Annotated in this window: 42 protein-coding genes and 1 tRNA gene; 5 read left to right on the forward strand and 38 right to left on the reverse strand. The window is 42.9% G+C overall.

Annotated elements, in window-relative coordinates:
• Positions 1-66: 66 nt before the first annotated feature.
• The 8 genes from AC3E8G_RS08480 to ccpA all read right to left on the reverse strand — a co-directional run bounded on the left by AC3E8G_RS08480 (position 67) and on the right by ccpA (position 9,655).
• Positions 67-429 (reverse strand): YbaN family protein, encoded by a 363-nt coding sequence (locus AC3E8G_RS08480; protein WP_006596984.1) that lies wholly within the window; start codon positions 427-429, stop codon positions 67-69.
• Positions 430-513: 84 nt separating this feature from the next.
• The gene (locus AC3E8G_RS08485; RefSeq protein ID WP_048689535.1) at positions 514-1,323 is read right to left on the reverse strand and encodes an MBL fold metallo-hydrolase; all 810 of its coding nucleotides are present in this window, start codon (positions 1,321-1,323) and stop codon (positions 514-516) included.
• Between the two features lie 8 nt (positions 1,324-1,331).
• A complete protein-coding gene (vicK, locus tag AC3E8G_RS08490) occupies positions 1,332-2,678 on the reverse strand; it encodes a cell wall metabolism sensor histidine kinase VicK (protein ID WP_272081104.1) in 1,347 nt (448 codons plus the stop codon).
• Entirely contained in the window at positions 2,671-3,372 is a 702-nt protein-coding gene (yycF, locus tag AC3E8G_RS08495; RefSeq protein ID WP_048789362.1) for a response regulator YycF, read from the reverse strand. Before yycF ends, vicK begins: the two co-directional genes overlap by 8 nt.
• 381 nt (positions 3,373-3,753) lie before the next feature.
• Positions 3,754-5,697, reverse strand: coding sequence for a threonine--tRNA ligase (thrS, locus tag AC3E8G_RS08500; RefSeq protein WP_490677497.1), 1,944 nt, complete (start codon positions 5,695-5,697; stop codon positions 3,754-3,756).
• A gap of 378 nt (positions 5,698-6,075) precedes the next feature.
• Positions 6,076-7,398 carry a glycosyltransferase family 4 protein gene (locus AC3E8G_RS08505; protein ID WP_490677498.1) on the reverse strand — a complete coding sequence of 441 codons (1,323 nt, stop codon included), beginning with the start codon at positions 7,396-7,398 and terminating at the stop codon, positions 6,076-6,078.
• A gap of 1 nt (position 7,399) precedes the next feature.
• The gene (locus AC3E8G_RS08510) at positions 7,400-8,398 is read right to left on the reverse strand and encodes an LTA glycolipid anchor biosynthesis glycosyltransferase, IagA/BgsA family (RefSeq protein ID WP_006597024.1); all 999 of its coding nucleotides are present in this window, start codon (positions 8,396-8,398) and stop codon (positions 7,400-7,402) included.
• Positions 8,399-8,650: 252 nt separating this feature from the next.
• Complete coding sequence (gene ccpA / locus AC3E8G_RS08515) at positions 8,651-9,655, reverse strand: catabolite control protein A (RefSeq protein ID WP_414285756.1); 1,005 nt, start codon at positions 9,653-9,655, stop codon at positions 8,651-8,653.
• A 160-nt stretch (positions 9,656-9,815) separates the two neighbouring features.
• On the opposite strand from ccpA, the gene AC3E8G_RS08520 reads away from it, so the two are divergent.
• On the forward strand, positions 9,816-10,898 hold the full coding sequence (locus AC3E8G_RS08520; RefSeq protein ID WP_272081114.1) for a M24 family metallopeptidase: 1,083 nt from the start codon (positions 9,816-9,818) through the stop codon (positions 10,896-10,898).
• 23 nt (positions 10,899-10,921) lie between these two features.
• Complete coding sequence (locus AC3E8G_RS08525; protein WP_490677499.1) at positions 10,922-11,260, forward strand: hypothetical protein; 339 nt, start codon at positions 10,922-10,924, stop codon at positions 11,258-11,260.
• A gap of 98 nt (positions 11,261-11,358) precedes the next feature.
• Here AC3E8G_RS08525 and AC3E8G_RS08530 read toward each other — a convergent pair whose 3' ends face one another.
• The 4 genes from AC3E8G_RS08530 to AC3E8G_RS08545 form a co-directional block, all read right to left on the reverse strand.
• A complete protein-coding gene (locus AC3E8G_RS08530) occupies positions 11,359-11,808 on the reverse strand; it encodes an Rrf2 family transcriptional regulator (RefSeq protein ID WP_490677500.1) in 450 nt (149 codons plus the stop codon).
• Positions 11,809-11,951: 143 nt separating this feature from the next.
• The gene (locus AC3E8G_RS08535) at positions 11,952-12,794 is read right to left on the reverse strand and encodes a metallophosphoesterase family protein (protein WP_490677501.1); all 843 of its coding nucleotides are present in this window, start codon (positions 12,792-12,794) and stop codon (positions 11,952-11,954) included.
• Between the two features lie 69 nt (positions 12,795-12,863).
• A complete protein-coding gene (locus tag AC3E8G_RS08540) occupies positions 12,864-15,581 on the reverse strand; it encodes an FtsX-like permease family protein (protein WP_490677502.1) in 2,718 nt (905 codons plus the stop codon).
• A gap of 11 nt (positions 15,582-15,592) precedes the next feature.
• A complete protein-coding gene (locus AC3E8G_RS08545; protein ID WP_490677503.1) occupies positions 15,593-16,294 on the reverse strand; it encodes an ABC transporter ATP-binding protein in 702 nt (233 codons plus the stop codon).
• 545 nt (positions 16,295-16,839) lie between these two features.
• On the opposite strand from AC3E8G_RS08545, the gene AC3E8G_RS08550 reads away from it, so the two are divergent.
• Positions 16,840-17,400: a TetR/AcrR family transcriptional regulator gene (locus AC3E8G_RS08550; protein WP_048789594.1), complete on the forward strand. Its 561-nt coding sequence runs from the start codon at positions 16,840-16,842 to the stop codon at positions 17,398-17,400.
• Between the two features lie 167 nt (positions 17,401-17,567).
• A complete protein-coding gene (gene nt5e, locus AC3E8G_RS08555) occupies positions 17,568-19,655 on the forward strand; it encodes a cell surface ecto-5'-nucleotidase Nt5e (RefSeq protein WP_490677504.1) in 2,088 nt (695 codons plus the stop codon).
• A 348-nt stretch (positions 19,656-20,003) separates the two neighbouring features.
• Here nt5e and AC3E8G_RS08560 read toward each other — a convergent pair whose 3' ends face one another.
• The 20 genes from AC3E8G_RS08560 to AC3E8G_RS08655 all read right to left on the reverse strand — a co-directional run bounded on the left by AC3E8G_RS08560 (position 20,004) and on the right by AC3E8G_RS08655 (position 39,322).
• On the reverse strand, positions 20,004-20,834 hold the full coding sequence (locus AC3E8G_RS08560) for a PrsW family glutamic-type intramembrane protease (protein ID WP_414285750.1): 831 nt from the start codon (positions 20,832-20,834) through the stop codon (positions 20,004-20,006).
• On the reverse strand, positions 20,827-22,488 hold the full coding sequence (locus tag AC3E8G_RS08565) for a C69 family dipeptidase (protein WP_414285749.1): 1,662 nt from the start codon (positions 22,486-22,488) through the stop codon (positions 20,827-20,829). The genes AC3E8G_RS08560 and AC3E8G_RS08565 overlap by 8 nt, the downstream gene beginning before the upstream one ends.
• Positions 22,489-22,699: 211 nt before the next feature.
• Positions 22,700-23,395: an LrgB family protein gene (locus AC3E8G_RS08570; RefSeq protein WP_272081131.1), complete on the reverse strand. Its 696-nt coding sequence runs from the start codon at positions 23,393-23,395 to the stop codon at positions 22,700-22,702.
• A complete protein-coding gene (locus AC3E8G_RS08575) occupies positions 23,395-23,766 on the reverse strand; it encodes a CidA/LrgA family protein (protein WP_061564218.1) in 372 nt (123 codons plus the stop codon). The genes AC3E8G_RS08570 and AC3E8G_RS08575 overlap by 1 nt, the downstream gene beginning before the upstream one ends.
• A gap of 136 nt (positions 23,767-23,902) precedes the next feature.
• A complete protein-coding gene (gene tehB / locus AC3E8G_RS08580) occupies positions 23,903-24,763 on the reverse strand; it encodes an SAM-dependent methyltransferase TehB (protein ID WP_490677505.1) in 861 nt (286 codons plus the stop codon).
• Positions 24,764-24,922: 159 nt separating this feature from the next.
• Complete coding sequence (locus AC3E8G_RS08585) at positions 24,923-26,668, reverse strand: C69 family dipeptidase (protein ID WP_414285746.1); 1,746 nt, start codon at positions 26,666-26,668, stop codon at positions 24,923-24,925.
• Positions 26,669-26,852: 184 nt separating this feature from the next.
• Positions 26,853-27,320 (reverse strand): SsrA-binding protein SmpB, encoded by a 468-nt coding sequence (smpB, locus tag AC3E8G_RS08590; RefSeq protein WP_414285745.1) that lies wholly within the window; start codon positions 27,318-27,320, stop codon positions 26,853-26,855.
• Entirely contained in the window at positions 27,283-29,640 is a 2,358-nt protein-coding gene (rnr, locus tag AC3E8G_RS08595) for a ribonuclease R (protein ID WP_490677506.1), read from the reverse strand. Before rnr ends, smpB begins: the two co-directional genes overlap by 38 nt.
• A 126-nt stretch (positions 29,641-29,766) precedes the next feature.
• Positions 29,767-30,000 carry a preprotein translocase subunit SecG gene (secG, locus tag AC3E8G_RS08600; RefSeq protein WP_006595869.1) on the reverse strand — a complete coding sequence of 78 codons (234 nt, stop codon included), beginning with the start codon at positions 29,998-30,000 and terminating at the stop codon, positions 29,767-29,769.
• 43 nt (positions 30,001-30,043) lie between these two features.
• Positions 30,044-30,193, reverse strand: a complete 150-nt coding sequence (gene rpmG / locus AC3E8G_RS08605; protein ID WP_081453577.1) for a 50S ribosomal protein L33 — start codon at positions 30,191-30,193, stop codon at positions 30,044-30,046.
• Positions 30,183-31,382, reverse strand: a complete 1,200-nt coding sequence (locus AC3E8G_RS08610) for a multidrug efflux MFS transporter (RefSeq protein ID WP_490677515.1) — start codon at positions 31,380-31,382, stop codon at positions 30,183-30,185. The genes rpmG and AC3E8G_RS08610 overlap by 11 nt, the downstream gene beginning before the upstream one ends.
• Before the next feature lie 16 nt (positions 31,383-31,398).
• Positions 31,399-31,995, reverse strand: coding sequence for a dephospho-CoA kinase (gene coaE, locus AC3E8G_RS08615; RefSeq protein WP_490677507.1), 597 nt, complete (start codon positions 31,993-31,995; stop codon positions 31,399-31,401).
• On the reverse strand, positions 31,996-32,820 hold the full coding sequence (mutM, locus tag AC3E8G_RS08620) for a DNA-formamidopyrimidine glycosylase (RefSeq protein WP_414256758.1): 825 nt from the start codon (positions 32,818-32,820) through the stop codon (positions 31,996-31,998).
• A gap of 45 nt (positions 32,821-32,865) precedes the next feature.
• Entirely contained in the window at positions 32,866-33,765 is a 900-nt protein-coding gene (gene era / locus AC3E8G_RS08625) for a GTPase Era (protein ID WP_048689615.1), read from the reverse strand.
• 29 nt (positions 33,766-33,794) lie between these two features.
• Positions 33,795-34,193 (reverse strand): diacylglycerol kinase family protein, encoded by a 399-nt coding sequence (locus tag AC3E8G_RS08630; protein WP_414284235.1) that lies wholly within the window; start codon positions 34,191-34,193, stop codon positions 33,795-33,797.
• Positions 34,174-34,671, reverse strand: coding sequence for an rRNA maturation RNase YbeY (gene ybeY, locus AC3E8G_RS08635; protein WP_490677508.1), 498 nt, complete (start codon positions 34,669-34,671; stop codon positions 34,174-34,176). Before ybeY ends, AC3E8G_RS08630 begins: the two co-directional genes overlap by 20 nt.
• A gap of 91 nt (positions 34,672-34,762) precedes the next feature.
• Positions 34,763-36,499: an ABC transporter ATP-binding protein gene (locus AC3E8G_RS08640; RefSeq protein ID WP_490677509.1), complete on the reverse strand. Its 1,737-nt coding sequence runs from the start codon at positions 36,497-36,499 to the stop codon at positions 34,763-34,765.
• Between the two features lies 1 nt (position 36,500).
• Positions 36,501-38,225, reverse strand: a complete 1,725-nt coding sequence (locus AC3E8G_RS08645) for an ABC transporter ATP-binding protein (RefSeq protein ID WP_490677510.1) — start codon at positions 38,223-38,225, stop codon at positions 36,501-36,503.
• A 404-nt stretch (positions 38,226-38,629) separates the two neighbouring features.
• Positions 38,630-38,702: transfer RNA gene (locus AC3E8G_RS08650), tRNA-Thr, on the reverse strand.
• 50 nt (positions 38,703-38,752) lie between these two features.
• The gene (locus AC3E8G_RS08655) at positions 38,753-39,322 is read right to left on the reverse strand and encodes a GNAT family N-acetyltransferase (protein WP_490677511.1); all 570 of its coding nucleotides are present in this window, start codon (positions 39,320-39,322) and stop codon (positions 38,753-38,755) included.
• Between the two features lie 200 nt (positions 39,323-39,522).
• Between AC3E8G_RS08655 and ald the strand changes: the two genes are divergently transcribed.
• The gene (gene ald / locus AC3E8G_RS08660) at positions 39,523-40,635 is read left to right on the forward strand and encodes an alanine dehydrogenase (protein ID WP_490677512.1); all 1,113 of its coding nucleotides are present in this window, start codon (positions 39,523-39,525) and stop codon (positions 40,633-40,635) included.
• 332 nt (positions 40,636-40,967) lie between these two features.
• Here ald and AC3E8G_RS08665 read toward each other — a convergent pair whose 3' ends face one another.
• From AC3E8G_RS08665 to AC3E8G_RS08690, 6 genes are all read right to left on the reverse strand, one after another.
• Positions 40,968-41,963, reverse strand: coding sequence for a PhoH family protein (locus AC3E8G_RS08665; RefSeq protein WP_490677513.1), 996 nt, complete (start codon positions 41,961-41,963; stop codon positions 40,968-40,970).
• A gap of 90 nt (positions 41,964-42,053) precedes the next feature.
• On the reverse strand, positions 42,054-42,269 hold the full coding sequence (locus AC3E8G_RS08670) for a YozE family protein (RefSeq protein WP_048717450.1): 216 nt from the start codon (positions 42,267-42,269) through the stop codon (positions 42,054-42,056).
• 10 nt (positions 42,270-42,279) lie between these two features.
• Positions 42,280-43,134 (reverse strand): RNA-binding virulence regulatory protein CvfB, encoded by an 855-nt coding sequence (gene cvfB / locus AC3E8G_RS08675; RefSeq protein WP_414285738.1) that lies wholly within the window; start codon positions 43,132-43,134, stop codon positions 42,280-42,282.
• Positions 43,135-43,240: 106 nt separating this feature from the next.
• On the reverse strand, positions 43,241-43,798 hold the full coding sequence (gene frr, locus AC3E8G_RS08680) for a ribosome recycling factor (protein WP_154857638.1): 558 nt from the start codon (positions 43,796-43,798) through the stop codon (positions 43,241-43,243).
• Between the two features lie 18 nt (positions 43,799-43,816).
• A complete protein-coding gene (gene pyrH, locus AC3E8G_RS08685) occupies positions 43,817-44,548 on the reverse strand; it encodes a UMP kinase (protein ID WP_154857636.1) in 732 nt (243 codons plus the stop codon).
• A gap of 451 nt (positions 44,549-44,999) precedes the next feature.
• A partial coding sequence (locus AC3E8G_RS08690) for an LPXTG cell wall anchor domain-containing protein (RefSeq protein WP_490677514.1) occupies positions 45,000-45,537 on the reverse strand: 538 nt, incomplete at its 5' end.

The raw sequence follows: 45,537 nt of genomic DNA on the forward strand, positions 1-45,537 counted from the left end.
AGAGTGCGTCTCGCACTCCTTTCCCTTGTTTTCACGATAGGTTTTAGGACCTATTCTGTCCTTATATCATTCTTCTTTATCCGGAATCACTTTGAACAAATAATAACTGATAAAAATAGTTAGTCCCAATAGACCTAATTTCACAAACCAGAGTGGTGCCAGGTAAATGGAAATCCCCATCAAAAGATAAATTTGTAGAATAATTCTTTTTTTCCGCTTTTTTGAGATCGACTTGGTTTCCCGATAATCCGCTACATAAGTTTGGTACAACTTGGTCCCATGCAACCATTTTTCAAAGCGTTGAGAACTCTTGGCAAAACAAGCCATAGCTAATAAAAGAAACGGGGTCGTTGGTAAAATAGGTAATGGAATCCCAATAATCCCTAATCCTAAGGAAATAAACCCTACTGTTATATACACATATTTCAAACTAACTGCTCCTATCCTTCAACTCATTTCAAGCCTACACTACTGACCTAAAAAGGAGATGAGGTCATCTCCTTTTTTAATCATCTAGATATCTACTAATGGAGTCGCTGTATCTGGAGATGTATCCAAGACGTCAAAATCATGCCCCACTGCTAGATCTGCTCGAGCCAGTTGATTAACCATGGTCATATGGGCCAATTCTTTAATATTGTTTTCCTTAGATAAGTGGCCCAGATAAATCTTTTTGGTCTTATTGCCTAGGGTCCGAATCATGGCATCTGCACCATCTTCATTAGAGAGGTGGCCCAAATCGGATAAGATCCGTTGCTTTAATCGCCAAGCATAAGAGCCAGCTCGTAGGATTTCCACATCGTGGTTGGACTCGATCAAATAGCCATCTGCATTTTCAACAATCCCCGCCATCCGATCACTGACATAACCTGTATCCGTCAGCATGACAAAGCTCTTCCCATCCTTCATGAACCGATAGAACTGGGGAGCCGCAGCATCATGGCTGACACCAAAACTTTCCACATCCAAATCCCCGAAGGTTAAGGTCTTACCCATTTCAAATAAATGTTTCTGGGAGTCATCGACCTTCCCAAGGTACTTGCTTCCCTCCATGGCCTTCCAGGTAGCTTCATTGGCGTATAGGTCCATCCCGTATTTACGAGCTAGCACACCAACGCCATGAATGTGATCCGAATGTTCATGTGTGATTAAAATAGCATCAAGATCTTCGGGTTTGCGATCAATCTCTGCAAGCAAACCTGTAATTTTCTTCCCGGACAAGCCTGCATCTACTAGAATTTTCTTCTTAGGAGTCTCTAAGTAAAACGAATTACCACTCGATCCTGAAGCTAAAATACTATATTTAAACCCTTTTTCATCCATTAGTTTTCTTATTCATCCTCATTATCCCATCCATCATCCAGGATAGCATCTTTATCATATGGTAGGACAATCGTGAAAGTAGAACCTTTTCCATATTCACTCTTGGCCCAGATAAATCCTTTGTGTTGCTTGATAATTTCCTTGGCAATGGCCAGTCCTAAACCAGTCCCACCTTGGGCGCGACTACGTGCCTTATCCACGCGATAAAAGCGGTCAAAAATTCGTGGGAGGTCCTTTTTAGGAATGCCTAAGCCCTCATCCGAAATCGAGATAATCAACTGGGCATCTGTCGTTTTCATTCCCACACGAATTTCCCCACCATCTGGGGAATATTTGATAGCGTTATTTAAGATATTGTCTAAGACCTGTGTCATCTTGTCTGTATCAATTTCAACCCAGACAGGAGAAATAGGATAATCACGAACAATATCATATTTCTTCTCGCCAGCCTGGTTCTTCATCTTATCAAAGCGGTTCAAAATGAAGGTGATAAAGGCTGTAAAGTTGGTCAATTCAACATCCAATTGACTGGTTTCATTATCGATCCGTGAAAGACTCAATAAATCCGTCACCATCCGCATCATCCGGTTGGTCTCTGTCAAAGATACTTTGACAAAATCCGGTGCAACTGGCTCTGAAATGGCCCCATCATCCAAGGCTTCCAGGTAGGATTTAACACTGGTCAGTGGTGTCCGGAGTTCATGACTCACATTCGAGACAAAGAGACGGCGTTCCCGCTCTTCCTTGTCCTGTTCGGTTGTGTCATGCAAGACGGCAACCAGACCAGAAATAAAACCAGACTCTCTCCGAATCAAAGCGAAGCGAACCCGTAAAGAGATGTACTCCCCATTTTCATCCTGCGAATCGATCGTCAATTCTGGAACATTGGTAATCAAGTCACGCAGTTCATACTCTTCACTAATGCCAAGCAGATCTAGAATACTGATATTCATGACCTCTTCGACCACGACATTAAGCTGTTTAGCCGCCATTTCATTGACCAAGATAATCTGTCCCCGACGATTGGTCGCTAAGACCCCATCTGTCATATAGGAAAGAATACTGGTCAAGCGCTTGGTTTCTTGTTCCAGGTTTTCATGCGTCAAACGAATCACTTCAGATAAATCATTGATATTGTTGGAAATCTCTGTTAATTCAGGACCCCCTTGTAAATCAATGATATCGGAATATTCTCCAGCAATCAAACTCTTAATCTTATCATTCAACAAGCGTAGCTTCATGTTATCCCGACGATTTTCTAGGATCAGTAAGGCTACCACGATAATGAATCCAAGAGTGATTAAAATAAAAACAAAATTATAAGAGGTCATGACTTCTTTGATATGATTAATCATTGTTTCTCATATAGTAACCGACACCACGGCGCGTTAAAATATACTCTGGACGGCCAGGAATATCTTCGATTTTTTCACGCAAACGTCGAATCGTTACGTCCACTGTCCGAACATCACCAAAATAATCGTAGCCCCAGACAGTTTCCAGCAAATGCTCACGAGTCATGACTTGGCCTACATGGGTCGCCAAGTGATAGAGCAACTCAAATTCACGATGGGTCAACTCAAGCTCCTTGCCTTTTTTCTGAGCAAGAAAAGCATCCGGAATGATTTTCAAGTCCCCAATCACAATCTCTGAATCTGATGTAGACTCTGTCTGCGATTCTACCGTTAGTTCTGTCCGACGCAACAAAGCTTTTACGCGAGCTTGAAGCTCACGATTTGAGAATGGCTTGGTCACATAGTCATCCGCCCCAATTTCAAGACCGATGACCTTATCAAATTCTGTATCCTTAGCAGATAAAACAATAATCGGCACATTACTAGTCTTCCGAATGGTACGCGCCACTTCCAAGCCGTCAATTTCAGGCAACATGAGGTCCAAGATCAAAATATCTGGGCTCTCAGCTTCGAAAACAGCCAGTGCTTCTTTACCATCGAAGGCAGTTAAGACTTCATAGCCTTCTTTGGCCATATTGAATTTTATAATATCCGAAATCGGCTTTTCATCATCTACAACAAGAATTTTCTTCATACATGTACCTACTTCTATTTTTTCTTTGCTTCTTCAAATCTCTGTCCTTTCATTATAGCAAATTTCTTTGAAAAATGGGAGTTATACTTTGATTTGTAAAGAAAGAGAAAGAAAAAGGTTATGCAATGGAAAAAATATTAATCACAACATAGAGGTCACTAAAACAGCGCTTGAATAATTATTTTCAATCCACAAAAGAGGCTGGGACAAAAGTCCTAGCCTCTTAATTGTTTTTGGATTGTCGAGAAAGACGCAGTGGTTGAGTGGGCTCTACTACGCTGATTTCATCAGCTTTTACAGCCCTACTCAACTGTGCGGAGGTGGGACGACGAAATCGAATTCTAACGAATTACCGATTTCTGTCCCACTCTTTTCTATCTGTTAGTTTGCTACACGAGATTTATTGGCAATGTCTGCAAGAATCAATTCTACAAATGCATCTACCGGCATAGTTTCTGTTTCTTTTTGTCCATAACGGCGAACGTTTACGGCTTTCTCTTCCATTTCCTTGTCACCAACGATCAATTGGTAAGGAATCTTTTGAGTTTGTGAAGCACGAATCTTGAACTGCATTTTTTCATTGCGCTCATCCACGTCTGCACGAACCCCACGGTCACGGAGTTTCTTAGCTACTTCCCAAGCGTAGTCCACGTGTTTTTCGTTAGAAACTGGGATAAGAGTCACTTGGTGTGGGGCAAGCCATGTTGGGAAGGCACCCTTGTAGTTTTCAATCAAGATAGCTGTGAAGCGTTCCATAGTTGAGATAACACCACGGTGAATCATAACTGGACGGTGCTCTTCACCATCCGCTCCGATGTATTTAAGGTCGAAGCGTTCTGGAAGCAAGAAGTCAAGCTGGATGGTAGAAAGAGTTTCTTCTTTACCAAGGGCAGTCTTAACCTGGATATCCAATTTTGGACCGTAGAAAGCAGCTTCTCCTTCAGCTTCAAAGTAGTCCACGCCCATTTCATCAAGTGCTGCACGAAGCATGGTTTGAGCATTTTCCCACATTTCATCGTTATCAAAGTACTTGTGGGTATCTTGAGGGTCACGAAGAGAAAGGCGGAAGCGGTATTCGTTTAAGTTGAAGTCTCCGTATACATCGATAATCAACTGAAGGGCACGTTGGAATTCTTCTTGGATTTGTTCTGGAGTGACGAAGAGGTGACCGTCGTTCAGAGACATTTCACGTACCCGTTGAAGACCTGTAAGGGCACCTGATTTTTCATAGCGGTGCATCATCCCGATTTCAGCGATACGGATTGGCAATTCACGGTATGAGTGAACATGATGTTTGAAGACTTGGATGTGGTGTGGGCAGTTCATTGGGCGAAGGACAAATTCTTCACCGTCACCCATGTCCATAGTTGGGAACATATCTTCTTGGTAATGATCCCAGTGACCAGAAGTCTTGTAAAGTTCTACAGAAGCAAGTGGTGGAGTATAAACGTGTTGGTAGCCAGAAGCCAACTCCTTGTCGACAATGTAGCGTTCCAATTCACGACGGATAGTGGCACCATTTGGCAACCAGAATGGAAGACCTTGACCAACCTCTTGAGAAATCATGAAGAGGTCAAGCTCTTTACCAAGTTTACGGTGGTCACGTTCCTTAGCTTCTTCACGCATTTGAAGGTAGTTCTTCAAGTCTTTCTTGTCAAACCAAGCTGTACCGTAGATGCGTTGCATCATGGCATTGTCGCTATTCCCACGCCAGTAAGCACCAGCTACATTGAGAAGGTGGAAGATTTGAATACGACCTGTTGATGGGACGTGTGGGCCACGGCAAAGGTCAACGTACTCACCTTGACGGTAGATGGTCAAGCCACCTTCGTCTTCTGAGTGCTCTTCAATCAATTCCAATTTGTATGGATCGTTTTTGAAGATTTCACGCGCCTCGTCTTTAGTCACTTCTTCACGAATTGATGGGAAGTTTTCTTTAACGATTTTCTTCATTTCTTCTTCGATACGAGGAAGGTCTTCGTTAGAGATTTGACCCGCTTGGTTGTCTGTATCATAGTAGAAACCATCTTCGATAGCTGGACCGACACCCAAATGAATGTCTGGGAAGAGGCGACGAGCTGCTTGAGCAAACAAGTGAGCCGCTGAGTGACGCAAGATTGGAAGAGCGTCTTCGTGATCAGGTGTCACAATTTCGATGCTCCCGTCTTCGGTGATAGCACGAGTGGTATCAATCAATTTGCCGTTGAATTTACCAGCAAGAGCTTTTTTAGCTAGGGAATTGCTGATAGATTGGGCAATGTCAAAAGTTGTAACGCCAGATTCGAATTCACGAACAGCGCCATCTGGGAAAGTAATCTTAATCATAATCTTCTCCTTATAAATTTTTAAATATCTTAGTTATAGTGAAACTCTTTTTGATTTCTTCATCAAAAAAGCAAAAAAGCGACCTCCTCGAAAGGACGTCGCAACGTGGTTCCACCTTCATTTATGTTCCTCAAAAAAGAGGAACACCTCTGATTGGCTCTAACGTAGCCACCGTTTTATGTTTGCATAAAAAGTTCATCGAGTAGTCCCAAATCTATCCTCTACGCGATTTCCAGCCCCACGCGTTCTCTATCAGATTTCCTAGATTTGATATGTCTCTGACTAGTATTATAGCACGATTGAAATATTTTGCAAGAGGAAAAAGCCTCACATCCGTAAGAGGTCCTTCTTTTGAACCTCTTACGGATGTGATTTACTCTAATCCAATAACTTGGTAATGTTGCGAATCTTTTTCACCTGTTTAAAGGAACCTTTCATGATTCTCACAGACCCATTCACAGGCATAGCGATGACCTTTTGTGGAATTTTCACAATAGACTTGGTTACTCGTTTGGTACGGCTTTCCTCAGGATGACGTTCATTATAAAAATCTTTCGAAATAATGGCATCCAGATAGAACTCATAGACCCTGCGACCAAAGTTTGTAGAAGAAATTTCATAAAGCTTCTCCTCCCACTTAGCCTCATCCTTTTCTGGTGTGGCTATGGTCGCTTCTAAAATAGCTGCTGCCAAATCTTCTTCCCGGTCATACAAGATTCCGAACATCCGATCATTGATCACATTATCTAAGTAAGGATTACTCTGAGCAATTAGGGGTGTCCCACTAGCGATACTCTCCAAATAGGTCAAGCCTTGCGTCTCACTAGTCGAAGCTGAAATGAAGAAATCTGCCGCCTTATAGTAAAGAGCTGTTTCATTTGGTGGAATCATCCCTGTAAAGACGACCGCATCTGATACACCAAGCTTGGCCGCTTGTTTTTTTAAATCATCCAGATAAGGTCCATCTCCAGCCACAATCAATTTAATATGCGCATTTTCTTCTAACACTTTAGGCAAGGCCGCAATAACGGCTTGGATATTTTTCTCGTAAGAAACCCGTGACAAGCTCAAGAGCATGATTTCACCCTCTTGAATGCCTAATTTTTCACGAAGGGCTTGCGTTTCCACTTGTGTGATTTCAGGGCGTTCAAATTTTGCCAGCTCAATTCCTGTTGGAATAATCCGTTTTTCAGCCTTGACCTTATATTTCAGCAAGAGGTCATAGACAATCTCACTCGGGCAGATGACCCCATCCAAGTCATTCATATAACCACGGACAATGTACTTGACCATACTTGGACGGATAACCATCCCCTTGGCAATATAACGCACATAATCTTCATACTGGGTATGATAGGTATGAATCACTGGAATCCGAAGCTCCTTAGCAATCCAAACTCCGAGTAATCCTAAAGAAAACTCTGTCTGCGTATGGATCATATCCAACTTGTATTGTTTGGCAATGGCTAAAGCCTTGGTAAAGCCGCGATAAGCAATCCGCCGATCCTTAAAAGCAAAGAAAGGGATACTTGGAATGCGGATAATTTGCCAGTCCTCATAGCGGTTGACATCCTTATCCGTCGTCGTAAAGATAAAAACAGTATGTCCCAACTTCTCCAATTCTGTTTTAAGGGTTCGAATACTGGTCGCAACCCCCGATACCTGTGGAAAATAAGTATCTGTAAATAATCCAATACGCATATTACATCTCCAATACTTGCTGATAGGCTTTCACTAGCTGATCCGCTACCAAATCAATTGAGCGACTTTGAGCGACTCGATCTCCTGCATCGCGCTTGTCCACTTGACCAGACAAAACTTTTTCAAGAGAGTCCACAAACTCATCCACTGAATGACACAATTCTGCTGACTCTTGGTCCACCCAACCATGATAGACTGGAATATCCCGGAGGACAACATGCTGGTGACCCGCTAAGGCCTCTAGGACAACAATCCCTTCCGTTTCCTCATAAGACGGGAAGAAAAAGGCATCCGCACCTGTCATAGCCCCTTGGAATACAGCTCCCTTGAAATAGCCAGGAAATTCAACATTGCTCGGATGATCTTTCTCGACCAGACGACGAATAGCCCGGGGGATCAACCATTTATTAATCGACCCCAACCAAATAAAGCGGACATCTGGCATCCGACGAGCCACCTCTACAAAGTCTTCAATCCCTTTTCGCCTAAAGTAGAGCCCCGCACATAAAACGACCTTCTCTCCTTCTTGGATATTAAAGTGCTTCCGAAAAACCTCTTCTTTTTTGGGATCTTTTTTATATTTAGACAAATCAATCCCATTAGAAACAGCGACAATTGGAGTCTTGACCCCGTAGGACTGAATCAGTTGTTTCGAATACTCTGAAGGGGTAATAATAAAATCGGCTTTTTTATACATATGAGCCAAGTATTTGCCAAATAAGGGAGCAAACAAATTGGACCCGATAAATGAATTTTGGAAATCTTCCCGTGTGGAATGTCCATGCATGATGACCTTTTTCCCCCGACGTTTGGCAGCATGTAATAGCAACAAACTCCGAGGACCATAGGTATTAATATGAACCACATCGTAGTCTCCTAAAATATCTGTGGTGTAGGGGATTCCAGCCAAATCCAAGGCATGCATCTGGTGTTGGAGGGCACGACCGATCCCCGACTTTTGTAAAACGGATTTTCCTTCTAGATACAGTAAAACTTTCATACCCTCTATTATACCTGATTTAGCAGACCCCTTCAAGTTTTACCGGAGATTCATACAGAGACAAGAAAAAGAGAGTGGGACAGAAATCGGTAATTCGTTAGAATTCGATTTCGTCGTCCCACCTCCGCACAGTTGAGTAGGACTGTAAAAGCTGATGAAATCAGCGTAGTAGAGTCCACTCAACCACTGCGTCTTGATCGACAATCCAAAAACAATTAATAGGCTAGGACTTTTGTCCCAGCCTATTGTTTTTTACTTCTTCGTAGTTCCACGATGATTGATGGTATGCGCAAGAAGAACTTCTCTTTCTTCCAATTCTTCCTTATGCATAATTTTTGTCAGCATCCGCATACTGATAGCTCCCAAGTCATAAAGTGGTTGGCCAACAGTTGAAAGGTTTGGACGAGTATAGCGTGTAATTTGTGAATCATCACTAGTAATCAACTCGAAATCTTCCGGTACATTCACACCATGGTCCGCTAGACCATTAAGCAAACCTGCTGCCAATTCATCCCCAGTTACAAAGGCTGCTGTTGCTTTAGATGCAATGATGCGTTCAGCCAAGTTATAGCCTTCTTCATAGCGGTATTTAGACTCAAAGACCAAACCTTCACTATAAGACAATTTTTTTGCTTTCAAAGCATCTTTGTAGCCAGTCAAGCGAATCTTACCGTTGATATCATCTACTAATGGTCCACTTACAAAAGCAATCTTTTTATTTCGTTTAGCCAATAGTGTAACCGCGTCTACTGTCGCTTGCTTGTAATCGATATTGACACTTGGCAATTGATGTTCGATATCAACTGTCCCAGCAAGGACCACCGGAGTCCGAGAACGAGAGAATTCAGAACGAATCTTTTCTGTCAAGTGGTAGCCCATGAATATAATCCCATCGACCTGTTTTGAGAAAAGTGTATTGACAACTGAAACTTCTTTATCATCGTCTTCATCACTGTTGGCAAGGACGATGTTGTACTTGTACATTTCAGCAATGTCATCGATCCCCTTTGCCAGAGTAGAGAAATAGCTATTAGTAATACTTGGAATCACAACACCTACGGTTGTTGTTTTCTTACTCGCAAGTCCACGAGCTACTGCATTCGGACGATAGTCCAAACGTTCAATGACTTCCAATACTTTTTTACGAGTATTTTCCTTAACGTTCTTATTTCCGTTCACGACACGGCTAACAGTCGCCATTGAGACACCCGCCTCTCGGGCAACGTCGTAAATGGTTACAGTATCGTCTGTATTCATAATACTTCCTTTCTTTATTGAAAATTTCGTTTTCAGTCTTCTATAACAACCATTTTATCACTTTTTGTAAACACTTTCAAGCATTTTAACATCTTTTTGCAAACTCTTGATTTTTTAGGAAAAATCTGACAAAATATTATCAATAGAAAGAAGGTAGCTTATGTCTAAATTAGATCAAATTGTAGCATTTCTTGAAACTGAAAAAACAGATGTTGCTGTTGTATCCGATCCTGTCACCATCAATTACCTAACTGGATTTTACAGTGATCCCCACGAACGCCAGCTCTTCTTGTTCGTCTATCCAGACCATGAACCGCTTCTTTTTGTCCCTGCTCTTGAGGTAGAACGGGCGACTGCTGTTGTGGATTTCCAAGTGGTAGGCTATGTGGATTCTGAAAACCCTTGGGAAAAAATCAAAGGGGCTAGCGCTAATCCAGAAGCCAAAAAGGTTGCTTTGGAATTTGATAATTTGATTTTGACCAAGTACCATGGACTTCGTTCAGTCTTTGAACAAGCAACATTTACCAATCTCAGCCCTCGAATTAACCGCATGCGCTTGATCAAATCTGCTGATGAGATCCAAAAAATGTTAGTTGCTGGTCAATATGCAGATAAGGCTGTCAATATGGGATTTGACGCCATCTCTCTGGATAAAACCGAGACTGATATCGTCGCAGAAATCGACTTTGGCATCAAACGCTTGGGCTATGAAATGAGCTTTGAAACTATGGTCTTGACTGGTAACAATGCAGCCAATCCTCATGGCATCCCAGGAAGCAACAAAATTGAAAAAGATGCTCTTCTTCTCTTCGACTTGGGCTGTATGGTGAATGGCTATGCTTCAGATATGACGCGAACAGTAGCTGTTGGAAAACCAGATGATTTCAAAAAAGAAATCTACCACTTGACTTTAGAAGCTCAACAGGCTGCCCTAGATATGATCAAACCGGGTGTAACGGCGCATGAAGTAGACCGTGCTGCCCGAAGCGTCATTGAAAAAGCAGGATACGGCGAATACTTCAACCACCGCCTCGGACATGGTATCGGAATGGACGTGCATGAATTCCCTTCTATCATGGAAGGAAATGATATGGTCATCGAAGAAGGCATGTGCTTCTCTGTAGAACCAGGCATCTACATCCCTGGAAAAGTCGGAGTGCGGATTGAAGACTGTGGCTATGTCACAAAAGATGGCTTTGGCCTCTTTACCGAAACCAGCAAAGACTTGCTGTATTTTGATTAAGATAGAACTTAGGAGATTATTGTATGATTTTTTGGCGTGGTAAAGGCTTGCTCGTTCCCCTTGCTTTTATTATTGGAGCATTTTTAATGAACTTTGTATATTCGTTACTGCATCTTGATATTAATAAGAGAACGGATAGCATCATTTTCGGATGTGTTTGGGGGCTATTTTCAGCAGTAGTGAATTATCTGTTAACCAAAAAATATGTTTCCGATCAAGTGCGGTATATGATTGATGAGGAAACAGGGCAACGCATTGCTTTGCGCGATCGTTCCTCCTTTATGTTCATTCCTAATCGTTACTGGACATGGATTTTTGTAATTGGATTTACTCTAGTTAGTTTCTTATCTGGCAATAAATAAAAAATGGATAAACTTTAAATCATTTCATTCAACAAAAAAAGCCTTTCAGTTCAAAAAACTGAAAGGCTTTTTTACATCAAGTTTCTTACAGACTCAACTCAAGAAACGGTTGCTAGCTCCATTTGTTTCTTGGTTTGCTCCACTACTTCTTTGAGGTTGGTTAGAGACATTTCCTTTTCCATGGCTAGCTGAATCTCTTCCAGCTTCCCATCTAGAACGCCATGGATGCTATTTCCAATCGGACAAGCTGGATTTGGGTGCTCGTGAAAACCAAATAATTGACCAGTTTTCCCAAGGCACTCAACGGCCTGGTAGATATCTAATAAACTAATGGCTTCCAATTCTTTGGCCATCTCGGCCCCACCCGTTCCACGCGCTACATGGATCAAGCCTGCCTTTTTTAATTGAGACAAGGTTTTCCGAATAATGACAGGGTTCACCCCAACACTGCCAGCAATCATATCACTGGTCACCTTGGTGCAATCTCCTTTTAAAGCAATCATGACTAATACATGGGTTCCAATGGTAAAACGACTTGAAATTTGCATGGATACTCCTCTCTTCCATCTAGATAGGGATGTCTTAAACTGGATCTAAAACCATCAATAACTAGATACATTTACTCTTCCGATGTTAAAGTTCTTTCTTTTAGTCTATTATACCCTTATTTGTTGTAATGTCAACTGTTACACTAATTAAAAAAGTCTCTCAACCATGCGTCTACTTCTACATTGTGTCCCTCTCGCTGGGCTATTTCATGTAGAAGCTCATGATTATGGGTATGGTGGATCCCATTGACTAAACTTTCATAGTAAACTTGGAAGTAAGGGAGTTTCAGATCCTTAGCGAGTTTGAGTTCTTTCTCAATGTCATAGGACACCCGCCGAAAGTCAACATCTTTCAAACCCGATTCATCAAACTCTAGAATAGCATACATGGCCCGGAGATCCTTTCGAAGATTGGCTTGCAAAAAGAAGGGTTGACCGATAGAACCCGGATTCAAGATAAGCTCTCCACCACTTCCATAGCGGAAAAATTGTTGGTGGATATGACCATAGACTGCTATATCACAAGGGGGATTGGTTACGAGGCGATCAAAATCTTTCTGGTCTCCTATATGGATCAAATCTCGTCCCCAGTTTTTGTCTGGCAGATGATGGGTGATGCCCACTATTAAGCCAGAAACTTCCCGATGCACTTGCATGGGCAGACTCTGCATGGCCTCTATCTCTTCTGGACTGATTTCTTCTAAGATATATTGACAATGGCGCATCAAATAACGGTGACTAGCCCTTGATGGATCCAGCATCCCCTTCATCGCTCGCCACAAGCTATCTTCCCAATTTCCTAAAATCTGTACGGTGATGGGCAATTCTTCAAGTAGGTTCAAAAGATGTCGTCTACCAGTTCCCGGCATAAGGACATCCCCTAATAACCAGTATTCTTCTACACCTGCCCGCTTGGCATCTTCAAGCACAGCCTCTAAAGCAGTTGTATTCCCATGTATATCCGAAAGCAAAGCAATTTTTATCATGTCTCTTCTCCTTCTTTCATTATACCAAAGCTCTAAAAAACTTCCACCCTAGGGTAGAAGTTTCTTTTTTTATTCAACAGATTTCAAAGCCTCCAGCATGTCCACCTTGCGAAGATGATGATTGACCAAGATTCCTAAGCTAGCTAGGATCAGAATGACCCCAGCGATAGGATAAAGATAGACACCAAGGGCTACCCGCGGATAAAAGAGAATGGCATCTGGGGCGATCATGGCAATCAAGAAGCGATGGAGATAAAAGCCTCCTAGCAAACCCAATCCTATTCCTACAAGAGACAAGAGGATGGTTTCTCGATAAATATAAAGGGTAACTTCTTGATGATGAAAACCTAATACCTTAATGGTGGATAACTCACGGATTCGTTCTGCCACATTAATATTGGTCAAATTATACAAAATAACCATCGCTAGCAAAATAGATACCAGAACTAAAATCATCATGGTCTTATTCAATGATTGGGCTACAGAACTGAAGAGAGAAATCAAGGAAGTATTTTGCGTAACCGCAAGCACCGCCCCTTCTTCCATCATGTCCCGACTGACCTTCTGGACGAACTGCTGAGAAGAAGACTGTAATCGGACCAAATAGGCATTCATATTGGCCCTTTTTCCATAGGTTTTCTGATAGGTCGCTTGATTCATATAGACAAAATGGCCTACATAATTTTCGGTAATCGCAGCCACCCTAATCGTATGCCCATCTATCCGCAAGTCATCCCCAACGCCCACCTTGGCCAGCTGCGCTAATTTACTGGTAATCACCGCCCCATTGGATAGGTTGAGTCTTCCCTCTTCTGAGCGGAGATTGATAAAGGGTTCCAAGCTGTCTTTAGAGGACACCATTAAGGTCATGCTTTGTTTTCCACGTCCGGAAGGATAAGAAGCCTCCACTTGTTTTGTAAAGATAGCTTCTGTCTCTTTAATATCTGCTTGCTTCAAGCGCTTCTTCAAGGAATGTTCCTCTTCGTCTGTCAGACTGGATTTGGTCGAGAGAATCATATCGTACTTGAGGATTTCCCCAAACTGGCGTTGGGGTACTCTACCGACTGAGGATTGAATTCCCAGACCTGCAAAGAGAAGAGCAACCGAACCAGCAACACCAAATATGGTCATCACCATCCGCTGTTTATAGCGAAAAATATTTCTGGCGGTCACCTTTTGGGTGAAACTCAGACGTTTCCACAAAAACGGAAGGCGTTCAAGCAAAATACTGGATCCAGAAACTGGCGGTTTTGGAAGAAGGAGGTGACTGGCTTCTTCCTTCAACTCTCTCTTAGCGACTAGATAAGCTGGAAAGACGCTAGAAAGAAGGGAGAGCCCCAAGGCTAATAAGCTATAAGATCCATAAAAATACTGTTGACTAGTGCCTACGACCATCCCCTGCGTAATAATTTGCGAAATGGTTCCTGATAAAAGATAATGACCGAGAAGAGTTCCAATGCCTGTCCCAACAGTTCCAGCAACCAAGCCATACAAGAGGAATTTTGCTAAGATATCTTTCGTTCGATAGCCCAAGGCTTTGAACAAGCCCGCATGGCTCCGTTCTTCATCAACAAAACGAGTCATGGTCGTGAACGTGACCATGGCAGCGACTGCGTAGAGTACCACAGGAAATAGATTGCCTACGGCGGAGATACTGGCACTGGCATTACTATACATGAGGTAACCCTGGCCACCTGGAATGGTTTTTCGATCATAGACATGATAGTTTGGTTGCTCTAAATTTTTCAGATCTTCCTTGGCCTTTTCCAGGTCCTTCTGTTTAGTTGCTAGTTCCGATTCGCCTGTCTGGATGTTGACCAATTGCTGATCTAGTTGCTTTTGAGCTTCTGCCAACTCGAGTCGCCTTGTTTCTAGTTCTTCCTTGGGCAAGAGTGTAGACAGTTGATTCAGTTTATTGGATTGCTCCGTTAATTGTGTCTGTGCTTGACCTGACTTTTCGCGTGCATCTGCTAACTGTTTGTTGGCAGCATCAAGTTCTTCTTGCCCTTTTTGGATCTTTTGTTTCCCATCAGCCTGTAGCTTTCGATAGCGCTCCTGACCATTTCCAGCTAGGAGTTCTTCCAGGTCCTTTTGATGGGAGGCCAGACGATCTTGATAGCTAGTTGAGAATGGATTGAACCCCCTCAAATCATCAAACCGAATCCGAGCAAGGCTATAAACAGGACTAGTAAAGGCGTCTTTTGAGAGGACACCATAGGCATCCAAGGAACCACTCCCACTCCTAGCTTGACCCAAGTCTTTTTCGGACCACATTTCAGCAGACTTTACAAAGCCAACAATTCGATAGTTTTTTGTCTTTAAAACAGATGGACTTCCAGCTTTTTCATGTATCCTTAGCTGATCCCTAATCTGGTAACGGTCTTTCCAAAATGCCGCTAGAGCGACCTCATCTTCCTTCTGCGGAAGCCGTCCTGAAGTCAGCTGAAAGCGTGAGATGGTTTCTGGAGTGGAAAACAGTCGAACAGCTTCGTCCTTTCCGTCAAGCGTCACATCTGTCAGGTAGGAAAACTCCAGGCTGGCCCCCGTCAATCCTTGTAGCTCTTCTTGGTCAGTCTTATCCAAACCAAGATCTCCCATGACAGCAAGATCCAGCATCTCTTGTTGGTCTATAAAGCGCTGGGCAGTCCGATGCATATTTGGAGTCGTTACTTTTAAACCGACCAGGGCTAAGGTACCCAACATCATCAGCGTTAAAATGGACAAAAAGCGCCCTTTGGAACTGGTAAAGGAATGACATAGATCTTTCCAATATACTTTTCGCTTCATGAACAACCTCCCTAATACTCTAGGCTATCGATATCTAGTGGAGTGTTATGGATGGTCACCGATTTTACTTGGGCATCATGCATCTGAATGACACGATCGGCTATTGGTGCTAAAGAAGCATTATGGGTGACGATAATCACTGTTGCCCCTTTTTTACGAGACATGTCCTGAAGAATATTTAAGACCTGTTTACCGGTTTGGTAGTCTAAAGCCCCTGTTGGTTCATCACAAAGGAGAATCTTAGGGTTCTTAGCCACTGCGCGCGCAATGGCTACCCGTTGTTGTTCCCCACCAGATAGCTGGGCTGGGAAGTTGTTCAAACGCTCACCCAATCCAACTTCTCTCAAGACTTGTTCAGGGTCTAAGGCATCAGAAACAATTTCAGAAGCCAGCTCAACATTTTCCTTGGCTGTCAAATTAGGGATGAGATTATAAAACTGGAAGACAAAACCAACATCATTTCTACGATAATCCGTTCGTTGGTGCGAGGAGAAGCTTGAGATGGCTTTCCCATCCACTAGTACCTCCCCTTCATCATTGGTATCCATACCTCCCAAAATATTGAGGACTGTTGATTTTCCTGCGCCTGATGCCCCCAAAATGATGACCAATTCGCCTTTCTCAATTTCAAAAGTAACATCTTTATTGGCAATGATGTCAGTTTCTCCTGACGGATAGCGCTTGTAACTATGTTTCATCTCAATATAAGCCATATCTTTTCTCCCACTTAAACACAAGTTCCTATCTTTATTATAGTCCTTTTTTTACTGAAAGACCAAGGATAATCAATCTCTTAAAACGACTAAAACAGCTGGAGTAAACCAGTTCAGGACAGTCATAGACTTATGGAGAAATCTGGAGTAAAAACTAATACTTTTCTATGCAAAAATAGACAAGGAAAACGCCTGATTCTATCTAGTTCAAGAGCTAAAAATCTCCAAGCATCATCTGCCCTCCTCTCCTTGGTTTGTGATATAATAAAAAATAAGTATGAATTGTTATGATCGTTTAAATAACTGATATTTCAAGTTTTTCTTTCATTTTTATATAATAGCCCCTTTGAAAGTAGATCTGGGAAAAAAATTTATAATCCTTCCAAAATGGCTTTCACAGTATAAGAATAAGACCTGATTTTAAGCCATTTAGACTTATAGAATGATACTAAAATTTTATTCTGTTGATGAATAAATTTGATTTCTGTATAATATGATGATTAGTGAACAATATTTATACCAAACTACATGATAAAGGAGGAACTATGACCCGAAAAAAGAGAAAAACGAATTCTAAAAATGCTATCCGAAGCGCCCTATCACGCCTGCTTCTTGAACAATCACTTGAAAGCCTTACAATTAGCCAACTAACAAAGGAAGCCGGCATTAATCGAGGTACCTTTTACCTCCATTATGTAGACAAACAAGATATGTTCAACCAGCTAAAATCTGAACTCTTAGGCGAGTTGGGAGAACTTTTCGCTACAAGTACCGTCAATCGAGCAAATTTTCTTGCCTCCCTTCAATATATTCAAGATAATTATGACTTTATCTATGCCTTGATGCAGATGGATTACCAAGAGTTTCATTTTCTAATGAAAAATTTCACCCTGCAACTTCTTGACGATACTCCACACGCCAAAGACCATTTGGTTAATAAATTCCAAGTTCCTTATAAGTATGCTGTTGAGATCTTTGCAGCTACGATTGAAGCCGTAATCACAAAATGGTTGTCAACTGGTGCAAAAGAAGAGCCAATTGAAATCGCAACGGTCGTATTAAGTGTGACAGACTTTACCACTTGGAACCAACCTATAACTGAATAAGAAAATGAGAAAACGAAAGTTTTCTTTTTTTTTATGGATAAGGCCAACTAGCTGAAACATCAACGCTCTCACAAGAATATTTTCCTAAGTATCAGAAAACGTTTTCCTTTTCTTTCCTTTTTAGCTATAATATTTAGTATGGAATAAAATAGAAAAGAGGACCGTTTATGAAAAAGAAGAAACTTCTTTTGCCGATCTTATTGCTTGCTCCTGCCTTCCTGGCTTCTCAGGTAGCTGCAGATGAGCAAACAGCTCCAGAAACTAACCTTGAAGTAACTGCTGCTTCCACAAATGCTACGGACGCTGCTACTCCTGCTTCAACAGAAGCTAGTGCAGCTACTCCAGAGGGTGCTACAGAGAGCTCAACTGACTTGCCTGAAGCAAATATCCTTCATACCAACGATGTCCATGGTCGGATCGTCGAAGAAAAGGGTGTGATTGGAGATGCTAAATTAGCAGCAGTCATCGATGAAGAACGAGCTAAAAATCCATCTACTTTGGTCGTAGATGCTGGAGATGCCTTCCAAGGACTACCGATTTCAAATAGTTCAAAAGGGGAAGAACGAGCTAAAATTTTGAACGAAATTGGCTACGATGCTATGGCAGTCGGAAACCATGAGTTCGATTTTGGTTTGGATGAGGCTAAGAAATACAAAGAAATCTTGAACTTCCCACTTCTCAGCTCTAACACCTACATCAACGGTGCTCGCTTATTTGAGGCTTCTACCATTGTCGATAAAGATAAGAATGTCGTTGGGGATGAGTTTGTCGTCATCGGGGTGACAACGCCTGAAACAGCTACAAAAACCCACCCTAAGAATGTCCAAGGTGTTACCTTTACAGATCCTATTTCAGAAGTAAACAAGGTCATCGATGAAATCGAAGCACGCGCTACTGCAGAAGGTAAGACTTACAAAAACTATGTAGTCCTTGCTCACTTAGGAGTAGATACTACTACACCAATCGAATGGCGAGGATCTACCTTAGCTGAAGAACTTTCTAAAAACTCAAAACTGAAAGGAAAACGTGTCACCGTTATTGATGGGCATTCCCATACAGTTCAATCAACCACATACGGAGAAAACGTGACCTATAACCAAACCGGTAGCTACCTGAACAATATCGGTAAAATCACCTACCAAGCCAACCAATTGCTTGGTAATCCTCAACAAATTTCAGCAGCTTCAACCAAAAATGTCGTGCCAAATGCCAAAGTAGCTGCCATGGTTCAAAAGATCAAGGAACAGTACGATGCTGAGAATGCAAAAATCGTTCGTGACAATAGTCCGGTAGAACTAAACGGTCAACGGGAAAATGTCCGTGTCCGCGAAACCAACCTTGGAAATGTCGTGGCAGATGCCCTCTACGAATATGGTCAAACCGGATTTAGTCATAAGACCGACCTCGCTGTAACCAACGGTGGAGGCTTGCGCGAAACCATCGCCAAAGACAAGCCAATCACCAAAGGAAGTGTCATTGCCGTTCTTCCATTTGGGAATACCATTTCTCAAATTAAAGTAACTGGTCAGAATATTGCTGATATGTTTGCTAAATCTCTTGGCTCTATTTTACAAGAAAAAGATGGCAAAACTGTTCTAGACGAAAACGGTCAACCCCTTCTTGAACCAAGCGGAGGATTCCTCCAAGTATCTGGAGCGAAAGTTTATTACGATACAACCCTACCAGCTGAAAAACGCGTCCTCTATATCGAAATTAAAAATCCAGAAACTGGTCAATATGAACCGCTCAACCTTGCTAAAGATTACTACTTGACTACTAATGACTTCTTAGCAGCAGGTGGAGATGGCTACACCATGTTAGGTGGAGCTCGTGAGGAAGGTCCTTCCATGGACGTTGCCTTTGCAGATTACCTTGCGAAAGCAGATCTCATAGCCTATGCAACCATCAATCCAAATTCTCGTACTATTTCTATTTCTGCTAGCAAAGATACAGATGGAGATGGTGTCACTGATATTGAGGAAATCAAGCAAGGAACCAATCCTACTGACGCTCAATCCTACCCTGGTAGTGCTGTGAATCCTGCTAACCCGGATGGGAATCAAGCAGTCCATCAAACGGAAAACGGAGAAGTTCGAAACCATCACTTGTCCTTCACCGCAGCAAAAACATTTAAACCAGCAGCAGCCAGCCTACCAGAAACAGGAACTTCCGATTCTCCTGCTATCTACATGCTCGCTCTGTTGACATCCATCTTAGCCTTCTTTGGTCTTAAGAAAAAAGAAGAAAGCAAATAGAATCTAGAAAAAGCTTAGAAACAAAAGTTTCTAAGCTTTTAGAAAATAGACAAACTATTTTAAAGTAAAATAAGTTAAGCGATTCTGTAAAGAAATAAAAATGAGTTCCAATTTTTAAATCGATTCAAAAAAATATCAAAACTTTCCGCTGTGAGAAAAGTGCCTGAAACAATAACGTTTCAGGCACTCGGAATTATTGAGACCTTAGGCTCAATAATTAGTCTTGGAACTTCGAAGAAGTTCGCTGACGTCCGTACTCACCTAAGGAAAGTTTTTTAGAAGACTTTTTTCAATCTGAAGCTTAGTTTCTAAGCTTTTTTACTTATATATATCGACTGAATCTTTTCCTTAGTTTTTCTTTAAAAGGTTTAGATTCGGATTTTTATGAGCAAAGAGAACAACCTCAATAAAGGTTCCCACTTGGAAGGCAAAGAGCAAGCCTACCAAAATATTGACCCGATGATCTGTTTCATAGAATGGGGAGTTCCATAAGAAGTGATTGGCCACCGTGGAAACTACACACCAGAGCCCAAAGAGCTTTTCTTTTTGCTTAGTGCACTGAGATAGGATAAGAAAGGCTCCAACAGAAACAACAGCTGTGTAGACTGCATGAGATGCTAAACCACCAGAAATGCGGTTCACTGCCTCTGTTACTGCTGAGAGGTCTCCAGATCGCGTTTGACGCGCCACATAACCTAGATCTTCAATGATTTGGAAACCAAGACCAGATCCAAAGCCAGCAATTAAAATCGATTTCAAATCTTTACGACCCAAAATCAAGAGGATCCAGAAGGCCACCAGAGCTTTGAAAAATTCTTCAGCAAATGGAGCTGTCAAAGCATCTGTCCATTTATTAAAGGTACTAACATCCTGAATGAGATGACTATTGAGATGGTCAATGAGGCTGTTCCCTGAAAAACTGAGCCAGCCAGCAACAAAAGCACCACCAAACATGGTCGCCCACAAAACAAGAAGAGGAACCTCAAATCTTTTTGCAAGTCGCTTAATAAAGAGATAAAGAGGGACGACAATCACCGCTAAAACAAGCAGATTTAATACCAAATCTCTTCCTGCTACTTGGCTAAACTCTTGTTTAGAAAGAGAGCCTAGCTCAAACTCCATCCCAATCCCTGCTAAGACCAGAAACAGGAAGAGCAATATTCGTTGAAACTTATTCATCCTTCTTACCTCCCTTTGCTTTCTTTGATTTGATGAAGAAAACTCCTACTCCTATCACTGTCACAAGGGCTAAGCCAATCGTAATGACGAAGTCATAGTCAAATGGTACCAAATTAATATCTTCTTCTTGGTTTGCATCTTCTTCATCTGTTAAATCGTCAATAGCACCTTTTCCATATTGAGCAATCACCTTTTCTTCTGCTTCTTGACGAATTTCTTGCAGACGATCGAAGGTCTTTTGAGCCCGAGTCATGCTCGTTTCTGTCGCTTTTAGGCTCGCCTGTTCTGGCTGTGAAGCGAGGGCAATTTGTTCTTGATCACTAATTTCTTGCTCAGCCATCCATTGAGATTCTAGGCGTTCCATTTCAGTACGGATGGCTCCATCTCCGAACAAATCAGGATATTTGGCAACTAAGTCATTAATGCGAGACATGGTCCAGTACCAAGATTGGGGATTATAGGCTGTCCCTAATTCTTGATAGGCTTGGTAGGTATTGGTGATATTACCATAGTAAGGCAGGTAAGGAGCATTTCGTGGGCTTCCCATCGCTAACCACATGGTTCCCCCACCAGCACTATCAGGAACATTGTCCTTTAATTGGAAAATATGGGCTTCCATGACATTCGGGTTCGAAATCGGGTATTTATAGACTTCATCAAACTTCCCTTTTTCTGGAATCCCTTTTCCATCTAACTCCATTTGATCTTGAGGTTTGAAGTCTGTTCCTTCCAACCGATTGCGTTGGAGATTCATCGCATCTCGTAGCGTCAATTTCCGATCCGTTGTATGCATCAAGTCAAAATATTCATCATCGTAGTTCACATCTGCATCTGGATCCAGTGACTTAATACCAGACCAAACACGAGAACGATCAGCCTCATGCAAAGGAGGATTGTAGGATTGAGACACATGGAACTGGCCATCGATTTCTTTATAGGTTCCCGCATCACGGGCCACTTTTTCAACATCCTTCGAAGCAATGGTCCGTTCCTTATCTGAAAAATCGACATGTCCTAAGAAGAAGGTATTTGGAAAGACTGCATAGCGATCTTCTGGGAAGAGAATGGCTACATATTGGTGACCAGAAAGGATCTCCATGTACCAGATACCTTCCTTGTCCGCGATTGTCACAATATTTCCTTCTGCTGCCCCTTTTTCTTCCACAATTTTCGCAATAAGCTCGACTCCTTCACGAGCCGTTTTGACACTTGGAAGAACGACAGTGGTGAGGGCAGACTCAGCCAAGCCGTCCTCTACATAAGGATCGACCTTTTTAATGTTGTCATTTGCAGAAGCTGAGACGGTCGCCGAGATGGACACTCCATGTTCATTAAAACCAGCCTCATCAAATACACCCTGTTCTGGTGTAACATCTGGGACAGCTGTATATTTATAACTTACTTCTGGGAGTTCATACTTAAAGCCATTGGTGGCATCTTCAAAGACCTCCCCTTTCTTGTTATAAGTTCGTTCTCTGACCACAAAGTTCTTATTGTGGTTTGGTTCTAAGTCCTCCGTACGTCCGTACAAAGCATTCCCATCTGCTGTTAACTTTTTACCGATGATAAAACCTGTACAGGCCTCTACCGGTTGGGCAAAGAGGAAGAGAGCAGTGACCAAGCCCAAGGCTGATCGAGCATAACGTTTCTTCATATTGAACTCCTTTAACTAGATATTAACCGTATAACCTCTTTTAGTATACCTTTTGAACCAAGGTTTGGCAAGCGCTTACAACGACTGTAATCAATTAGTAATCTATCTGAAAATTATTTGACCTTCAAATTATCAAACGACCTGCACTATCTAAGTGTACACTAAAAAGCTCGGAACTTCTTCCAAGCTTTTTCTGAATACTCTCTATCTTTTAGGAAAGAATCAGGCTCGCGACAAGGGGACTTATAAAGACGTAGAAAACGCCAGTTATCCCAATTGCTAAGCCTCCCATAGCTCCGGCTACTTGACCATACTGAAAGGCTGTACCAGTCCCCACCGCATGACCTGTACCCCCAAGGGCCAAACCAATGGCAACAGGATCCTCCACTTTTAGGAATTTAAGAATCGTTGGTCCTAGCACACTGGTCAGGATACCTGTCGCTACAACGACAACCAGGGTAATGGTAGTAATTCCCTGCATTTTTTCAGCAATCCCCACTGCCATGGCTGTTGTCACAGACTTAGGAAAGAGGGAAATAGCTAGAAAGTACTTCATCCCAAAAAGCTTAGCCAAGACAGCTGTAAAAAGCGTGTTGACTACTACTGCTAGAAAACTACTAAGAAGAATACTCTTGGCATGGTGTTTCATCAGATGAAAACTCTTATACAAGGGAATTCCCAGGACAACCGTTGAGGGTACAATCAAATTACTGAGGTAGGTCCCGCCAATATTATAGGCCTTATAGGAAATCCCTGTCAGCTTTAAAAATCCAATGATTAAGACCGTAGCAACTAAGAGGGGAGTCGTGATCGGATGGGGAAAGCGACGAAAAATCATCATCCCAATCAGATAGGCAAAGACTGATAAAGAAATCCCAAAGAGAGGATTTGACCACAAACTTTCCATTATTTCTTCCCTCCTTCATAATCCCCTTCATACCGAGTCTTGATAAAACCGACGACTAAGGCAATGAGGGTTACATTAATGATGATAGCCCCTAAAATAATCAACACGATGGGCAATAAATAAGGCTGGATGACATCAAACTTATCCATAATCCCAACCGCTGGAGGTAAAAATAAAATCGTCATATTGGCTAAGAGAAAAGATCCGACCAGATTCACATGGCGGATACGAAGCCATTTCAACTGCAAGCAAAGAAATAAAATCAGTAGACCAATAATACTTCCTGGAATTGGCAAATGAAAGAGGGTCGATATCCCTTCCCCAATCAAAGAGATGGTAAAGATAATCATCAGTTGAACATAGAGTTTCACGCGCTTCTCCTCAAAATTCTTGAAAGATACACTAACAGTCTACTCCTTTTCTGTAAAAAATCAAGTATTTTCAGAAAATTTTCAGACATAAAAAAGACAAGGACGACTGCAAGAGTCTCCTTGTCTAGAGAGCTATTTATTTTTTCTTGGCTAGCATGGTCGCAAAGCGTAAGGCAATTCGATTGCCATTTTCATCTCGTCGATGCAGATGCCCTGGATTTTCATTGTATTTAATGAGTTCCCAATCCTTGTAGTAGTCAGCTAGCTCGCCTTCCTTAAAAGTAAAGGAAAAAGGAACCTGGCAAGGATAGTCCTCTGTATCCATGGCACAAACGATCAAGTTATAGCCTCCCGGATTGGTCTGGTCTTGCATATTTCGAATAATCGCCGGAATGCGATCCGCTTGCAAGAACATGAGGACAACCGTTGAGACAATCAAGTCATAACTTTGCTTTAAGTTCGCTGAATTGATATCATAGAGCCCCACAGTCATTTCCAAATCTTCTTGCTCTATAATACTTTGGAGGATCTCTAGGGCTAATTCATTTTGATCGACTGCTGTCACTTCAAAGCCATGCTGGGCTAAAAAGAGAGCATTTCGTCCTTGTCCACACCCCAAATCCAAGGCCTTACCTGGAGAAAGGGACTCCATGGCTTCTAGCACTTCCGAATGGACGGGATTGCTATTATATTTTTTTGGGAAATAATCTTTGGGCTCACAGTAGAATTCCAAAAACCATTCCACATCATCTGTAAGGGCCTCTACACGGTGCCAAGCTTGAGGTTGTACCATCGGGTTATCCGCACCTGCCTCGAAAATATAGCTGGCTACTTCTTCCCCATCTTCCGTCAGCTCAACAAACTTGAGTTTTCCTTTGAGAACGGTAATCTTTCCCCAAGTACCTACTTTGGTATTGTGTTTTCTTTGGACTGCTTCAGGCATGGTATCCTTGGTCCACAAAGGCATCCGTTTATAGGCAATTAATTTTTCAGGCATCCGTTTCTTCTCCTTCTTTCTATCTATCCCTATCATACAAAAATTGCATGCAAATAACAATAAAAAGAGTGGAATTACAAGCTCCTTTTGTGAAGTCTTCTATTCCACTCTCTTAGAATCCAGTTGAGGCAGGATGCTGATTTAGCAGTCCCTGTCTACTTATTCTTCATTTTCATTCTTTTTTGATTTTTTAAAGTAGAAACCTGCCAAACCAAATCCTGCAAGAGCCAAAACTCCTAAAACGGCAGATAAACTGCTGTTTGAATCACTTGCCTTACTAGATGATTGACTAGAAGCTGTTTCTTCCTTCTTATCTGTCTCTTTCGATGCATCTTTTTTAGCTTGAGCTGCTGCGACCAGATTGGCCTTGTTGTAACCGTCATATACAAAGTCTGCTTCCAAACCTTTTTCTGTACGAATCTTATCTTCCATCTCACTTTCAACTTGCTTGATTTGTTTGAAGATGGTTTCCGCACGTTTAAGTGAGTCGCTAGTTACTTCGTCTGCAGTAGCTTTCGCTTGGTCATCAGTGAGTCCACTGTATTTTTGATCCAAAGCCGCTTGTTCTTTGATCCAGCCTTTTTCCAATTCTTTCCACTTCTCTTGGATGCTATTACCAAAGAGATCTGGGTATTTCATGACCATTTGGTCAATATGCCAAACAGCCCAATACCAAGAAGTTGGATCGTATTTGGCAGAGCGAACTTTGAATGGTGCATAGGTATCGTTGACAATACCATAGAATGGCACATAAGGCGTGTTCCGGCTTTGAGCGAGACCTAACCAAACGACACCACCAAATGGAGTTGGCAAGTCCTTCTTAATTTGGTATACGTGGGCGTTAATGACGTTTTCATTTCCCAAAGCATATTTGTATTTATTGGTATCGACTTCTTTACCTGGTTCCACCAAGTCATCTGGTGTGTATTGTTTGAGGTGTTCGAAGCGGTTCCGTTGTTCAGCAAACACATCTTCTAGACTATACTTTTTAGAAGGATCCGTTGGTTTGCGCAAGAGGTCAAAGTGCTTATCATCATATTTGATGTCCGCTTTAGGATCCATCAAGGTAATCCCTGCATAGGTCCGTGAGCGGTTGCGTTCGGTATATTCATCTGGACCATATGAGTCTGCAATATGGAAGTTACCATCTTTATCAGTCTTGTAGTGGTCTGCCTTTTTAGCAACTGCTTCCACATCTTTTGAAGCAATGACATTATCCTTGTCCTTGAAATCCACATGTCCTAGATAGTAGGTATTGGCAAAGATGGCATAGCGGTCTTGAGGGAATTTAATGGCTACATATTGGTGACCAGAGAGGATTTCCATGTACCAGAGTTCATTCTTATCTGCTACGACAATGATGTTTCCTTCGGCAGATCCTTTTTCATCAAGTACCTTGGCAACCAACTCAATTCCTTCACGAGCTGTTTTGACACGTGGAAGAACCAAGTCTACCATAGCAGCTTCAGCCAAGCCATTTTTCACCAGTGGGTCTGCTTTCAAAATCTTATCGTGTGGGGTTGCAGATACGGTAGAAGTCATGGAAACGCCCGCTTCGTTAAAGCCGTGTGCTCCGAAGTTCCCGTTGGAACCATCTCCATGGGCTGCATCATAAGTTGCGGTATATTTCATTTCATGACTCAAGTGGGGATAAGCAAAGCCGTTGGATTCGTCCTCCAACATATCCCCATCCTTATAGTCTTTGGCAGGTACCACTTCATAGGTTTTATTGTGGCGACCACCATCGGGAGCATAAGGATAGTCTTCAGTCCGCCCAAAGAGCATGGAACCATCTGTCGTGAGTTCCTTCCCAACAATGAAGGCTGAGCAGGCCTGCGCAACTTGAACTGGAATCAAGGCAAAGGCCATCAAAGCAATCATCAGTTTGACCAGTAGTTTTCTCATAGTCGATCTCCTTTATGACTACAAAAGAGGCTAGAAAAAAATTTTCAAGCCGACGAAAAACAACTATACCAACGCTACCTTCAGTATACCCTTATCCAGATAAAAATGCAAGCGGTTTCAAGGAAAGAAATTTAAAAATAGGAACAGTTTTCAGTCCTTGCTTCAACTGTTCCTATTTCTTACTTTAACGCGTATTGTATTGTTTCATGACACGAGCAATGTCACGATTTTGCTCCCGCCGTTTGATGGATTCACGTTTGTCATAATCGTGTTTCCCTTTGACTAAGCCTAGTAAAAGCTTGGCGTAGCCATCCTTAAGGTAAACCTTAAGAGGAACTAGAGTCATCCCTGTTCCTTTAGTCTCCTGCTCCAACTTTTGAATTTGCTTCTTATGCAGCAAGAGTTTGCGACGGCGTTCTGGATCTTGGTTCCAGATATTGCCTTCCTCATAGGGAGCAATATGAACATTGCTGAGCCAGACTTCCCCATTTTTGACTTGGGCAAATCCATCCTTGAGGTTGATACGAGCTGCTCGAACACTCTTGATTTCTGTACCAGTCAGGACCATTCCTGCTTCAATGGTATCAACAATTGTATAATCGTGGCTTGCTTTCTTATTTTGTGCGACGACCTTTCCCTCGCCCTTTGCCATGCTTAGCTCCTTTCTTAGCTACTTCCTTGTAAAAAGGTTTCTTACTCTTTTTCTTCTTGTCTTTTGAAGAATGCTTGCGCTTGTTCTCTCTAAAGCCTCCTTGCTTTCGTTCTTCTTTTTTAGAAGAAGGGCGCTTAGAGGTCCCATTTCGATCTTTACGGCCCGATGCTTTCGTAACTTTTTCAATCAAATCCAGCTCACTTGGGATATAAGAAAAATCAATCTCACCAGTCATCTTATCCGCTCTTTCGACCCTGATTCGAATCTCCTGACCGACACGGAAAGTGACGCCTGATTTTTCCCCGCGTAAAGTCAAATCGCGCTCGTTAAAATGATAAAAACCAGGTAAGGTAGTGATGTGGATCAAACCTTCTACGGTATTTGGCAATTCAACAAAGAGACCAAACTTGACGACACTGGACACCAGAGCATCGTACTCTTCGCCAACATACTCTTCCATATACTCTGCCTTCTTCATAGCTTCTACTTCTCGTTCGGCATCAATGGCGCGGCGTTCCCGACTAGAGGATTGGCTGGCAATATCTGGAATGACCTGTTCAAAATGGCTAGCCACTTCAGAATCTTTTCCATACTCTCGCACCATGCGATGGACTAATAAGTCTGGATACCGGCGAATCGGACTGGTGAAGTGAGTATAGAACTCAGCTGCTAGCCCATAGTGGCCGTGGTTGTGCTCGGAATAACGCGCTTGTTGCATGGAACGGAGCAACATCATAGACAAGACATCAGCATAGGGTTCCCCTTCTACCTTCTTCATAATGTCCTGCAAGGTTTCCTGACTCATGGAACTAGCTGTCCCATAAATTGGTAGGCCAAAGCTAGAAGCATAATCGATAAACTTTTGCACTTTCTCTGCTTTGGGTTCTTCGTGAATCCGGTAAATAAAGGGAAGTTTTCGTTTGGCAAAATGCTCTGCTACTGTCTCATTTGCAATCAGCATGAAGGATTCAATCATCCGTTCCGCAACCCCACGTTGGCGCAAGACGATGTCTACTGGTTTTCCTTGAGGATTGACTAGGATTTTTGCTTCACTGGTATCAAAGTTCAGGGCTCCTCGTTTTTCCCGCATTCCTTCTAAGATCTGATGAAGACCAACCATGGCTTCGATACTTGGCACAATAGCTTGGTATTCCTCACGCTTCTCCTGGTCCCCAGCAATGATCTCATTGACATCGCTATAGGTCATACGGAAAGTCGTTTTAATGACCGTTTGGGTGATCTGGTAGCGAAGTACCCGACCACGCTGGTCGATCTCCATAATGGCTGACTGGGTCAAGCGATCCACTTGAGGGTTTAAGGAACAAATCCCGTTTGATAGACGCTCAGGTAACATGGGCACGACCCGGTCTGTCACATAGACAGAGGTCGCGCGGTTGAGGGCTTCCTTGTCCAAGGCAGAACCTTCGGTTACATAATAAGAGACATCGGCTATGTGAACGCCAAGCTCAAAATTCCCACCTTCCAAGCGCTTGATGTGAACCGCATCATCCAAGTCCTTGGCATCGGCACCATCAATGGTAAAGATGATTTCATCTCGAAGGTCCAAACGTCCCTCCATATCCTTCTCACTAGGCTGGTCTGGGATGCTTTCTGCTTCTTTGAGGACTGCTTCTGGAAATTCTGAGACGATATCCATAGACTCCAAGACTTCCAAGACATCGATCCCAGGATCTGTCACATGTCCAACCACATCTTGTACTGAGGCTACAAAGTAATTGTGCTTCCGACTTGGATACTGTTCAATAGCTACCTTGAGAACTTCCGTTCCCTCTAATTGTAGGGCAGGTTTTTTCACATAAATGCGTTGACTAATCTTTTGATTCTTTGAAAGGATGTAGCCTGCATATTTGGGTTTTTCCTCATCCAAAACGATTTGGCCGACGACTGTTTGGAGGCTGTGCTCCAAGACATCAATGATTTTCCCCTCTGCCGCTGTCCCCTTTTGCCGATCGGCGACCTTGGTGATTACAACCTCAACTGTATCCCCATCAATGGCATGATTGACATCATTTCGTCCAATAAAAAGGTCCTCTTCTTCCCCCTCTATGCTGACAAAGCCAAAGCCACTCTTATGAGCATGGAAAATCCCTTTCACAGTAATGACGCCTTTTGGCTTGGCATCAAGGAGACTTAAAAACCCATTTTCTTCAAAGGTTAGTTGACGACGTCGCTCCATCAGCGAAATGGTCTTAATCAGTTCACGAAAACCTTTGGCGTCTGTACTCCCTATGGCTTGAGCCAATTGATCAACCTGAGCTTTCCCCTCCTGTTTTAAATAATCAATAATTTTACTTTTCATATCTTGTGCTGGATACCCAGCCTCCTTTATTTTCTTTCTTTCAGAGAGATTTCTTTGCAAATGACAATCTCCCTATCCAACGACCCATAGATGAAAAAATAGGCAAAGACAATGTCTAAGCCTATCTTATTTACTGGATAATACCATTAGAATCATCGCAATGAGTAACCAAAGGAAAATCATTACTCCTGTCAATCGTTGCATCACTGCTTCGAATCCACGAGCTTTTGAACGTTCGAACAAGTCATTTGAGCTTGCATCGAATACGTTGCTAGATTGATTTTTAGTTGGTTGCATGAAGATAGCGATAATAATTAATACAGATAGTACCAATAAAATAGTAATCAACGGTTTAGTCATAATTTAAAAACTCCTTAAAATCCTATCTATTTTACCATAAAAATCATTTCGTTTCAAGATGTAATGTCACTTTTCTCTCTTTAGGACAATACTTCAAAACTTCAATTTTTTCAGGGTGGGTCTTCATATTTTTACTTGTCAAATAATTCTGACTACCACAGCTCGTGCAGGTTAGTTGTACTTTAATGCGCACTGATTTCTCTCACTTTCAAATACTTTCTAAAGATGAATAAAAGGAAGGCCAAATCTATAAAGGCTAGGATAGCAGTCCCATAGAATACCCAATGGTAATTGACATGCATAGCAATACTAGAGCCCATCATGGGACCAAGAACTCCCCCTATATAAAAGAAGAGTTGGTTGTAACTAAAAATCCGAGAAATTCCTTCCTTGGGAGTCATGCGGTTTAAGAGAGCCGTAACTCCGGGCATTAAGGCTCCTGTCCCAATCCCAAATAGGAAACGAAGAAGGCCTAATTGAAAAGGGGTATGAGCAAGGGCACAGAAGATATAGAGGATCCCACTATAGAGAAGAGCTAAAAGTAAGAGGCGATGGTTGCCAATTTTATCTCCGAGCTTTCCCATCCATCCCGATGTCAGGATACTAGAAATCCCCATCGCTGATACGATCAGCCCAGATACAAAAATAACATTGTCGCTCTGGCCAAGCTCTCTTACATAGAGTGGAAGAATGGGAGAAATGGACTGACCGATCATCTGAATGGTCATACTGGTCAAAAAGAGACCCAGTAAAATGTCCTTATGCTGGATAGAAGTCAATAATTCCCAGCTTGAAAGGTGCTCCTCCTTGGATATTTGTTGGTAGTCTTCCTCAATGCCCCACCAAGTCAAGACAGAGACGAGAAAGAGGAAAAAACCAACGAGGAGAAAGACATTCCGCATACCAAATTGCTCTGCGATCAATCCCCCCAACAAGGGGCCCATCAAGGTACCGGCAACAGTTCCCGTCGATAAGGTTCCTAGAGCGTATCCAGATTGATTCTTTGGCACCTGACTGGCAATGAGAGCCGTGCTGCTAGGGACAAAGCCTGAGAAGACACCATTTAATAAGCGTAGAAGTAGCAACCAAAAGACGGAAGGGACAAAAGCAATTCCTCCCATGGTCAAGGTCATAGCAATCGAGGCTCTCAACATCATTGGTTTCCGACCATAACGGTCCGCCAAACTCCCCCAGATTGGGGCCATTAGAGCGGAAGTCAAAGAGGAGGAGGCGACTGCAATACCAGCATAAAAAGGAACTGCCGGACCTTTTACCCCCAACTCCTCCACAAAAAGAGCCATAAAGGGAACCACTAACGAAAGACTGGCACCTACGAAAAAACAGCCAATCCAGGCAATAAAAAGATTTTTACGCCAATTGATTTCCAGTGAAATAGGATCATCTTCTTTCTATTTGTTCTAAAGCCCGATCGATTTCCTGATAGAGGTGATCACGCTGGCTATTGTTATCGATCACAAGATCGACAAAAGCTTTTTTCTCATCTAGAGGCATCTGGGCTGCCAAACGATCGCGCGCCTGGACCTCTGTTAAGGCATTGCGCTCCATCAAACGTTCTAACTGAGTATCTTCCGTCACATAGACCAGCCAGACTTGGTCAAACCAGTCCAGATATCCCTGCTCGATTAACAAGGGGATATCCATGAAAAAGATGTCTTCTGTTGCAGCTAGTCGCTCCTGTTCTCGCGCCAGAGCTTTGCGAATGATGTCCCCCTGTACTTGGTTGGACCAGACAATCTCTTTTTGGCTTGAGAAGATGCGTTGAGCCAGAGCAGGACGATTCAAGTCTCCAGTATCTAGAAGGACTTCCCTTCCAAAATGCTCTACCAAAGCTTGATAGAGTTCTCCACCTGGTGCCTGCAAGTCATGGACCACTTGATCAGCATCAATGACAGGATACCCCTTTTCTCTCAAATAGGAAGTCACAGTCGACTTTCCTGAAGCAATCCCTCCTGTTAATCCGATGATTCTTACCATCTAATTCTCCTTTTGACAGTGAGGGCAAAAATGGGTTCCGCGTCCCCCCAGCTGGATTTTCTCGATCGGTGTGCCGCAGCACAAACAAGGCTGGCCTGTTTTCCCATAGACCTGGTGTTCTTCCTGCATGGTGCCATCCTCACCAAAAGCATTGCTGTAAGAGCGAATGGTGGAGCCCCCCTTTTCAACAGCCTGAGCCAATACGGCGATTGTTTCTTTGCGAACGGCTTTGGCTTCTCTAGCAGTTAAGCTTTGACCCAAACGGGCTGGATGAACCTTAGCTCGATAAAGGACCTCATCTACATAGATATTGCCCAGACCAGCCACTAATTTTTGGTCCAAAAGAGCTGATTTAATGGGTTTCTTTGATTGTTTAAGAGCTGCTTGGAAGGCTGGTTCTTTAAAATCTGCTTCTGTCGGCTCTGGACCAATCTTTTTCGCCAAAAAATAGCTGTCGACAAGCTCAGGTGTGATGACTTCTATGGTTCCAAACTTGCGGACATCTTCATAGACCAGGGTGCTACCATCTGTAAAATGAAAGAAGACATGGGCATGCTTGCGAAGAGGGACTTCGTCTGGATAAAAGAAATACTTGCCTTCCATCCGCAAATGCGAGATGAGAACCAGATCCGTCAGATAAAACAAGAGATATTTCCCACGGCGCCCCATGGCCCGAATTTCTTGACCTGGGAGATCTTGACAAAAAGCATCTAGATCCGTATGAATCATCTTAGGATACTTTACTGCCACTGACTGAATGGTTTTTCCAAGAATTAATTTCTCAAGACCGCGTCGGACAGTCTCTACTTCTGGTAATTCAGGCATAGAACTCCTTTCAAAAACAAGAAGCAGGCTTCTGCCCACCTCTTCTTAATATTCTTTTTCGTTGTATCCGAAATCAGCAAGATCCAATTTCTTATCCCGCCAATTTTTCTTGACCTTGACCCAGGTTTCTAGGAAGACCTTATCCCCTAGCATGAGCTCGATATCCTTACGCGCAAGGGTCCCGATCTTCTTGAGCATGGCCCCACCTTTACCAATCACAATGCCTTTTTGGCTATCGCGCTCGACCATGATGGTTGCTCGGATATGTACCTTATCTGTCTCTTCATCCCGCTTCATAGAATCCACCACTACGGCAACAGAGTGGGGAATTTCTTCCCGCGTTAAATGCAAGACCTTCTCACGGATCATTTCAGAGACCAGGAAGCGCTCTGGGTGGTCAGTGATTTGATCAGCAGGGAAATATTGGAAACCTTCTTCTAAGTTTTCGCTCAAAATATCAATCAAATGCGAAACATTGTTTCCTTGAAGGGCTGAAATCGGCACGATTTCCTTGAACTCCATCTGACTACGGAAGTCATCGATTTGCGCCAAGAGTTGGTCAGGGTGCACCTTGTCGATCTTGTTGACCACCAGAATAACCGGTACCTTAGCAGCCTTGAGGCGCTCGATGATCATGTCATCGCCTTTCCCACGTGGCTCGTCTGCTGGCACCATAAAGAGAACGGTATCCACTTCTCGAAGGGTGCTATAGGCCGACTCTACCATGAAGTCTCCAAGCGCTGTCTTGGGTTTGTGAATCCCTGGGGTATCGATAAAGACAATCTGTTCCTTATCGGTCGTGTAGATTCCCATAATCTTATTACGCGTTGTCTGCGCCTTATCACTCATGATGGCAATTTTTTGCCCCATGACGTGGTTCAAAAAAGTTGACTTCCCGACATTGGGACGTCCTAAAATGGCTACAAAGCCTGATTTAAATGTCATAGTTTCCTTTCTTGAGGGAAGTCTCCCTCTTATCCAAATACTAGAGCCCACAACTTGGGCACAAATATAATAAGACCTGTCACCAAGGCAAAGCCCGAAATAACGAGAACTGCTCCTGCCGCCATATCCTTGGCATTTTTAGCTAGCATGGAAAAGTGGTAATTGCTCGCTAAATCCACTACATTCTCAAGAGCAGAATTCATGATTTCAAAGGCAATGACCAAAGAAACACTTAAGAGTAGAAAGAGCCACTCTGTTGCTGAAATGCCAAAAAGGAAGCCTGCAACAATCGCTAAGATAGCTGAAAGTGTATGCTTACGCATATTTCGTTCCTCTTTAAAGGCTGTGAAAATCCCTGTTAAAGCAAATTCAAGACTGGCAATCAGTTCTCGATTTTTCCATTTTCGTTTATTGTCTTGTGAGTCCATAGGCTGTCAAAATCTCTTCCTGTAAGCCAAACATTTCCTTTTCTTCTTCCGGCGTATAGTGATCATAACCGTTGATATGAAGGAAGCCATGCACTGCTAAAAAGCCCATTTCGCGCTCAAAGCTGTGGCCATACTCGGCTGCTTGCTCACGCGCCTTGTCTACAGAAATAAAGAGCTCTCCAATATAGGTATCGAATTCAGCCATCATCTCGGCTAACTCTGGATGGTCTTCTAAATCTTCTTCCGAAAAAGCAATGTCCATCTCTGGTTTGTATTCCAGACTGATTACATCCGTTGGGCGATCCGTGTCCCGGCATTCCAAGTTCAATTCATGGCTTCGTTCGTTGGTTACAAAGGTCACTGCCATTTCCTTGTCTTCTTTGCCCAATTTTTTTGCAGCAAATTCTAAAATTTCCTGGGTTTGTTTGATCATTTCTTCAGAGACTTGACCGGTCTCATCAACCATTTCAATATACATCTTGGATCACCTCACTATCATTTCAATTATAGCATAAAAATAGCGTATATACTAGAATACACGCTACTTTTACTATTTGAAGAATGCCCTTTTATTCAACCGTCTGTTGGATAGCTTGCATCTGGGCATAGATGCCACCATGAGCAATCAAGTCTGCATGTTGCCCACGTTCGACAATGCGCCCTTCTGATAGAACCAAGATCTGATCCGCATCTTGAATGGTCGATAAGCGGTGGGCAATAATAAAGGTCGTCCGGCCCTTTTGCAGGACTGCCATAGCCTTCTGAATGATCTCCTCTGTCTCCGTATCAATGTGAGAGGTCGCTTCATCCAGAATCAGAATTTTCGGATTCATGTAGAGCGTCCGCGCAAAGGAAATCAATTGGCGCTCCCCGCTTGAGAAGGCAGATCCTTTTTCTACGACTGGATGGTCGATTCCCTTTTCTAATCTCTGGATCATAGGCAGGGCACCGACCTGTTTAAGAGCATCCAAGACGCGATCACGGTCGATATCTGTTTGACTCATGGCCACATTGCTAGCAATGGTCCCCGAGAACAGATAAGGATCCTGTAAGACAATTCCCATATGGGAGCGAAGACTCTCTCTAGAGAAATGGCGAATATTCTGGCCGTCGATCCGAATTTCTCCCTCCTGCGGATCATAGAAACGATAGAGCAAGTTCATAATGGAGGATTTACCCGAACCGGTATGCCCAACCAAGGCAAGGGTTTGACCCGGATGAGCTTGGATGAAAATGTCCTTCAGAACTGGCTTGCCTTCTTCATAGGCAAAAGTGACATGATCAAACTCCACAGCTGCCCGATCTATTTGGATTTCTTCTGTTGCATCTGCCTCTACCTTTTCATCTAGAAAAGTCAAGACTCGCTCCCCTGTTTCCAGAGAGCGTCGGATATCCGGTAGACGACGGATCAAATTGGCCATGAGATCAAAAAGCTGAATGACATAGTTGAGATTGATAAACAAGAAACCTGCAGTCATTCCCAAATCTCCCCCAAGATAGGATAGACCTGCAATGGTTAGAATTCCTGCAATGACGATGTATTTCAAGAATTCTGTCAGGGTCCAAGAGGCAATGGAGTCTGCTAGAACCAAACGATCATAGGCCACAGTCATCTTCTCAGTCGTCTGATCAAACTCCTCAATCACGCGCTCTTCTTGTCCGTAAAGTTGGATCATACTCGCTCCATGAAGCAGTTCATTAACCTGGGTATTGATCTCACTTCTGGAATCAAAGAAATCCTTCATGGGCTTGTCCGTCATGTGTTTATACAAGGCCTGAATCCCGTAAAAGATAGGGAAAATCAAGCATAAGAGGAGCCCCATCATGGGATTGATAGTGAAGAGAACACCCATGATAAAGAAGAAACGCATCAAATGAATGACCAAATACATACAGGAATTGTAAAATTGAGTCCGTAAGGTCTCTGTATCATTAACAATTCGTGTAGCAATTTTCCCTGCTGGCTTGTCATCAAAGTAGGAAATCGGTAGTTGTTGCATCACGAGGAAGGCTTGATCGCGTAGCTGTGCAGTTACCTTATTGCCTCCATGGATCAAAACCCGATTGCCTATATAACTGACAATCTGACCCACAGCCAAAACAATCAGATAGAGGACACCCATAGGATAGAGTGCTCCTAATTCCCCTCCCTGACTCAAGGCTGTCAAGGGGCCGTCAATCATTTTTTGCAGAATAAACGGCGATAAATCTGACAAAATCGTTGCCAGCAAAAGACAGATGAAACCAAGGCCAAAAATACCAGGAAAAAGGAATAGTTTTTGTAAGAGTCGTTTTAAAATACCCATCTTATTCTCCTTCCTGTCTTTGTTGCCGTTGGTATTGTTCGTAATACCAACCTTCTTGAGCTAGTAAATCACTAGCTGTTCCTTCTTCTACAATCCGTCCTTGATCTAACACAAGGATCCAATCTGCCTGATGGACAGCTGAAAGACGGTGAGAGACTATCAAGGTTGTCTTTCCTTGGCGCTCTCTTTGAATGGTCTCAATAATGGCCTGTTCCGTCTTGGCATCCACTGCGGATAAAGAATCATCCAATAGGAGCAACTGGGCATCACGTAAAAAGGCACGTGCCAGAGAAATCCGCTGCTTCTGCCCTCCCGATACGGATACTCCCTTTTCTCCGATCAAAGTATCCAGGCCATCTGACATCCGTTCCAAATCATCTGCAAAGGCTGCCTGAGCGATAGCATCCATGATTTCCTCTTGACTAGCACCCTTCTTGCCGAGGGAAATATTTTCTAAAATAGACTTCGAAAATAGGATGTGTTCCTGAGAGACGTAACCGATTTTTTCCTCAATAGAGCGTCTCACGTAACGAGCAACGGGCTCCCCATTAATGGTAAATGTCCCTTGCCCAAGTGGGTATTGTCGTAAGAATTGACGGACCAAGCTTGTCTTTCCTGCTCCTGTTCGACCCACAATCCCAATGGTTTGCCCTTTATTGAACTGCAAAGAAATCTGCGAAAGACTCTCCTTCTCCGCCATCGGATAGGTAAAAGAATAGTTTTCGAAAACTACCTCATTCAGTTCCTCTAGCCAATCGTCCCCATCTCTTTCCAAGTCATCATCCTCTTCGACCAATTCTGACAATTTTTTGTGGGATGTTTTGGCTGTTTGATAGACTAAGATGAAATCTGCTAGCATCCACATCGGCTCAATCAAGGCCACTAGATACAATTCTAGACCTAGCAGTTGACCCAAGCTAATCTGTCCAGTTTTCAAGAAATGGCCCCCACAGACCAAAAGAAGTACGGTTGAAACCCCGATAAAGAATAGGGCAAAAGGACCAAAGGCATTTTGAATAGAGGCGATCTTATCGCCCGTCTTGGCCAAACTTTCTGTCCGCTCTTGAAATTGTCTCACCTGACGCTCCTTACGGCTATAGGCACGCATGACCCGAATCCCTTCGATGGATTCTAGGACCTCATCATTCAAGTGAGCCACGGCATCACGGTTTTCATCCACATAGACCTCTTCCTTTTTCCCAAGGAGATAGGTTGATAAAACCAGAAAACTCATGGGAATAAAGGAAATCAAACTCAACTGCCAGGAAATCAAGAACATGGCTGGAATAATAAAGAGGAACAAACCTCCCCCATAAAGGACAATGAGCATTCCATAGCCGACCATCCCCATCATCCCGTCTACATCCGTGGTAAATCGAGTCAGGAGATCCCCTGAGCGAAACTTTTCATAAAATGGCCGTCTCATGGCTACGAGCTTACGAAAAGCTTGCCCCTGTAGCCTAGCCTTGTAATGGACCGAAGCTTGAAACAGCTTCAGATGCCAGTAGTAAGCGGAAATGTAATTTAGAAAAGTAGCTCCCAACAAGAGAGCAATATCTCTCGTAAAACTTGACTGAGTCAAGGTCTGCTTGCTCAGCTGGTCGACTAGTCGTTGAATGACCTGTGTCGGTATTAAAATTGTATAATCATAAATCACTAGGACCACAGCGATGCTGAGATACAGCCACTTATGCTCCCAGATGTACTTCCATAAAGCTCCTATCATCTTCTCCCCTTTCATTTTGGCACAGAAAAAACCCAAGCAAGGAGCTGAGTACGTACTCAGTCCACACTTGGGCCTTCTGATGCCTGTCACCAATTCAGTTAAGGCAGGCAAAAATGCATACAAAAAACCCAAGACAGACTCCTCCATCTTGGGTTTCATTCAATTTTTACATAGAACTCAACTGAGATTGGAGAAGTTGTGTATTCAATTGTGTCATCAAGAATGTTACTTTGTTCATGATGGTTTTCTCCTTTCTCTTTGTTGTTCTAACTTTACCACGGATTTCTGTGCTTGTCAACGTTTTTTTGAAAATTGTTGAAAAAAGATCAATAAATAGGCACTCAATTAGAAATTAAAGCACAAAAAAGAAGCCTAGATCCTCTCTAAGCTTCTCTCTTCTGCTATGCTAGTTGCCGGGATTGAACCGGCGACCTCATCCTTACCATGGATGCGCTCTACCGACTGAGCTAAACCAGCAGTACCTATCTACTATATCATGGAGATAGGTCTTTTGTCAATATCCTGACTCATTTTTCTGCCAAATATTCTTCCTTGGTGAGGACATAATGGACTCTCGTCACCATTCGCCCTTCTTCATGCAGGTCTAGCATCGCGTAGGGCTCCTCGTGAGAAAATTTCATCCCTGATTTGGCCATCACCCGGCCAGAAGCTGGGTTGTCCTTATCATGAACGGCAAGGAGCTTGTTCATCCCTAACTGTTCAAAAGCCAAGGCAATGATTGCCTTTGTAGCTTCTGTCGCAAGACCTTGGTTCCAATAGTCTTTATTCAGAACATAGCCGATACTCCCCTTCTTCAGAGAAAGATCCAAATCCAGTAAATCAATCGTCCCGATAAATTTTCCATTTTCTTTGAGCTCGATCCCCCATCTTCCAACTGGGCTCGCTAGGTAAAAGAGGGCAATATTATTACGCGTCTCTTCTAAACTATGATTAGTTGGAAAGGTATAGCGCGTAACTGTTTCATCAGAAGCATACTCAAACATAGCCGGTGCGTCTTCAAGAGTGACCGGACGCAAGTGCAAACGCTCTGTCTCCACTTCACGATAAGCCGCTAACTTCACATATAAATTTTCCATTTGACACTCCTTCTTTAGGGATTAGTTTAGCAAATAACCTAAAGGAAGGCAAGCTCAAATTTTTCTTGCTTTTTAACCCACTTTTCTATACAATAAAATCAATCAAAACAATCGGATAAGGAGTGAAAAGGTCATTGAGTCAAGAGAGCAATCTCACACCAATGGCCTTTTTACACCAAAATCTGAGCAAGGAGGCAAGAATGCTCATTGGAATTCCTAAAGAAATTAAAAACAACGAAAATCGGGTCGGTTTGACTCCTGCAGGCGTACAAAGCTTGGTGAAGAAAGGTCATCACGTTTTGGTAGAAACAAATGCAGGACTTGGTTCTGGCTTTGCGGATGAAGATTACGCCAAACAAGGAGCGACTATTGTAGCGACTGCTGCAGAAGCTTGGTCAGCTGAATTGGTGGTCAAGGTCAAAGAACCCCTCGCTGAAGAATACGACTTCCTTCGTGAGGACCTCTTGCTCTTCACCTACTTGCACATGGCTGCTGCACCAGAATTAGCGGACGCTATGGTCTCAGCTAAAACAACAGGGGTGGCCTACGAAACCGTTCGTGACTTAGATGGACAGTTGCCACTCTTGGTGCCAATGAGTGAGGTTGCTGGACGGATGGCCGTGCAAATCGGTGCTCACTTCCTGACCAAACAAGAAGGTGGATCTGGTGTCCTCCTAGGTGGTGTACCTGGTGTTCCTAAAGGGAAAGTCACCATCATCGGTGGTGGGGTCGTTGGAACCCATGCTGCTCGGATCGCTCTTGGACTCGGTGCCCAGGTTACCATCTTAGATATCAGTGCCAAACGTTTGTCTGTTCTAGAAGATGTCTTTGGTCACCAAATCCAAACCCTTATGTCCAATCCATTTAATATCGAAGCCAGTGTCCGTGATGCCGATGTTGTCATCGGGGCTGTCTTGATCCCTGGAGCTAAAGCTCCTAAATTAGTGACAGACGATATGGTCAAACAAATGCGTCCCGGTTCTGTCATCGTGGACGTAGCTGTGGACCAAGGTGGGGTTATTGAAACAGCAGACCGTGTGACAACGCATACGGAGCCAGTTTACGAAAAACATGGCGTGCTCCACTATGCCGTTGCCAATATCCCAGGGGCTGTCGCTCGCACTTCTACCATCGCCCTCACCAACGTGACCCTACCTTATGTAGAAGCTTTGGCTGACAAAGGGTTCCATAAGGCCATTGCCCTTGACGAAGGCTTGCGCCAAGGGGTCACTACTTACCAAGGCCATATCACAAGCCAACCCGTTGCAGAAGGTTTAGAACACGACTTCACACCAATTGATGAATTGGTTTAAACTATCATAAAAGAATTACCATCGAAAAAAATAAACAACTTATTTTTTTCATATGAACTAATTAAAAAATGTTTTGGAAAAAACAAGTTGTTTTGAGTTTTCAACTCATTTTCAAAGACTTTCCGCCGTGAGAAAAATGCTTGAAACAATTTAGTTTCAAGCACTCGGAATAATTGAGACCTCCGGCTCAATTATTAGTCATGGAACTTCTTGGATTGCTGAAATCATCCACTGGATAATTTCACCTAACCTCCGTTCTCACCTAAGGAAAGGCTAGGAGATGATTTTATCGTCAATTTAAGGCAAAGATCTGATGATCTTTGCCTTTTCTTTTATTCTTCTTCTTCCACATCCGGTTCTTCTTTGAGGACTGGATTCGGAATGGGCTCGTAGGCCCGGATAATTTCTGCTACTACTGGATGGCGAACGACATCCTTGGCAGAGAAATGCACAAAGTCGATTTGAGAAATGTTCTTCAATTTCTCCTGAGCATCAATCAAGCCGGATTTGACATTTCGCGGAAGGTCAATCTGGCTAGTATCTCCATTGACAATCATCTTAGAGTTAAAACCAAGACGGGTCAAAAACATCTTCATCTGCATGATAGTTGTATTTTGCGCTTCATCGAGAATGACGAAAGCATCGTCCAAGGTCCGCCCCCGCATATAAGCCAAGGGAGCAATCTCAATAATTTCTCGTTCCATCATCCGAGTAGTTTGGTCTTTCCCTAAAATCTGGTAAAGAGCATCATAGACCGGACGTAGATAAGGGTCTACTTTTTCTTTGAGATCCCCTGGTAGGAAACCAAGGCTCTCTCCTGCTTCTACAGCTGGACGGGTCAAAATGATCCGCTTGACCTGACCACGCTTGAGGGCGGTCACGGCCAAAGTCACAGCTAGGAAGGTTTTCCCTGTCCCGGCTGGTCCAATCCCGAAGGTCACATCATGGTGCTTGACACTATCGACATAAATCTTTTGCCCCAATGTTTTGACCCGAATGGGCTTGCCGTAGCTATCCTTGATGATTTCTTCTTCATACAAGGCGACGAACTTATCCAACTCATCATTGCGGACCATTTGAATGGCGGTCACAACATCCGGCGTCCCGATGGTCATACCACGATTCACCAAGATCAGCAAAGCCTCAATAACTTGTCTAGCTTTCTCGCAATCTTCTTCTTGACCAATGACCTGGACAATTTCTGTTCGAGCATGGATGATCACATCCAACTCTTGCTCCATCAAACGCAAATGACGCTCATTGGATCCAAACAGATGGAAGAGATCATCTGGATGACTTAATTGAATATCAATTGAATGTTCTTTCAAATAAAGAACCTCTCTATTTCTGTAAGTTTTCTCTATTATAACAAAGTGACCGAGAATTGACCATCCCCGGCTCACCACTATCTCCTGTTACTAATGACTGAGGTATTCTTCCCAGATTGCATCAAAATCTCCTAGATTAAAGGAGAAACTGGCATGCTCTTCCAGAAAGCGGCTGACCTCATCAAAATCATCTGTATGTTTTGGAAAGGCAGACTCATGAAAAGCTAGATCAGCTAGCAAGGCTTTCGGAGCATTGCTTTTGGGATTGCGCTCTGTCATCAGCCAAGTGTAAAATGATTTTCGCATAAGGCTCCTCTTAGATTAGTTCCGTTCCAAACTGGTCTTGCTTGATTTTTTTCGCTTTCATCAAGCCACCCAGAGCCTTTTTGAACTGCCCCTTGGAAATCCCAAAGGTAGCCTTAATCTCTTCTGGGGAGGACTTGTCATTTAAGGTCATAAAACCGCCATTCCCCTCTAAGTAGGCCAAAATCATCTGCGCATCGTTTTCAAGCATTTCAAAGGAGCGTGGTTTCAAGGACAAATTCAAGGTCCGATCCACCTCTCGGAAACCGATGACCCGAGCATCTAGGACTTGTCCCAAACGGGGTTCTGCATAGCGCTCACTTGGATGGATAAAGCCCAACATATTGTTCTCAGGCAGGTAAACAAAGGTCCCTGAGAGTTTTAAGCGATAGACGATAGCCGGCCAGTTCTGATTTTGCATATTGTTGTAGGCTGGACGAGCAATTCGTTGGAAGTCTTCTTGATAGGCCAAGACACCCCAGATCCGATCTTTTTTATCAACTTCTAGACGAATAAAGAGTTTATCGCCTTTTTTTGGCCACAGATCCTTGATTTCTGGCAAAATATCCAGAGAGACGACAATCTCCTTGTCTGGTAGGCCCGTATCGACAAACACACCCAGGTCCTTGCGAACTTCAGTCACTGTCCCCCAGCCAAATTGGTCCTGACGGGCTGTAACTTCTAGGGTGGTCAGGCGCAAACGTTGCTTCATATCCGTATAGGCAAAACCCTTGACGGATTCTCCAAGAGCATGCTCTCCTTCAGACTTGTCCAAGGCATAAGTCTGCCCATCCTTTTGGACGAAGTAATAACGATCATTTTCATCCGTTACAAGGCCCACGATATCATGTGCGAGGTTGGTATTCATTTTTTCCTTCTTTCTGGCTAATGCTCATCAATAGCCCCTTAATGGAAATAAAACTCAGCCAGCAGTGCCAACTGAGTTCATTTCCTCTGTAAACTGCTGGAAATGATTAGACTTCAAGCAATTCTTTTTCTTTGTGTGCTGTCATTTCATCAACATGTTTTACAGCATCATCGGTTACTTTTTGGATTTCTTTTTCAAGACCCTTCAATTCATCTTCAGTGATTTCTTTTGCTTTTTCTTGCTTTTTCGCTTCATCCATCGCATCACGGCGGATGTTACGGATCGCTACTTTAGCATTTTCACCAACTTTTTTCACTTCTTTAGCCAAGTCACGACGTGTTTCTTCTGTCAAAGCTGGGATCACCAAGCGGATAACAGAACCATCGTTGGCTGGAGTAATACCGAGGTCAGAAGCATTCAAAGCGTGCTCGATATCTTTCAATGAAGACTTGTCAAAAGGTGTGATCAACATCACACGAGCTTCTGGAATGGTGATTGATGCAATTTGATTCAATGGAGTATCAACTCCGTAATATTGAACATAGATACGGTCCAAGAGACTTGCGTTTGCACGACCTGCTCGGATACTTCCAAATTCACGTCCCAAACTTTGGTGAGACTGAGTCATTCTTTCTTTTGCTTTTTCTACGATTGGATTTGCCATTTTATTCCTCTAACTTCCTTATTTTTCTAGATTATTTGACACGGTGGTACCGATATTTTCACCAAAAACAACACGTTTAATATTGCCAGGTTCGTTCATATTGAAAACGACTAGGTCAATATCATTGTCCATCGAGATGGTTGATGCTGTCGAATCCATAATGCGAAGACCTTTATTGATGACATCGCGGTGAGTCAACTCTTCAAACTTCACAGCTGTCTTATCTTTCTTCGGATCGGCATTGTAAACACCGTCTACCCCATTCTTGGCCATCAAGATAGCTTCTGCTTCAATCTCAGCAGCACGAAGAGCTGCTGTTGTATCTGTTGAGAAGTATGGAGAACCAATACCTGCACCAAAGATAACAATACGCTCTTTTTCCAAGTGACGAAGGGCACGGCCACGAATATAAGGCTCAGCGACTTGTTGCATGGCAATCGCTGTTTGGACCCGAGTATCTACTCCAACCTGTTGAAGAGAATCTGCCATTACCAAGGCATTCATAACTGTTCCAAGCATTCCAGTATAATCCGCTTGCACACGATCCATTCCTGCCTCTGCAGCAGGTTCACCACGCCAAAGGTTGCCTCCACCAATTACGAGAGCGATCTCAACCCCAAGATCGTGAACTTCTTTGATTTCTAGTGCCATCTTTTGAACTGTCTTGATATCAATTCCGACACCACGCTCACCAGCTAACGCTTCACCTGATAACTTAATTAAGATTCGTTTATACTTAGGTTCTACCATTTTGTCACTCCTTCTTTAATCTGTATTATTTTACCACAAAAAGCGTTTTTTATATAGTGATATCTATCAAAAAAATTTTTATCTTATCCTCTTAAAAATGATCATTTTACCCCACACTTTTCAATGGACTATCTCCGAGTGGCTTGCTCGTATGGATAGACGATTCCTTCAAACATAGAACTTCCTTTTACCTCTCAAAATAATGAAGTTGGCTGACTTTCTTACCTATCAAAAAGAGCCTCTTGAGAGAAACAGGATGTATCTGTCAACCTGTTTAGGACTGGAGGCTCTTATTATAAAAATCTCATTGATGATAAGAATCGTAGTTGACTAGGTGAAAAAAGGGGATGCATCATCCCCTTTTTCTAGGTTTTAAAACCTATTCTAGTCTTCAAGTAGACCTTGCTGTTTGGAATAAAGAAAAATCAGTCATTCACCAAAGGAAGAGAAACTATTTTTCATCTTCTTTTTTTCGGCGACCAAATGCCACGATTCCTACAAGACCTGCAACTAGTCCAAGGACAGTAGAACCTGTAGATGAGTTTTCACCAGTATTTGGAAGCTGCTCTTTCGCTGAAGATGCCTTAGCTGGACGCTCTGAAACTGGTTTGTTTGGTGTAGGTTCTACCGGTTTACCAGGCGTTGGTTCTTCTGGTTTTTCTGGTGACTTCAAAAGTTTGTAGACGTAAGTAACGTTCTTATCACCTTCGATGACCTTACCGGTTGTAGGATCAGTAGACTTGAGGTGACCTTCATCATCTACTTCACCAACTTTGTAAGTACCTGCTGGAACCAATTCATAAGTCTTACCGTCTTTTTCGATTGTTTGTGGACGGTTGTCTATCACTGTGTTGTAGTCCTTATCAACTGGTTGATTTTCTTCATCCGTTACAGAAGGTTTCAGTTCATTTCCTTCTGTATCTTTATAGTGTACATAGACGTTACCCTTCACTTCTTTATAGACGTAAGTGATGGTTGATTTTGGTTTA

The sequence above is a fragment of the Streptococcus sp. SCPM-O-B-15294 (M123) genome (genome assembly GCF_058200455.1).

Coding starts and splice junctions, on each gene's coding strand:
- AC3E8G_RS08485 (WP_048689535.1), bottom strand. CDS start 1,323: ATGGATGAAAAAGGGTTTAAATATAGTATTTTAGCTTCAGGATCGAGT.
- vicK (WP_272081104.1), bottom strand. CDS start 2,678: ATGATTAATCATATCAAAGAAGTCATGACCTCTTATAATTTTGTTTTT.
- yycF (WP_048789362.1), bottom strand. CDS start 3,372: ATGAAGAAAATTCTTGTTGTAGATGATGAAAAGCCGATTTCGGATATT.
- thrS (WP_490677497.1), bottom strand. CDS start 5,697: ATGATTAAGATTACTTTCCCAGATGGCGCTGTTCGTGAATTCGAATCT.
- AC3E8G_RS08505 (WP_490677498.1), bottom strand. CDS start 7,398: ATGCGTATTGGATTATTTACAGATACTTATTTTCCACAGGTATCGGGG.
- AC3E8G_RS08510 (WP_006597024.1), bottom strand. CDS start 8,398: ATGAAAGTTTTACTGTATCTAGAAGGAAAATCCGTTTTACAAAAGTCG.
- ccpA (WP_414285756.1), bottom strand. CDS start 9,655: ATGAATACAGACGATACTGTAACCATTTACGACGTTGCCCGAGAGGCG.
- AC3E8G_RS08520 (WP_272081114.1), top strand. CDS start 9,816: ATGTCTAAATTAGATCAAATTGTAGCATTTCTTGAAACTGAAAAAACA.
- AC3E8G_RS08525 (WP_490677499.1), top strand. CDS start 10,922: ATGATTTTTTGGCGTGGTAAAGGCTTGCTCGTTCCCCTTGCTTTTATT.
- AC3E8G_RS08530 (WP_490677500.1), bottom strand. CDS start 11,808: ATGCAAATTTCAAGTCGTTTTACCATTGGAACCCATGTATTAGTCATG.
- AC3E8G_RS08535 (WP_490677501.1), bottom strand. CDS start 12,794: ATGATAAAAATTGCTTTGCTTTCGGATATACATGGGAATACAACTGCT.
- AC3E8G_RS08540 (WP_490677502.1), bottom strand. CDS start 15,581: ATGAAGCGAAAAGTATATTGGAAAGATCTATGTCATTCCTTTACCAGT.
- AC3E8G_RS08545 (WP_490677503.1), bottom strand. CDS start 16,294: ATGGCTTATATTGAGATGAAACATAGTTACAAGCGCTATCCGTCAGGA.
- AC3E8G_RS08550 (WP_048789594.1), top strand. CDS start 16,840: ATGACCCGAAAAAAGAGAAAAACGAATTCTAAAAATGCTATCCGAAGC.
- nt5e (WP_490677504.1), top strand. CDS start 17,568: ATGAAAAAGAAGAAACTTCTTTTGCCGATCTTATTGCTTGCTCCTGCC.
- AC3E8G_RS08560 (WP_414285750.1), bottom strand. CDS start 20,834: ATGAATAAGTTTCAACGAATATTGCTCTTCCTGTTTCTGGTCTTAGCA.
- AC3E8G_RS08565 (WP_414285749.1), bottom strand. CDS start 22,488: ATGAAGAAACGTTATGCTCGATCAGCCTTGGGCTTGGTCACTGCTCTC.
- AC3E8G_RS08570 (WP_272081131.1), bottom strand. CDS start 23,395: ATGGAAAGTTTGTGGTCAAATCCTCTCTTTGGGATTTCTTTATCAGTC.
- tehB (WP_490677505.1), bottom strand. CDS start 24,763: ATGCCTGAAAAATTAATTGCCTATAAACGGATGCCTTTGTGGACCAAG.
- AC3E8G_RS08585 (WP_414285746.1), bottom strand. CDS start 26,668: ATGAGAAAACTACTGGTCAAACTGATGATTGCTTTGATGGCCTTTGCC.
- smpB (WP_414285745.1), bottom strand. CDS start 27,320: ATGGCAAAGGGCGAGGGAAAGGTCGTCGCACAAAATAAGAAAGCAAGC.
- rnr (WP_490677506.1), bottom strand. CDS start 29,640: ATGAAAAGTAAAATTATTGATTATTTAAAACAGGAGGGGAAAGCTCAG.
- secG (WP_006595869.1), bottom strand. CDS start 30,000: ATGACTAAACCGTTGATTACTATTTTATTGGTACTATCTGTATTAATT.
- coaE (WP_490677507.1), bottom strand. CDS start 31,995: ATGGTAAGAATCATCGGATTAACAGGAGGGATTGCTTCAGGAAAGTCG.
- mutM (WP_414256758.1), bottom strand. CDS start 32,820: ATGCCTGAATTACCAGAAGTAGAGACTGTCCGACGCGGTCTTGAGAAA.
- era (WP_048689615.1), bottom strand. CDS start 33,765: ATGACATTTAAATCAGGCTTTGTAGCCATTTTAGGACGTCCCAATGTC.
- AC3E8G_RS08630 (WP_414284235.1), bottom strand. CDS start 34,193: ATGGACTCACAAGACAATAAACGAAAATGGAAAAATCGAGAACTGATT.
- ybeY (WP_490677508.1), bottom strand. CDS start 34,671: ATGTATATTGAAATGGTTGATGAGACCGGTCAAGTCTCTGAAGAAATG.
- AC3E8G_RS08640 (WP_490677509.1), bottom strand. CDS start 36,499: ATGGGTATTTTAAAACGACTCTTACAAAAACTATTCCTTTTTCCTGGT.
- AC3E8G_RS08645 (WP_490677510.1), bottom strand. CDS start 38,225: ATGATAGGAGCTTTATGGAAGTACATCTGGGAGCATAAGTGGCTGTAT.
- AC3E8G_RS08655 (WP_490677511.1), bottom strand. CDS start 39,322: ATGGAAAATTTATATGTGAAGTTAGCGGCTTATCGTGAAGTGGAGACA.
- ald (WP_490677512.1), top strand. CDS start 39,523: ATGCTCATTGGAATTCCTAAAGAAATTAAAAACAACGAAAATCGGGTC.
- AC3E8G_RS08670 (WP_048717450.1), bottom strand. CDS start 42,269: ATGCGAAAATCATTTTACACTTGGCTGATGACAGAGCGCAATCCCAAA.
- cvfB (WP_414285738.1), bottom strand. CDS start 43,134: ATGAATACCAACCTCGCACATGATATCGTGGGCCTTGTAACGGATGAA.
- frr (WP_154857638.1), bottom strand. CDS start 43,798: ATGGCAAATCCAATCGTAGAAAAAGCAAAAGAAAGAATGACTCAGTCT.
- pyrH (WP_154857636.1), bottom strand. CDS start 44,548: ATGGTAGAACCTAAGTATAAACGAATCTTAATTAAGTTATCAGGTGAA.